Source organism: Mesorhizobium sp. ES1-3, from assembly GCF_020164795.1.
Taxonomy (GTDB): domain Bacteria; phylum Pseudomonadota; class Alphaproteobacteria; order Rhizobiales; family Rhizobiaceae; genus Mesorhizobium.
The window spans coordinates 1-57,671 of sequence record NZ_JAIUGW010000020.1 but is presented as its reverse complement, the minus strand read 5'-3'; the positions used below and the strand labels follow the sequence as shown (position 1 = coordinate 57,671).

The 57,671-nt window shown below is 63.1% G+C and carries 48 protein-coding genes and 1 tRNA gene (1 of these 49 running past the window's edge); 18 read left to right on the top strand and 31 right to left on the bottom strand.

The genetic code is table 11. The features are described 5' to 3' along the window. The 3 genes in view from LB536_RS23240 to LB536_RS23230 are tightly spaced (at most 1 nt apart) and all read right to left on the bottom strand, a layout consistent with a single transcriptional unit that may run on beyond the window. Positions 1-429 carry the 5' end (the start) of an NAD(P)-dependent oxidoreductase gene (locus LB536_RS23240; RefSeq protein WP_224596700.1) on the bottom strand. The gene continues 456 nt to the left of window position 1, outside the view, so only the first 429 of its 885 coding nucleotides appear in the window; the start codon lies at positions 427-429; the stop codon falls past the left edge of the window. 1 nt (position 430) lies between these two features. Next, entirely contained in the window at positions 431-1,006 is a 576-nt protein-coding gene (locus tag LB536_RS23235) for a gluconokinase (protein WP_224596698.1), read from the bottom strand. Further along, positions 975-1,742 carry an SDR family oxidoreductase gene (locus tag LB536_RS23230; RefSeq protein ID WP_140758973.1) on the bottom strand — a complete coding sequence of 256 codons (768 nt, stop codon included), beginning with the start codon at positions 1,740-1,742 and terminating at the stop codon, positions 975-977. Before LB536_RS23230 ends, LB536_RS23235 begins: the two co-directional genes overlap by 32 nt. 124 nt (positions 1,743-1,866) lie before the next feature. Here LB536_RS23230 and LB536_RS23225 point away from each other — a divergent pair, with 124 nt between their 5' ends. Together LB536_RS23225 and LB536_RS23220 are read left to right on the top strand one after the other, a co-directional pair. Beyond that, positions 1,867-2,802: a 2-hydroxyacid dehydrogenase gene (locus LB536_RS23225; protein ID WP_224596696.1), complete on the top strand. Its 936-nt coding sequence runs from the start codon at positions 1,867-1,869 to the stop codon at positions 2,800-2,802. 15 nt (positions 2,803-2,817) lie between these two features. Then, positions 2,818-3,849: an L-idonate 5-dehydrogenase gene (locus LB536_RS23220; RefSeq protein WP_224596694.1), complete on the top strand. Its 1,032-nt coding sequence runs from the start codon at positions 2,818-2,820 to the stop codon at positions 3,847-3,849. 30 nt (positions 3,850-3,879) lie between these two features. Here the strand turns inward: LB536_RS23220 and LB536_RS23215 are convergent, their stop codons facing one another. From LB536_RS23215 to LB536_RS23190, 6 genes are all read right to left on the bottom strand, one after another. Then, positions 3,880-4,299 carry a GlcG/HbpS family heme-binding protein gene (locus tag LB536_RS23215; RefSeq protein WP_224596693.1) on the bottom strand — a complete coding sequence of 140 codons (420 nt, stop codon included), beginning with the start codon at positions 4,297-4,299 and terminating at the stop codon, positions 3,880-3,882. A 31-nt stretch (positions 4,300-4,330) separates the two neighbouring features. After that, positions 4,331-5,371: a LacI family DNA-binding transcriptional regulator gene (locus LB536_RS23210; RefSeq protein WP_140812953.1), complete on the bottom strand. Its 1,041-nt coding sequence runs from the start codon at positions 5,369-5,371 to the stop codon at positions 4,331-4,333. A gap of 272 nt (positions 5,372-5,643) precedes the next feature. Then, complete coding sequence (locus LB536_RS23205) at positions 5,644-5,811, bottom strand: hypothetical protein (protein WP_224596692.1); 168 nt, start codon at positions 5,809-5,811, stop codon at positions 5,644-5,646. A 66-nt stretch (positions 5,812-5,877) separates the two neighbouring features. Continuing rightward, positions 5,878-6,339 carry a DUF6538 domain-containing protein gene (locus tag LB536_RS23200; RefSeq protein ID WP_224596691.1) on the bottom strand — a complete coding sequence of 154 codons (462 nt, stop codon included), beginning with the start codon at positions 6,337-6,339 and terminating at the stop codon, positions 5,878-5,880. A 130-nt stretch (positions 6,340-6,469) separates the two neighbouring features. Further along, positions 6,470-6,546, bottom strand: a tRNA-His gene (locus LB536_RS23195). 352 nt (positions 6,547-6,898) lie between these two features. Next, positions 6,899-7,357: a phasin gene (locus tag LB536_RS23190; protein WP_140758954.1), complete on the bottom strand. Its 459-nt coding sequence runs from the start codon at positions 7,355-7,357 to the stop codon at positions 6,899-6,901. 248 nt (positions 7,358-7,605) lie between these two features. Between LB536_RS23190 and LB536_RS23185 the strand changes: the two genes are divergently transcribed. Beyond that, positions 7,606-11,613 carry a PAS domain S-box protein gene (locus LB536_RS23185; protein ID WP_224596690.1) on the top strand — a complete coding sequence of 1,336 codons (4,008 nt, stop codon included), beginning with the start codon at positions 7,606-7,608 and terminating at the stop codon, positions 11,611-11,613. 247 nt (positions 11,614-11,860) lie between these two features. Here LB536_RS23185 and LB536_RS23180 read toward each other — a convergent pair whose 3' ends face one another. Continuing rightward, positions 11,861-13,819, bottom strand: a complete 1,959-nt coding sequence (locus tag LB536_RS23180) for an acetoacetate--CoA ligase (protein ID WP_224596688.1) — start codon at positions 13,817-13,819, stop codon at positions 11,861-11,863. Between the two features lie 204 nt (positions 13,820-14,023). Here LB536_RS23180 and LB536_RS23175 point away from each other — a divergent pair, with 204 nt between their 5' ends. Continuing rightward, positions 14,024-15,877: an AsmA-like C-terminal region-containing protein gene (locus tag LB536_RS23175; protein WP_140758951.1), complete on the top strand. Its 1,854-nt coding sequence runs from the start codon at positions 14,024-14,026 to the stop codon at positions 15,875-15,877. Between the two features lie 24 nt (positions 15,878-15,901). On the opposite strand, the gene LB536_RS23170 is transcribed toward LB536_RS23175, so the two are convergent. The 7 genes from LB536_RS23170 to LB536_RS23140 all read right to left on the bottom strand — a co-directional run bounded on the left by LB536_RS23170 (position 15,902) and on the right by LB536_RS23140 (position 23,951). Then, the gene (locus LB536_RS23170) at positions 15,902-16,720 is read right to left on the bottom strand and encodes an ABC transporter permease (protein WP_140758950.1); all 819 of its coding nucleotides are present in this window, start codon (positions 16,718-16,720) and stop codon (positions 15,902-15,904) included. Next, positions 16,717-17,685, bottom strand: coding sequence for an ABC transporter permease subunit (locus LB536_RS23165; RefSeq protein WP_140758949.1), 969 nt, complete (start codon positions 17,683-17,685; stop codon positions 16,717-16,719). Before LB536_RS23165 ends, LB536_RS23170 begins: the two co-directional genes overlap by 4 nt. Before the next feature lie 9 nt (positions 17,686-17,694). After that, positions 17,695-18,837 carry an ABC transporter ATP-binding protein gene (locus tag LB536_RS23160; protein ID WP_224596686.1) on the bottom strand — a complete coding sequence of 381 codons (1,143 nt, stop codon included), beginning with the start codon at positions 18,835-18,837 and terminating at the stop codon, positions 17,695-17,697. 75 nt (positions 18,838-18,912) lie between these two features. After that, positions 18,913-20,010, bottom strand: coding sequence for a polyamine ABC transporter substrate-binding protein (locus LB536_RS23155; RefSeq protein WP_224596684.1), 1,098 nt, complete (start codon positions 20,008-20,010; stop codon positions 18,913-18,915). 328 nt (positions 20,011-20,338) lie between these two features. Then, positions 20,339-21,310, bottom strand: a complete 972-nt coding sequence (locus LB536_RS23150; RefSeq protein WP_140758946.1) for a DMT family transporter — start codon at positions 21,308-21,310, stop codon at positions 20,339-20,341. A 140-nt stretch (positions 21,311-21,450) separates the two neighbouring features. Next, positions 21,451-22,350 carry a DUF2167 domain-containing protein gene (locus tag LB536_RS23145; protein ID WP_224596681.1) on the bottom strand — a complete coding sequence of 300 codons (900 nt, stop codon included), beginning with the start codon at positions 22,348-22,350 and terminating at the stop codon, positions 21,451-21,453. Positions 22,351-22,502: 152 nt separating this feature from the next. Next, on the bottom strand, positions 22,503-23,951 hold the full coding sequence (locus tag LB536_RS23140) for a short-chain fatty acyl-CoA regulator family protein (protein ID WP_140758944.1): 1,449 nt from the start codon (positions 23,949-23,951) through the stop codon (positions 22,503-22,505). A 237-nt stretch (positions 23,952-24,188) separates the two neighbouring features. Here LB536_RS23140 and aceA point away from each other — a divergent pair, with 237 nt between their 5' ends. The 3 genes from aceA (at position 24,189) to LB536_RS23125 (ending at position 26,467) form a co-directional block, all read left to right on the top strand. After that, positions 24,189-25,478, top strand: a complete 1,290-nt coding sequence (gene aceA / locus LB536_RS23135; protein WP_140758943.1) for an isocitrate lyase — start codon at positions 24,189-24,191, stop codon at positions 25,476-25,478. Between the two features lie 64 nt (positions 25,479-25,542). Continuing rightward, complete coding sequence (locus LB536_RS23130; protein ID WP_006202762.1) at positions 25,543-25,785, top strand: hypothetical protein; 243 nt, start codon at positions 25,543-25,545, stop codon at positions 25,783-25,785. A 277-nt stretch (positions 25,786-26,062) separates the two neighbouring features. Beyond that, positions 26,063-26,467, top strand: a complete 405-nt coding sequence (locus tag LB536_RS23125) for a response regulator (protein ID WP_140758942.1) — start codon at positions 26,063-26,065, stop codon at positions 26,465-26,467. A gap of 72 nt (positions 26,468-26,539) precedes the next feature. Here LB536_RS23125 and LB536_RS23120 read toward each other — a convergent pair whose 3' ends face one another. Then, positions 26,540-27,256 (bottom strand): HAD family hydrolase, encoded by a 717-nt coding sequence (locus LB536_RS23120; RefSeq protein WP_224596679.1) that lies wholly within the window; start codon positions 27,254-27,256, stop codon positions 26,540-26,542. A gap of 149 nt (positions 27,257-27,405) precedes the next feature. Between LB536_RS23120 and LB536_RS23115 the strand changes: the two genes are divergently transcribed. The 3 genes from LB536_RS23115 (at position 27,406) to LB536_RS23105 (ending at position 31,405) form a co-directional block, all read left to right on the top strand. Then, positions 27,406-28,842 (top strand): glutamine synthetase family protein, encoded by a 1,437-nt coding sequence (locus tag LB536_RS23115; protein ID WP_181183054.1) that lies wholly within the window; start codon positions 27,406-27,408, stop codon positions 28,840-28,842. A gap of 6 nt (positions 28,843-28,848) precedes the next feature. Then, positions 28,849-30,135: an NAD(P)/FAD-dependent oxidoreductase gene (locus tag LB536_RS23110; protein ID WP_224596675.1), complete on the top strand. Its 1,287-nt coding sequence runs from the start codon at positions 28,849-28,851 to the stop codon at positions 30,133-30,135. 385 nt (positions 30,136-30,520) lie between these two features. Next, positions 30,521-31,405 (top strand): SH3 domain-containing protein, encoded by an 885-nt coding sequence (locus LB536_RS23105; RefSeq protein ID WP_224596673.1) that lies wholly within the window; start codon positions 30,521-30,523, stop codon positions 31,403-31,405. A 19-nt stretch (positions 31,406-31,424) separates the two neighbouring features. Here LB536_RS23105 and LB536_RS23100 read toward each other — a convergent pair whose 3' ends face one another. Then, positions 31,425-32,171, bottom strand: coding sequence for an SDR family oxidoreductase (locus LB536_RS23100; RefSeq protein WP_224596670.1), 747 nt, complete (start codon positions 32,169-32,171; stop codon positions 31,425-31,427). Between the two features lie 304 nt (positions 32,172-32,475). Here LB536_RS23100 and zwf point away from each other — a divergent pair, with 304 nt between their 5' ends. From zwf to edd, 3 genes are all read left to right on the top strand, one after another. Then, entirely contained in the window at positions 32,476-33,948 is a 1,473-nt protein-coding gene (zwf, locus tag LB536_RS23095; RefSeq protein WP_140758936.1) for a glucose-6-phosphate dehydrogenase, read from the top strand. Next, on the top strand, positions 33,930-34,646 hold the full coding sequence (gene pgl, locus LB536_RS23090; RefSeq protein WP_224596668.1) for a 6-phosphogluconolactonase: 717 nt from the start codon (positions 33,930-33,932) through the stop codon (positions 34,644-34,646). The genes zwf and pgl overlap by 19 nt, the downstream gene beginning before the upstream one ends. 73 nt (positions 34,647-34,719) lie before the next feature. Next, the gene (gene edd / locus LB536_RS23085; RefSeq protein ID WP_224596666.1) at positions 34,720-36,543 is read left to right on the top strand and encodes a phosphogluconate dehydratase; all 1,824 of its coding nucleotides are present in this window, start codon (positions 34,720-34,722) and stop codon (positions 36,541-36,543) included. 67 nt (positions 36,544-36,610) lie between these two features. Here edd and LB536_RS23080 read toward each other — a convergent pair whose 3' ends face one another. From LB536_RS23080 to LB536_RS23065, 4 genes are all read right to left on the bottom strand, one after another. Continuing rightward, positions 36,611-38,263, bottom strand: coding sequence for a vWA domain-containing protein (locus LB536_RS23080; protein WP_224596663.1), 1,653 nt, complete (start codon positions 38,261-38,263; stop codon positions 36,611-36,613). Between the two features lie 110 nt (positions 38,264-38,373). Then, the gene (locus LB536_RS23075) at positions 38,374-39,372 is read right to left on the bottom strand and encodes a GlxA family transcriptional regulator (protein WP_140758972.1); all 999 of its coding nucleotides are present in this window, start codon (positions 39,370-39,372) and stop codon (positions 38,374-38,376) included. A 28-nt stretch (positions 39,373-39,400) separates the two neighbouring features. Beyond that, entirely contained in the window at positions 39,401-40,300 is a 900-nt protein-coding gene (gene folD, locus LB536_RS23070) for a bifunctional methylenetetrahydrofolate dehydrogenase/methenyltetrahydrofolate cyclohydrolase FolD (protein ID WP_224596661.1), read from the bottom strand. Between the two features lie 181 nt (positions 40,301-40,481). Beyond that, a complete protein-coding gene (locus LB536_RS23065) occupies positions 40,482-43,082 on the bottom strand; it encodes a GNVR domain-containing protein (RefSeq protein WP_224596659.1) in 2,601 nt (866 codons plus the stop codon). A gap of 200 nt (positions 43,083-43,282) precedes the next feature. Between LB536_RS23065 and LB536_RS23060 the strand changes: the two genes are divergently transcribed. After that, positions 43,283-44,578: a lipopolysaccharide biosynthesis protein gene (locus LB536_RS23060; protein WP_140812917.1), complete on the top strand. Its 1,296-nt coding sequence runs from the start codon at positions 43,283-43,285 to the stop codon at positions 44,576-44,578. A gap of 6 nt (positions 44,579-44,584) precedes the next feature. Here the strand turns inward: LB536_RS23060 and LB536_RS23055 are convergent, their stop codons facing one another. From LB536_RS23055 to LB536_RS23045, 3 genes are read right to left on the bottom strand one after another with little or no spacing between them, the layout of a single operon-like run. After that, positions 44,585-45,511, bottom strand: coding sequence for a DUF6492 family protein (locus tag LB536_RS23055; RefSeq protein WP_224596656.1), 927 nt, complete (start codon positions 45,509-45,511; stop codon positions 44,585-44,587). After that, entirely contained in the window at positions 45,508-46,311 is an 804-nt protein-coding gene (locus LB536_RS23050) for a WecB/TagA/CpsF family glycosyltransferase (RefSeq protein ID WP_224596654.1), read from the bottom strand. The genes LB536_RS23055 and LB536_RS23050 overlap by 4 nt, the downstream gene beginning before the upstream one ends. After that, positions 46,308-47,480: a glycosyltransferase family 4 protein gene (locus LB536_RS23045; RefSeq protein WP_224596650.1), complete on the bottom strand. Its 1,173-nt coding sequence runs from the start codon at positions 47,478-47,480 to the stop codon at positions 46,308-46,310. The genes LB536_RS23050 and LB536_RS23045 overlap by 4 nt, the downstream gene beginning before the upstream one ends. Before the next feature lie 170 nt (positions 47,481-47,650). Here LB536_RS23045 and LB536_RS23040 point away from each other — a divergent pair, with 170 nt between their 5' ends. The 3 genes from LB536_RS23040 (at position 47,651) to proC (ending at position 50,824) form a co-directional block, all read left to right on the top strand. Beyond that, positions 47,651-48,649, top strand: coding sequence for a glycosyltransferase family 2 protein (locus LB536_RS23040; protein ID WP_224596647.1), 999 nt, complete (start codon positions 47,651-47,653; stop codon positions 48,647-48,649). Beyond that, positions 48,618-49,946, top strand: coding sequence for an O-antigen ligase family protein (locus LB536_RS23035; RefSeq protein ID WP_224596643.1), 1,329 nt, complete (start codon positions 48,618-48,620; stop codon positions 49,944-49,946). Before LB536_RS23040 ends, LB536_RS23035 begins: the two co-directional genes overlap by 32 nt. A gap of 62 nt (positions 49,947-50,008) precedes the next feature. After that, positions 50,009-50,824, top strand: coding sequence for a pyrroline-5-carboxylate reductase (proC, locus tag LB536_RS23030; RefSeq protein WP_224596641.1), 816 nt, complete (start codon positions 50,009-50,011; stop codon positions 50,822-50,824). A gap of 13 nt (positions 50,825-50,837) precedes the next feature. Here the strand turns inward: proC and LB536_RS23025 are convergent, their stop codons facing one another. From LB536_RS23025 to LB536_RS23005, 5 genes are all read right to left on the bottom strand, one after another. Continuing rightward, entirely contained in the window at positions 50,838-51,230 is a 393-nt protein-coding gene (locus LB536_RS23025; protein ID WP_140758924.1) for a type II toxin-antitoxin system VapC family toxin, read from the bottom strand. Then, positions 51,230-51,472 carry a type II toxin-antitoxin system VapB family antitoxin gene (locus LB536_RS23020; protein ID WP_140758923.1) on the bottom strand — a complete coding sequence of 81 codons (243 nt, stop codon included), beginning with the start codon at positions 51,470-51,472 and terminating at the stop codon, positions 51,230-51,232. Before LB536_RS23020 ends, LB536_RS23025 begins: the two co-directional genes overlap by 1 nt. 64 nt (positions 51,473-51,536) lie before the next feature. Then, positions 51,537-52,850: an NAD(P)H-dependent oxidoreductase gene (locus tag LB536_RS23015; RefSeq protein ID WP_224596637.1), complete on the bottom strand. Its 1,314-nt coding sequence runs from the start codon at positions 52,848-52,850 to the stop codon at positions 51,537-51,539. A 171-nt stretch (positions 52,851-53,021) separates the two neighbouring features. Further along, positions 53,022-54,410 carry a multicopper oxidase family protein gene (locus LB536_RS23010; RefSeq protein WP_224596634.1) on the bottom strand — a complete coding sequence of 463 codons (1,389 nt, stop codon included), beginning with the start codon at positions 54,408-54,410 and terminating at the stop codon, positions 53,022-53,024. A 132-nt stretch (positions 54,411-54,542) separates the two neighbouring features. Next, the gene (locus LB536_RS23005; protein WP_224596631.1) at positions 54,543-56,114 is read right to left on the bottom strand and encodes a DUF882 domain-containing protein; all 1,572 of its coding nucleotides are present in this window, start codon (positions 56,112-56,114) and stop codon (positions 54,543-54,545) included. Between the two features lie 371 nt (positions 56,115-56,485). Between LB536_RS23005 and LB536_RS23000 the strand changes: the two genes are divergently transcribed. Then, on the top strand, positions 56,486-56,626 hold the full coding sequence (locus LB536_RS23000) for a hypothetical protein (RefSeq protein WP_181178609.1): 141 nt from the start codon (positions 56,486-56,488) through the stop codon (positions 56,624-56,626). Positions 56,627-57,671: the final 1,045 nt, after the last annotated feature.

Genomic DNA, 57,671 nt, shown 5'->3' with positions numbered 1-57,671 from the left:
TCCGCCGGCCATCACCGTCAGCCGGCCGGCCAATGCGCCGGGAACGCCGCCCGACAGCGGGCAGTCGAGCCATTTCATGCCCGTCTCGGCCGCCAGTTTTTTTGCCATCCGCGCGGTGTCGGCAGGATCAATTGATGACATGTCAATCAGCAGCTTTTCGGACGACGCTGTGGCAGCGGCACCGCCTTCGCCGAACACCACCGCGCGCACGATGTCGGCATGGTTGAGGCTGAGGATGACGAAGTCATTGGCCCGCGTCGCCTCGGCAACCGACACCGCCGATGCCGCACCTTTGGCTGTCAGCGCCGCGACCTTGGCCTTGTCGAGATCGAACACCGTCACCTCTTGCTTTGTCTCGATCAGCCTTGTGGCGATCGCCGATCCCATGATGCCGGCGCCGATGACGGCGACTTTCGTTGCTTGGATCATCTCAACGTGCCTCTCTCTTCAACTTGGCGGCCGGAACGATGCCGAGGGCGCTAAGCCCATTCAGCGCCGCATCTGCGATACTGTCCACCGGAGCGTCGATGTCGACGGTGACCACCAGCGGCTCGCCGGCAGGACTCTCCAGTGCGGCGAACTGGCTGTCGAGCAACGCCGGAGGAAAGAAATGGCCGCGGCGTTCCGCCAATCTCGCCTGGAGCACCGCGCGCGTCCCTTCGAGATGCACGAAGAACACCGGTCCGTTTGCCGCCTGACGCAACCGGTCGCGGTACGATGTCTTCAGCGCCGAACAACTGATGACAAGCCCACGGCCCTGTTGGCGCGCCAGACATAAGGCCGCGCCGACCAGATCGAGCCACGGCAAGCGATCCTCGTCGGTCAGCGCCATGCCCGCAGACATTTTTTCGACATTGCCGTACGGATGCAACGTGTCGCCTTCGACAAAGGCAAGGCCAAACCGCGCGGCGATCTCGATGCCGACGCTGGTCTTGCCGCATCCGCTCACACCCATCACGACGATGAGTGCAGGCTCAAAGGCAGGTGGTGATGCCGCCGTCGACATAAAGCGTGTGTCCATTGACAAAAGAAGAGGCCGGGCTAGCCAGGAACACCGCGGCACCAACCAGTTCGCCGACGTCGCCCCAGCGTCCTGCCGGCGTGCGGTTGGTCAGCCAGGCCGAAAATTCGGGATTGTCGACCAGCGCCTTGTTGAGCGGAGTCTTGAAATAGCCCGGAGCAATGGAGTTGACCTGCAGCCCGTGCTTGGCCCAATCGGCGCACATGCCGCGCGTCAGGTTGCGCACCGCGCCCTTTGTGGCGGTGTAGGGCGCAATGTTGGTGCGCGCCAGTTCGCTTTGCACCGAAGCGATGTTGATGATCTTGCCGCGCTTACGTGGGATCATGTGCCGCGCCACCGCCTGCCCGACGAAGAAAACGCTGGAGATGTTGGTCCGCAACAGCTCCTCCCATTTGTCGGCGGGAAAGTCCTCGAGCGGCGTGCGGAATTGCATGCCGGCATTGTTGATCAAGATGTCGATGGCGCCGATGCCAGCCTCGATTTCGGCGACGCCGTTCGCTACAGCCGCATGATCTGTGACGTCGAAGATAGCGCTATGGGTTTTGAAGCCTCTCATTGTCAGCGCATCCGCCGCCGCCTCAATTTTGCTGGCGGTGCGGCCGTTGAGCACGATCTCAGCGCCGTGCTCAGCCAGCCCTTCCGCCAGGGCCAGGCCGATGCCCTGCCCCGACCCGGTGATCAGCGCCCGCATGCCGGTCAAGTCGAACAATGAACTGCCCATAGGCCCTCCCGCGAGATGTCCTGAAGCAGACGCGATTTGCGTTGCGCTTCGCCAATGCCTATTGACATGGATGTTATCGATAACATAGTCAATGGGAAAAAATGAACTGGGAGCAGAGAGCGCCATGACCGACATTTTGATGACTGGCCCCTATCCGGAATGGGACATGGAGGACCTCGAGCGCACCTATCGCGTTCACAAGCTTTGGCAGGTCCAGGACAAGGACGCGCTGATCGCCAGCCATGCCGGCACCATCCGCGCCATCGCCACCCGGGGCGAGCTTGGCGCCAGCGCCGCGCTGATGGCGAAGCTGCCGAAGCTCGAGATTGTTTCCTGCTACGGCGTCGGCACCGACGCCATCGATCTAGCCTACGCCAGGGCCAACGGTATTCGCGTCACCAACACGCCTGATGTGCTGACCGAGGACGTGGCCGACATCGGCATCGGTCTGCTGCTTGCCGTCGCGCGAAAAATCCCGCAGGCCGACGCCTATGTGCGCGATGGAAGCTGGCGCAAGGGGAATATGGGGCTGGTCACGCGTGTCTGCGGAAAAAGGCTGGGCATTGTGGGCATGGGCCGTGTCGGCGCGGCAGTGGCCAAACGCGCCGCGGCCTTCGACTGCGAGATCGCCTATTTCGATGTGCGCAAGCGCGAGGACCTGCCTTACGACTTCTGCGGCGATCTGGTCGAGCTGGCGCGAACGAGCGAATTCCTGATCGTCACGCTGGCTGGCGGCGACAGCACAAAGCACATCATCAATGCTGCGGTATTGGCCGCACTCGGACCGGACGGCATCGTGATCAACATTTCGCGCGGCAGCACGGTCGACGAGACGGCACTGCTGACGGCGTTGGAATCGGGAACGATCAAAAGTGCCGGGCTGGACGTGTTCTGGAACGAGCCGACGATCGACGAGCGATTCCTGAGGATTTCCAACGTCGTACTTCAACCGCACCACGCCAGTGGTACGGTAGAGACCCGCAAGGCGATGGGGCAGCTGGTTCGCGATAATCTTGCCGCCCATTTCGGCGCAAAATCCTTGCTGACACCGGTCGTCTGAGAAAGGATCGCCCCCATGAAGTCGATCGTCATCCACGCGGCAAAGGATTTGAGGATTGAAGAGACCGATCCGGGGACTCTCGGCACGGGGCAAGTCGAGATATCAGTCGAAGCTGGCGGCATCTGCGGCTCGGATCTGCACTATTACAACCACGGCGGCTTCGGCGCGATCCGCCTGCGCGAACCGATGATCCTCGGCCACGAGGTCGCCGGCACGGTCAGGGCGCTGGGCAGCGGCGTCTCCTCTCTCGCCATCGGCGACCGCGTCGCAATCTCACCAAGCCGGCCGTGCAATGCCTGCCGCTACTGCCTGCAAGGCATGCAGAACCAGTGCCTCAACATGCGTTTTTACGGCAGCGCCATGCCGATGCCGCACATCCAGGGCGCCTTCCGTCAGCGCCTCGTCGCCGAGGCGTGGCAGTGCCACAAGGTCGCCGACGACGTTTCCATCAACGAAGCCGCCTTCGCCGAGCCTTTCGCTGTCACGCTGCATGCGGTGAACCGCGCCGGATCGCTGCTCGACAAGCGAGTGCTTGTCACCGGTAGCGGTCCGATCGGCGCGCTTTGCATCCTCGCCGCAAGAGCCCACGGCGCGCGTGAGATCGTTGCGACCGATGTCATGGACGGCGTGCTGGCCAAGGCTTTGGAGATCGGCGCCGACCGCACTATCAATGTCGCTGCCGAGGGCGACAAGCTCGCCGCCTACAATGTCGACAAAGGGAGCTTCGATGTGATGTTCGAAGCCTCCGGTAATGAGCGCGCCTTGCGGGGCGGGCTCGACGTCCTGAAGCCGCGCGGCGTGCTGGTGCAGCTCGGCCTTGGCGGCGACCTGTCGATCCCGCAAAACCTCATCGTCGCCAAGGAGATCGAGATGCGCGGCAGCTTCCGTATTCACGACGAGTTCGCACTTGCCGTCGACTTGATCAACCGGCGCCGCGTCGACGTCAAACCGCTGCTGACCGGGGTCTATCCGATCGATGAGGCGATCGCCGCTTTCGAGGTCGCCGGCGACCGCAACAAGTCGATGAAGGTGCAAATCGCCTTCTGAAAGTCCGCTGAACGCGCGGTTGCGCGCAACTCAAACAACGTCGGCACCAATCGCAGCCAACGCGGCGCGAGCCACGTCGAAATCGTGTTCGCCGGTTCCCGAACCAACTCCGATGCCACCGGCCAGACGGCCGTCGAAGCGGATTGGCAGGCCGCCAGGTAGATTGGTCACGCTACCTTGCGAAGCGATCCCGGCACAAAGCGCCGCATCGGGCGCCATGCCGCCTGTAGCAGCGTTGACCGACGCCACCGTGCGCGCCTTTGCTTGTGCCGTGCGCAGGCTGAGAAACCGGGCACCGTCCATGCGCAGACTGGCCAATGTCTCGCCGCTCGCATCGACGATCACAAGACATTGCGGTACGCCAATGGCGGTCGCGCGTGCCGAGCCGGCCGCGACCGCCTTCAACGCTCCGGCATGCGTGAGGCTGATGGTTTCGCGAAACATGGCCATTGAACCGCCCTTCTTCCTCATGTCGGGGGGCTCAGGTACTTTCGCGCTCAACCACGCGATAGGCTGTCAGAACGATTTCCTGGTCTCGCTTTTTCTCGTCACCACGGATGATCTGGATTAGCCTGCGGGCAGCCTGCCGGCCGATGCCGTAGCAGTCCACATTCACGGTGGTGATGCCGGGGTGGCAAAAGGCGGCGACCTCATAGTCGCCAAAGCCAGCAATGGCGATGTCTTTCGGCACCTGCAGGCCACGGCGCTTGCATTCCATTAGCGCGCCGAAGGCCGACAGGTCCGAGACGCAAAGCACCGCCTCGGTGTCGGGCCAGCGCTCAAGCATGCTGACGAGCGCCTGGCCTCCCTGCTCGATGGAAATCGGCGGCACGCCGAAGGACACGAGGCGGCCGGGCGGCAGACCCAGCTCCTCTATGGCCCTGACAAAGCCTTCGCGCCGTTGGCTGCCTCGCGTATCGCGTGAGGTTGTGCCGCCGATATAGCCGAACTTCCGGTACCCCTTCCTGGCCAGCGTCTTGACGAGCAGGCCCATCGCCTCCTCGTTGGAAAAGCCGACGACCTGGTCGATGGGCCTGACCGGCAACTCCCAGGTTTCGACCACCGGGATGCCAACGCTTGCCAGCAGGCGGCGTGCCCGTTCCGTGTGGGCGCCGCCGGTCAGAATTATGCCTTCCGGCCGCCGGCGCAGCATCGCTTCGATCAGCCTCTCTTCCTTCTCTATCGTGTAGTCCGTGTAGCCGAGCAAGAGCTGAAGTCCCGTGCTCTCCAATTCATCGGTAATGCCGCGCGCTGTGTCGGCAAAGTTCGAATTGTTGATGGAGGGCACGATCGCCGCAACGAAGCCGGTCTTGCGCGACGACAGCGTGCCGGCCGACTGATCGAGCACGTAGCCGAGGTCGTTGACCGCGGCCATGATCTTCTCGCGCGTCGTCTTCGAAACACGGCTGCCCTCCTTCAGGGCACGCGAGACGGTCATCGCCGATACTCCCGCGCGCTCCGCCACGTCGGCCATTGTCGGCGCGTGGCTCTCGACGGATTTCGAAGAAACAGCCTTGGCCATCAGATCGTCCCATCGATAGGTAGTACTGGTCCGCGCGCTGCCACAGGCACGAGTGCAGCGCGCCAACGCAGCAGCTTGATCTGACGTCCACCCCAGTTCATGCCCCCCCCCTTGATAATCGGACTGCCGCCCGCATGTTATCGATATCACGCCGCCTTGGCAACACGCGTCGGCGGGCGACTGCGCTTCGATTTGTCGCTGAAAGAGAGATCGGCAAATGGGTTCTTCTGCTCGGGGAATCCCAAGTGGCGAAAATAATCGCCGTAGAGTGATCACAGGTTGCCCATGTTGCGGTTGCCAGTCGAGGCTGAGCGATCGCTGGGACCCTCGTCCGACGCCACCCGGTCGAGCCAGTATTTATGAACCTTCAGCGCGTCCTCGCGCGTGATCTTGCTCATCGGCTTGTCCTCGACCAATTCGATGAACACATCGACGCTCATCTGCCGCTTGGCCTTCCAGCGCTTGCGCTGATCCGGGCTCTCGGTGCGAAGCTCATCGCGAACGATCTAGGAAAAATAGACCTTGAGCGCTTCGGATATCTTTTCATCAGGTCGTTCGACCATGCCTGCGACAGCGCCCACCACAGGCGATTTCGCCGGCTCAGATATCGTGTTTTCGAAGCGCTGTAGAATGGTCTCCAACGGTTCGGCGGTGAGAATCTCGGCGAGCGACCGATAAACGAATCCCAGCGACTCGATGCGCTTGATGGCTTGGTCGTATCGGACGCGCGCCGCCTGTGGATTTTCACCCAGCATCAACGATGCCCACAGAGCATTGTCGGCTGCCTCGTTGAGATCTCGGGCGGTACGCGCCTTTTTTCGGTCAGTGGTGCCGAGGGCGCGCCGAACGAATGCACCGCGCCGGTCGAGGTCGCCGACCTCCTTGGGCACGCGGCGATAGTAGTGGAAATGAACGCCCCTCAATTGCAGGAAGCGGTCAGGATGTTGCTCTTCACGACGTCGTCCCACGGTACCAATCCGCTTTTTGTATCACAATAGGTAACACAATACGTAACACAAAACGGCAAAACGCCGCAATGGCAGAGCCTTGCTTTGCGAATTTCTGCTGCGAAGTCAGATACTTACGAGGGAAATCCGATGGTACCGTTGGCTGGGATCGAACCAGCGACCTCCGGATCCACAATCCGGCGCTCTAACCATCTGAGCTACAACGGCACGTCTTAACGTTAGTAGCAGGATCGAGGTGGAAGGTTCATTCTCCGCGATCCGCTCTGTCGTTCGGCGATGCGTCCTTACGGGCTTATGAATTCTAATTCAAGGCTTTTGCAAAGCAAAGGCCACTTCCCCACAGCGGTGCACCCATATCGCCGGGCAAAGAAAAAGGCCGGCGGGAGGAGGTGCCGGCCTTTTCCTGTTACGAGCCAGCGGGAGGAGGTGCTGGCTGGTCACCCCGGAGGTGGAGGGAGGAGGTTCCACCCGCCGGGTATTCAATTGACCGTCACTATCTCACATCTATTTGTCCGACAAAATGCGACCTTTTGCTGCATCCGCGGACGATGCGCATTTATTAGGCGGCCTTGATTTCCTTGATCGCCTTTTCGAAGGCGGTCTTGATCGGCTTCGAGACATCCTCGGCCGCCTTGGAGGCAACAGCCTGGAAGTCCTTGGCCTGCTCGACGCTCAGTTCGACGCGCTTGCGCAGGAAGGCGGTCTGCAGTTCGACAACTTCCGACAGCGACTTGGCACCGATCAGGGCTTCGAGATGCGAGAAGCCGGCCTCGGCGTTGGCGCGCAGCGCCGTGATGGTCTTGAGCGACAGATCGCTGGAAACAGCCTTGGCTGTTTCGTAGGTCGACTCCAGGGCCTTCTGGGTCTCCTCGGCACCAGTCTTGAGCTTGGCGTAGGCCTCCTTCGACTGCTCAACGCCCTTTTCGGCGAAAGCGCGCATCTGGTCGGTGGCCTTGGAAGCGTCGAAGCTCGGGAATTCAACGTTTTCGATCGTCTCGGCAGTCTTGGTCCTGGACATTTTCCATCCTTTTCAGCGGCAGCGGCTTTGACAGAAAGCCGTCTCGTTCATGTATGATGGCAATATAAAGGCAAATTTTGTGCATTGCAATATCTTTGTTGCAGTGCACAAAAAAATGTTTTTGGCCGTTAACCAAACGGCCAAAATTCAGCCTTTGCACGTTCTGGCTTGTGGACCTTCGTGGCTGCGGCTTTTATTAACAAAGCGTTAACTGCAAATTCGCCGCTCCGTGAGGGTCCGCCAAGCGCATGCCGTCCGAATATTCCTTCCTCGACGTCGCCGTGCTCGACGCGGTCCGCCAGCGGTTTGCCGCCGGCGACGCGATCGCGATCCTGTCGGTGGACCTCGAGCAGGTGGTCTGGGCCAATGGGCCTGGAGCCGCCATGTTCGGCTATCCCGATATCGAAGCGATCATCGGCGCGTCGACGCGGCTGCCGCTGATCGCGCGCCGTCAGATCATGGCGACCAGCGGTTTCCCGCAGATCGGCGGCGATCGCTCGATCACGGTGCGCCTGGCAACCGGCATGACCAGCCGCGCCGTCGGCTTTCTTGCCAGTGCCGTGACGCTGCCCGACGGCGAGAACGCCATCATGCTGGCGGTGCCTGCGGCGCAGACCGGTTCGCGCAGTGCCGCCGAGATCGCCGGCCGGGCGATCAGCGGCTTAACCGAAGACGGCCATTTCATTGCCTTCGTCGATGCCAAGGGCAATGTCGAGGCCGCCTCGGAAGGATTTTCGGCGCTCGGCATCCAGCCCGCGACACTGGCGGCCCTGGTGGCCGACGTCGCGGCCGAGGGCGAGCGCATCGTCAAGCGCCTCGTTCCGGGCGGCAGGACCTCCTACCCGGCGGGCCTCGCCCGATTGACGCCGGAGCGGCATCTGCTGGTGGTGATCGACGAGGACCAACTCGAAGACAGCGCATCTGCCGCGGCGGCTTCGGGGGACGGCTCGTCCGCGGCAACGGAAGGCCCCGCCAAAGAGACTGGCGCCACAACGGAGGCAGCGGAAACCGCCGCGCCAGAATCCAGGTCTCGGCAGGACAATCAGCCGACAACAGATGTTTCGCGGACGGAGGCGATCGAACGGTTGCCGGCCGCTGCCGAGATCGAACAGGAGCCCGCCCCTTCCGAGCCCGTGGCTGACGATATGCCTGAACGGGCAAAGCGGGAGATCGAGGAGCCGACCGCGCCGGCACCGGTCGCCGCCGACAATGACCAGCCGGCGGCGGGCACGCCGGCACAGCATGATCATTGGTATTTCAATGCCGGAGAAGACGACGCGCCGGCCGCGCCGGAACCCAAAAGCACGACCGAGGCTGGCACCGAGGCTTCGGTGGACAGCGTGAAGCAGGACGAGGTCCCCTCCCCGGCAGCCCCGACTACAGCTTCGGCCACCCGGACGATAGACCGCTCGGCGGCACCGCTGCGTTTCGTCTGGCGTACCGACGCCGAGGGCAAGTTCAGCGCGCTGTCGCATGAATTCGCCGATGTCGTCGGCCATCCGGCCGCCGACGTGATCGGCCGACGCTTTAGGGATGTCGCGGCGACCTTCGGCCTTGATGCGTCCGGCGAGATCGCCGGCCTGCTGGAGCGGCGCGACACCTGGTCCGGCCGCTCGGTGCTGTGGCCGGTCGTCGGCACCGACCTGAAGATCCCGGTCGACCTGGCGGCATTGCCTGTCTATGGCCGCAGCCGCGCTTTCGAAGGCTTCCGCGGCTTCGGCGTCGCGCGAACCGGGGATGCGGTCGTCGATCCGGAGGCGATCGGCATGGCATTGGTGCCCAATGGCGAGAGGCCGGCGGCACCGAAACCGGAAGCCGTGGAGACGGTGCCTGAAGAACCAGAGGCCGGAGAGCCAAAGCCATCGGATCCGTTCAAGGGCGAAGTGCCGGCGCTGGTCATCGTACCGAAACCGGAGCGGCGGTTCGCCGACAAGGTCATCCGGCTGGCCGAACACAGGCAACCAGCCAATGACAAGGGGCTGTCGACGCTGGAACGCAGCGCGTTCCGCGAGATCGGCGAGCGTCTGAAGAAAGAAAGTTCCACGGCAGAGCCGCCGGAGGCTGAAGCAATAAAGCCGGCAAGGCAGGCGGAACCAGATGCCGGGACAGGCTCTTTGTCGGAGCCGCAAGACACGACCAAGCCGGCGACCAATGCGAAGCCGCCGGCGGACATCGCCACCTCGGATGCGGAACCAACAGAGTCGACCCAGGAACCGGTGGCCGACCCGGCGCATGAGATACCAGCGCCCGATGCGGAAGACGAGCCGGATGCGGGCGAACCTTCCACGGGCGATGCCGAGGATCAGAGGGATCTGGCGCGGCTCGACGGTGCGGAGCCGGATCAGGTCGAACAACAGACACCGACCTCCGAATCTCCGCAGCCGTCGGCCTCGGGCTCCCTGCTCGACTATGCCGGCAAAGAGCACGAGCCTGCCCGTGCCGCCGGCGGCACCGACGAGGCGCCGGCGCCCGAGGCGCAGGAGATAATCGGGGATGGCGAGGCGCCGGCGCAGGCAGGGCCTGCCAAGGCACCGCCGGCCGATGGCGACGGCATGACGTCAGACGATTTTCGCGACGCCGAGGACAATGAGGATTGGGCCGACGAGGAAGCGGCAGCGTCAAGCGCGCCTGCGGCCGCCGGCGAAACCGGCGGCACGCATGAAACGACCGAAACAATTGCCGAGCGACCACGCCTGCAAGTGCCGCCACTCAAAACCGCAGGGTTCATGCCGTCGGCTTTTTCCGTCGGCAACGAAAACAAGACGCCGGATACATCGCTTCTCGGCAAGCTGCCGGTGCCGCTCATCATCCATTCGGGCGATCAGTTGCACTATGCCAACGAGGAATTCCTCGACCTGACCGGGTACGGGACGCTGGAGGATCTGGAGGATGCGGGCGGCCTCGGCGCTTTGTTTGCCGATCCTTATGCCGGTGACGGCGCCTCCGACGGCAGCGACCGGGCGCTGCGGCTGAAGACGCGCGACGGACAGGAATTTCCGATCGACGCCATCCTGCGCTCCGTACCCTGGCGCGATGGCAAGGGCCTGATGCTGGTCGTTCGCCGTTCCGGCGAGGATGATGCGCCTGTGGCCCTGCACGCGATCGGCGAGGAGCCGACGCAGCCCGACATTTCCGAGCTCAAGGCACGGATCGCCGAGATGCGCACCATCATCGACACCGCCACCGACGGGGTCGTGCTGATCGGCAGCGACGGCACCATCCGTTCGATCAGCCGCCCGGCCGAGGCGCTATTCGGTTTCGACAGCGACGAGGTGACCGGCAAGCCGTTCGCCTCGCTGTTTGCCATCGAGAGCCAGCGCGCGGCGCGCGACTATCTCACCGGCCTGTCGGAGCCTGGCGTGGCGAGCGTCTTGAATGATGGCCGCGAGGTGATCGGCCGCGAAGCACAGGGGCGCTTCATCCCGCTGTTCATGACCATCGGCCGGCTGCCCAACGACAGCGGCTTCTGCGCCGTGGTGCGCGATATCACGCAGTGGAAGCGGGCCGAGGAGGATCTCACCCAGGCGCGTGCCGTGGCCGAACGCGCTTCCTCGCAGAAGACCGATTTCCTCGCCCGCATCAGCCATGAGATCCGCACGCCGCTCAACGCCATCATCGGCTTTTCCGAACTGATGGTCGACGAGAAGTTCGGGCCGGTCGCCAATGACCGCTACCGCGACTATCTGCGCGACATCAACCGCTCGGGCAACCACGTGCTCGACCTGGTCAACGATCTCCTGGATATCTCGAAGATCGAGGCCGGCCAGCAGGAAATGGCCTATGAGGCGGTGTCGCTCAACGATACGCTGGCCGAAACCGTGGCGATGATGCAGCCGCAGGCCAACCGCGAACGCGTCATCATCCGCTCCAGCTTCGCCTCGCGGCTGCCGGAAGTGGTGGCCGACCTGCGCAGCGTGCGCCAGATCGCGCTCAACATCCTGTCCAACGCCGTCCGCTACACCCAGGCCGGCGGCCAGGTGATCGTCTCGACCGCCTACGAGACCTCGGGCGACGTCGTCATGCGGGTGCGCGACACCGGCATCGGCATGAGCCAGTCCGAGATCGAGCAGGCGCTGAAGCCATTCAAGCAGATCAACGCCCTGAAGCGCGGGCGCGGCGACGGCACCGGCCTTGGCCTGCCGCTGACCAAGGCCATGGTGGAAGCCAACCGCGCCCGCTTCAGCATCAATTCGACACCCGGCGAGGGCACGCTGGTGGAGGTCGCGTTCCCGTCGACTCGGGTGCTGGCGGAATAGCAAGCCGAAAAGAAAAGGCGCCCAGAGGACGCCTTAAGAGATGGGATTGCTGTCACAACGGGGGCTTGAGCTGAATTCAGATCCTCCGGGGGCTGAGGAACGGGATTTCTCCCTCAAGTTACGTGCGACTATCGACGCCGGGCCTTAACAAGTCCTTACCGGGTCGCCAAAAAATTTACGAATGTGTACCACTCGTGAAATCTAGGTAAATTCGCGCGACATATTTCGTTAACCATGCCGGTTGCGGTCACTGCGCAAGTTGCGGCAGGTCGCGGAACAACTCCAGCGCTTCCGGGTTGGCGAGCGCTTCCTTGTTCTTGATGGCACGACCATGCACGACATCGCGCACCGCAAGCTCGGTGATCTTGCCCGACTTGGTACGGGGAATGTCCGAAACGGCGACGATCCTGGCCGGCACATGGCGGGGGCTCGCGCCGCTGCGTATCTTGGCGCGGATGCGTTTTTCCAGGTCCTCGTCCAGTTGGACACCCGCGGCCAGCCGCACGAACAGCACGACGCGCACGTCATTGTCGAAATTCTGGCCGATGCACAGCGCCTCCAGGATTTCGGGCATCTGCTCGACCTGGTTGTAGATTTCCGCCGTACCGATGCGCACGCCACCTGGATTGAGCGTCGCGTCCGAGCGGCCGTGGATGATAATGCCGCCATGATCGGTCCATTCGGCGAAATCGCCATGGCACCAGACATTGTCGAAACGCTCGAAATAGGCCGCCTGGTATTTCTTGCCGTCGGGATCGTTCCAGAAGCCGATCGGCATGGACGGAAAGGCCTTGGTGCAAACCAATTCCCCCTTCTCCTGCCTGACCGGCTTGCCGTCGTCGTCCCAGACGTCGACGGCGAGGCCGAGGCCCGGCCCCTGGATCTCCCCGGTCCAGACCGGCTCGATCGGCACGCCGAGCACGAAGCACGAAACGATATCGGTGCCGCCGGATACCGAGGCCAGATGCACGTCTTTCTTGATCCCGTCATAGACGAAGCGGAAATCCTCGGGCGAAAGCGGCGACCCGGTGGAGGATATGGCGCGCACCGTCGAGAGATCATGGCTGCGGATCGGCTTGAGACCGGCCTTGCGCACGGAATCGATGAACTTGGCCGAGGTCCCGAAGAAGGTCATCTTCTCGGCATCGGCGAAATCGAACAGCACGTTGCCGTCGGGGTGGAAGGGAGAGCCATCGTAGAGCAGCAGCGTTGCGCCAGAGGCCAGACCCGATACCAGCCAGTTCCACATCATCCAGCCGCAGGTGGTGAAGTAGAAGAAGCGGTCGCCGTCGCCGAGGCCGGCATGCAGCCGGTGTTCCTTGACATGCTGGATCAGCGTGCCGCCGGCCGAATGGACGATGCATTTGGGAATGCCGGTGGTGCCGGACGAAAACAGGATGTAGAGCGGATGCGAAAACGGCAGCCGCTCGAAGGTGACGGGCTTAATGGCGAAGGGCGACAGCGCCTCCTCCATCGCCACGGCCTTGTCGATGGTATCAGCCACGTCGGCGGAGGTGCCGAGATAGTCGACGAGCAGGATCTTGCGGACGCCGCCGAGCCTGGCCGCGACCGCCTTGACCTTGTCGGCGACCTCGATCGCCTTGCCATTGTACCAATAGCCGTCCGGCGCGATGAAGATGACGGGCTCGATCTGGCCGAACCGGTCGAGCACGCCCTGCTCGCCGAAATCGGGAGAACAGGATGACCAGACAGCCCCGATCGAGGCGGCGGCCAGCATGGCGGCGACGGCTTCGGGCATGTTCGGCATCATCGCCGCGATACGGTCACCCTTCTTCACCTCGAGCGACAGGAAAAGCTGCTGCAGGCGCGAGACCAGGCCATGCAGTTGGTTCCACGACAGTCGCCTCTCGACCTTGTCCTCGCCACGAAAAACGATTGCCTCGCCGGCCCCGGTTTTCTTCAGAAGGTTTTCGGCGAAATTCAGCGACGCGTCCGGGAAGAAAGAGGCGCCGGGCATCTTCTCGCCATCGAGCAGCAGTCGTTCGCCCTTGTCGCCTTCAAGACCGCAGAAATCCCAGACGAGATCCCAGAACGCCTCCCGGTTCTCGACCGACCAGCGGTGAAGATCGGCGTAGGAAGAGAATGGACTGCCGGTACTCGCCGCCGCGGCCTTCATGAAGGCGGTCAAGGGCGAGGCATCAATCTGGTCTTGCGTTGGGGTCCAGAGCGGTACTTCGCCAGCCATGATCGATCCTCCCACGGTCGTCATCGCTTATGCATATCGCAGCGCAGCAGAGCAAGATTTTGTTGGGCCGACTCAGCCAGGTGTGCGCAAATGCCATCGCCGGGCCATAAAGACTTGAAATGCGTCAGCCCTAAGTCGTAGTGACGACACGGGTTACACCCGTCGGACGATCGTTTTTATCGGAATGGAAGCATACGGGGCTATATGCCATCATCCTTGATCCGCCGCGGAGTATGGGCGATCGGTGTTGCCGCGATCGTCATCGCCCTGGTGGTCGCGGCCCTGCCGCTGATCGCCTCGACGCGGATCGTGCGTGACCGCATCGCTTGGGAATTGAGCGCCTGGAGCGGCTTTCGGGTGGCCATCGAGGGGTCGCCGCGCATCGAGGTCTGGCCGAAATTCCGCGCGATCCTGACCGATGTGACGCTGTCGAAGTGGACGGATGCCGATGCGCCGCCGGTCGTCGAAGCCGAACGGGTCGAGGTCGACCTCTCGGCCATGGCGGCATTGCAGGGCGATGTGGTGTTTTCCACGGCACGGCTGATTAGGCCGACGATCCGGGTCCAGCGCACGGCGGACGGGCTGTTCCTGCCCACGGCGCCGACCGGCGGGCGCATCGCGCGCTCCATCGACGCGGCCCGTGGCCTGGTCAAGACCGACCCCGCCAAGCCCGACCTGGACAAGCTGCCGACCGACACTTTCGGCACTGTGGAGTTCAGGGACGGCCGCATGGTGGCGTCCGTCAACGGCAAGGATATGGAGATCTTGAGCAGTCTTAGCGGCCAGGCCACATGGGCGGCGATGAACAGCAATGCGACGCTATCCGCGACAGGGATCTGGCGTGGCGAAAGCGTGACCGTGGATGCCGCCTCGCCGAGACCGCTGGTGCTGTTTGCCGGGGGCATGGCGCCGCTCACCCTGTCCTTCAAGGCAGCGCCCGCCACCTTCTCGTTCGACGGCACGGCCAACATGTCCGAAAACGCCTATTTCGACGGCCAGGTGAAATTCGCGGCCCCCTCGCTGCGCCGCGTGCTGGAATGGTCACAGGCCGGCATTGCGCCGAGCGCGGCGATCGGCTCGGTCAGCATTTCGAGCAAGGTGACGGCGTCGGCCGGACGCGTCAAATTCGAAAACACGGCGCTGGCGCTGGACAACAACCCGGGCATGGGCGCGCTGGACCTGTCTCTTGGCGAGACGCAGCCGGTGATCTCGGGCACACTTGCCTTCGACACGCTCGACCTCAGGTCGTTCCTATCCGCCTTCACGTCGCTTGGACCGGCGAGCAGCGGCGAGCCAGGTCAGGTCAATACGAGTTTCGCCGACCGGGTCAATCTCGATCTCAGGCTGTCGGCGGCCCATGCCACGGCGGGGAGCATCCAGCTTGCCGATGTCGCGGCCACCGCCCAGGTCAAGGACGGTCTTTCCGTCTTCGACATCTCCGACGCCTCGGCTTTTGGCGGCAACATCCAGACCAGCCTTCGTTTCGACCGCAAACCCGAGGGCACCCAGGTCGAGATCCGGCTGCTGGCCTCCGATGTCGATGGCGGCGCGTTCGGTACCGCGGCCGGGATGACCCGGCTGGTGCCGGTCGGCACGGGCACCGTTTCGGTCATCCTCAAGGGGCCGGGAAGGACCTGGGATTCGATCTTTGAAAACGCCGACGGCTCGGTCTCGGCGACCTTCGGCCCTGGCGCGCTCAGCAAGTTCAACCTGCCTGCCTTTCTCAAGCACACCGAACAGGGCGGCTTCTTCGCGCTCGACGATGTCTCGGACGGGACGCTGCCCATCGATGGGGCCGAAGTGAAGGCAACCATTTCGAGAGGCGTGGCCAGACTCGACAAGGCCGAGGCCAATTCGGCGAAATACAAGATCTGGCTTTCCGGCATCGCATCCTACGCAGGACGCGGACTGGCGCTGTCGGGCGGCGTCATCCAGTCGGATCAGCCGGCAACGCAAAAGAGCGGCCAGCAGGGGCCTAACCAGTCGTCGTTTTTCGTCGGCGGAACCTGGAGCACGCCGTTCATTTCACCGATAAGCCGCGGCGTTTCGGGCGAATAAGGCCTTGCGCCCGAAGCGCAGCTCCTACCCGCGCTGCGCGGCGCGCTCGTCAAGCTGCCGCTGCACCTCGCGCCGCTTGTTGGCGACCGAAGCGATGACGACGCCAACCGTGACGATCGCGATCAGAAGGGTGCAGGCGGCATTGATCTCCGGCGTCACGCCGAGACGGACCTGGCTGTAGATCTTCATCGGCAGCGTGGTGGCGCCAGGACCCGAAGCAAAGCTGGCGATGACCAGGTCGTCCAGTGACAGCGTGAAGGCCAGCATCCAGCCGGACACGATCGCCGGCAGAATGACCGGCAGCGTGATCTGGAAGAAGGTCTTCACCGGCGGCGCACCAAGATCCATGGCGGCTTCTTCCAGCGAGCGATCGAAGCTGACAAGCCGCGACTGCACGACGACCGCGACAAAGCACATAGTGAAGGTGATATGCGCGAGGATCACGGTCGTCATGCCGCGATCCATGCCGATGGCGACAAACAGCAGGAGCAGCGACAGGCCGGTAATGACATCAGGCATGACCAATGGTGCGAAGATCATGCCGGAGAACAGGACCCTGCCCCGGAAGCGTGTGTAGCGGGTCAGCGCCAGGGCTCCCATAGTGCCGAGAACCGTGGCCACCGTCGCTGAAATCAGACCGACGCGGATGGTCACCCATGCGGCGTCCATCAGGCCCTGATTGTGGAACAGCGATACGTACCATTTGGTGGAAAAGCCGCCCCAGACGGTGACGAGCTTGGACTCGTTGAAGGAGAAGACGACGAGCAGCACGATCGGCAAATAGAGAAAGGCAAAACCGAGCGTGATCGAGGTGATGTTGAAGCGGCTCCAGGTGGTGTTCATTTGTCCTGCTCCTGCGCGCGGGCCTGGGCATGCTGGAACAACACGATCGGTACGATAAGCAGCAACAGCAGGATGACGGCAACGGCCGACGACACCGGCCAGTCACGATTGGCGAAGAACTCGTTCCACAGCGTCTTGCCGATCATCAGCGTCTGCGAGCCGCCGAGCAGGTCGGGAATGACGAATTCGCCCACCGCCGGGATGAACACAAGCAGGCAGCCGGCGATGACGCCGGGCAGGGACAGCGGAAAGGTGATCTTCCAGAAGGCAGCGGTCGGCGGACAGCCGAGATCCTTGGCCGCCTCGATCAGCGAGTAGTCCATCTTTTCCAACGACGAATAAAGCGGCAGCACCATGAACGGTAGGTAGGAATAGACGATGCCGATGAAGATGGCCGTGTAGGTGTTGAGGATCACCAGCGGCTGGTTGACGATGTGTAGCGACAAGAGCAACTGGTTGAGCAGGCCCTCGGGCTTCAGGATACCGATCCAGGCATAGACGCGGATCAGGAACGACGTCCAGAACGGCAGGATGACCAGCATCAGCAATGTCGGGCGGATCGTGGCCGGGGCGCGGGCCATGCCATAGGCTATGGGATAGCCAACCAGCAAGGTCAGCACCGTGGAAGTGGCAGCGATGACGACGCTGGTGAGGTACGCCTTGAAATAGAGAGCGTCCTGCGTCAGCCATACATAATTGTCGAAGTTGAGGTCGCGAAAGCCGGCGAAGAAGCCGGAAACGCCGTCCCTGAGATCGAGCACCGGCGTGTAGGGCGGCATGGCGATAGCCGTCTGTGACAGCGAGATCTTGAAGACGATGACGAAGGGGACGAGAAAGAAGAACAGCAGCCAGAGATAGGGAACGATGATGACGAGCCGGCTGACGAAGCCGGCACCCAAACGCGTCAGGAACGGATTGGCGGCAGTCGATGGCGCGGCGGCATCGGCGACGGCGATATTGGACATGACCGCCCCTTACCGCGCCAGCACGACGCCGGCGTCGGGCCGGAAGGACACCCAGGCACGGTCGTTCCAGGTCAGCGGATCCGCAGTCACACGGGCCGCGTTCATGGCGCTTGCCCGCACGATCTGCCCATCGTCCAGCCTGACGTGATAGACGGTCATGTCGCCGAGATAGGCGATGTCGTAAACCTCGCCCTCCAGCGCGTTGACGGCGTCGGCCGGCTTCTTCGACGAGACCTTGATCTTCTCCGGCCTGATGGCGAAGACGATATTGGCATCGGCCTTAGCGTTCGCGCCACCATTTTCGACGACGATCTGGGCTCCGGTCGCGCCGGTGATGCGCGTTGTCTTGTCGGTGCGCTCGGCAACCTTGCCCTCGAACATGTTCACGTTGCCTACGAAATGGGCGACGAACCGCGACGTCGGGGCTTCGTAGACTTCCGGCGGCGTCGCAACCTGCATGACCTCGCCCTTGTCCATGATGGCGATGCGATCGGCCATCGTCATCGCCTCTTCCTGGTCATGGGTGACGACGACGAAGGTGAGACCAAGCTCCTGCTGCAGATCCATCAGTTCGAACTGGGTTTCCTCGCGCAGCTTCTTGTCGAGCGCGCCGAGCGGCTCGTCCAGCAGAAGCACCTTCGGTCGCTTGGCGACCGAGCGGGCAAGCGCGACGCGCTGGCGCTGGCCGCCGGAGAGCTGGTGCGGCTTGCGTTTGGCGAACTGCTCGAGCTTGACCAGTTTCAGCATGTCGGCGACGCGCTTTCCGATGTCGGGCTTCGGCATGCCTTCCTGCTTGAGGCCAAAGGCGATGTTGTTCTCGACCGTCATATGCGGGAACAAGGCATAGGACTGGAACATCATGTTGACCGGCCGGCGATAGGGCGGAATGCCGTGCAGATCCTGGCCATCGAGCAGGATGCGGCCGGCCGTCGGTTCCTCGAAGCCGGCAAGCATCCTGAGCAGCGTCGACTTTCCGCAACCCGAGGCACCAAGCAAGGCGAAGAATTCACGCTCGAAAATGGTCAGCGACAGATTGTTGACGGCGGTGAAGTCACCGAACTTCTTGCTGACGTTGTCGAACTGGATATAAGGCTTGGCGTTCGGGTCGTTCCATGGCGCGAAGTCCCTGCGGATGCTGCCAAGCGATTTCATATCCCACTCCGTACTTTTTCGTTCCCCAACAGAAATCGACCCCGGCAGTTGGCTGCCGGGGTCGCGTCGGATTGCCTACTGGCCGGTGACGATCTTGGTCCAGCTGCGCGTGATGATGCGCTGCGTCTTGGGATCGTAAGGCTGGGTGGTATAGAGCTTCTGCAAGGTCGCGGCGTCCGGATAGACCGACGGGTCGTCGAGCAGCGCCTTGTCGACGAACTGCTGCGATGCCTTGTTGCCGTTGGCATAAAGGACATAGTTCGACGACTTCGCAATCACTTCCGGCGTCATCATGTAGTTGATGAATTCGAGCGCCTCGGCGACATGCGGCGCATCGGCGGGGATCGCCATCTGATCGAACCACATCTGGGCGCCTTCCTTCGGCACGGAATAGCCGATCTCCACGCCTTGCTTGGCTTCGACCGCCCGGTTGCGAGCCTGGAACACGTCACCCGACCAGCCGACCGCCAGGCAGATATCGCCATTGGCAAGTGCGTTGATGTATTCGGACGAGTGGAATTTCCTGATGTAGGGACGGATCTTGAGAAGAGCTTCCTCGGCCTTGGCGATATCGTCTGGCGAGGTGCTGTTGGGGTCCAGACCGAGATATTTCAGGGCCGCCGGCAGGATGTCGGAGGGAGAATCCAGCACATAGACGCCGCAATCCTTCAATTTGGCCAGGCTGTCCGGATTGAAGAAGGTATCCCAGCTGTCGATCTTGTCGGTGCCGAGCGCTGCCTGCACTTTCTTGGTGTTGTAGCCGATGCCGACCGTTCCCCACATGTAATTGACCGAGTATTCGTTGCCGGGGTCGTATTTGGCGGTGCGCTCCGTAACCGTATCCCACATGTTGGAGAGGTTCGGCAGCTTCGACTTGTCGAGCTTCTGGAACACACCGGCCTGGATCTGGCGGGCGAGGAAATTGCCGCTCGGCACGACGACGTCGTAACCACTGCCGCCGGCGAGCAGTTTGGTTTCGAGGATTTCGTTGGAATCGAAGGTGTCGTAGACGACCTTGATGCCAGTCTTCTTGGTGAAGTCATCGATGATCGAACTGTCGATATAGTCAGACCAGTTGAAGACGTTGACGACGCGGTCCGCGGCGTGACCAGCGGGTGTCAAAAGCACCAGAAATACCGAGGTTGCCGAAAGCCAGAGCGCTTTGCGGATCATGCTATTCTCCTTTGGTGAGTGTTCCATCGCCGGCGCGTCGCGACATGCTCGCGCGGCCGGGCATTTGCTTCAGACTATTGGGCTTTCCAGGGATCGACAAGCACCATCCGGCACGCCGCCTGCCGCCACCCGGTCGTTCGGGGCGGGAAGGAATTGCGGTGCCGTCAGAAGCTTTCGCCGCCGCGCGGAGAGAGATACAAGAATGTGGTCCGGTCTCGATCGAGCCGCCGGGGAGACTTGGCAAGATAAGCCTGTCTTGTTGTTGCCGTGTTCCCAGCCTGCCCGGGCGGCAGCGACGTTGTCAATGGGCAAAGCTTCGGCGCCGGCATCAATTAGGCGAAGGTACTCCGGTGACCCCCGCCCGCTGCGGTCGCGCCTGGCGCTTGAATTCGAGCCCAATATGGACAAGCAGCGCCGTGACCACCACCGCGCCGCCGATGATGGTGCGCCCGGACGGCACCTCGGAATGGATGAGCCAGACCCATATTGGCCCCAGGATCGGCTCGAACGTACCGAGCAGTGCCGCGATCGCCGCCGGGATCAGGCGCGCGCCGGTGGCGAAGAAAGCAAGGCCAAGGCCGAGATTGACCACGCCGAAGACGAAGAGAAAGCCCATGTCGCCGACCGACACCATGAAGATCGAGGCCTGCGAGGCAGCGAAGCCCGCCGCCAGGATCGTGCCCAGACAGGTCGCCGGCGTCATGCGCACGCTGGAGAAGCGCCGAGTGATGACGGTGGCGATCGAGAACATGAACGCGATCAGCAGCGCCAGTCCATCGCCTATGGGCGAGACGGCGCCGTCAAGAGATTCAGAGACCATGATGGCGACGCCGGCGATGACGGCGGCAATCGCCATCCAGGTTGCGACGGTTACCCGTTCGCGAAACAGCGCCCAGGCAAACAAGGCCGCCAGGAGCGGCACGCCGGCCTGCATCAAGAGGATGTTGGCGACGGTGGTGTAGGCAAGCGCCACGACGAACGAGGTCGACGCGATGGCGAAGCAGAATCCCACCGCAATGCCTGGCAGGCCCATGTGCCGGAATGACTTCACCATGCCGCGCCAGCCGTCACGCCAGACCATGAAGCAGAGCAGGAAGGCGGCAGCCCAAACGGAGCGCCAGAAAATAACGGTCCAGCTGTCACCGACGCCTATGAAGCGGGCGATGGTGCCGCCGAAACTCCACATCAGCGCCGACAGGAAGACCAGAAGCATGCCGACGCGTTCCTCGCGCGGCGAGACAGTCGGGGTAGCAAGGCCGGTCGATGCAACAAGGGTCGGAGATGATGCCGTGTCTGTCATGGCGCGACTGTCGAGCTTTTGTGGACGGGACGATGCGCAAGGGACGACAAAAAACTACTCTGTTCACGTAACGCAAAGGTGCAGACCGGGGATGATCCAGTGCGGCGCTCCGTTTGGCGCACTGCAAGGCTTGACCAACCTTACGAAGTGTTTTTCTTGCCGCGAATGAGGCTCCAGAGACCCGCCAAAGGGACTAGCAGGATCAGGCCAAATTTTTTCAGCGCAATGAGCGCCACAGCGATAAGACCTGCCTTTGCCGCCAATTTTCCGGCTATCAGGCCGCCAATGCCGACTGCCGCGACCGTATCGGCGCCCGGTGTGAAATCCGTGTACTTTTTTCCGTCATTGAAGACAGCAAGACCAAGGACTTCGTCCAGGCTCTGCCTTATCTCCGGCAACTGCTCCACCGTGGCGATATAGCTCATTACGAAAACGCCTTCCCTGCCCAGAAAACGGACGTCGTAGTTGAGCGTGTGAACGCTATCGTTTCCGAATTGCAATTCCTTGGCCCAGTGCAAACGCTTGTTTGCCGCATCATAGACCGGCGGTGAGGCCCAACCAATGAGCGTAATGGGCGGAAAGCCGTCCTTCAGCCTTTGGTCATTGCCCGACAAGGTGTCCGCCTGCATGCTGTGCAGCAGATCGCCATAATCGATTGATGCGGCATCGCCATCATCGACATGGCCTATCTTTTCCCATCGCAGTTCTATCCCCCAATTGCCGTCCGAGAGGGGATCGTATTTGGCTGGAAAGATCATGCCGACGGCATCGGAAGCCGAAGCGGGTGGATTGCCCCAAGCCTCGGTCAGGACCGAGACCGTATCTTTCTTGCTCAGAAAGTAGAACTTATCTCCGAGATTGAGATGCACACCTTCGGCAAGGTCCACCGCGCCGATCTTCGGATCAATCTTATCCAAGAACGCCTTGCCGGCATCATTGTAAGCTTCATAGGACTTGAAGAATCCCGAGGATTTCTCCGCAAATGCGGGCGAGATCGCCAGGGCAAGGCCCAGACCAACCCAAAGAACCGTCCTGCCCATCAATACCCCCCGCCGATCCGCAGCTAGAGGTTTGATATCCTACTACCAATGCTCAATCAATATTGTTGCTCGCAATGTTGGGCGCGTGAAGGCTTGTTGTTTGCACAACCAAAGAAGAACCTGCCCCACCATGCTCTCCACCGGCGCCGATCTTACTGAAAATCGAACGCGCTCAGGCCGGTCACCATCTCGTCGAGGCCGAGGGGGCGGGTCACCGGCGGCTCGGCGCGCGCCAGGCAGCCGACACGCTCGCAAAGCCGGCAGGCCGGTCCGATGGGCGTCGCCGCGATGGTGACCGCCCCTACCTTCGGGCCGACTGCCGTGCCGGGCAGGGCCGCGCCATAGACGATGTCGTCGCGAAAACCGATGTCGCAGCCAAGCAGCAGTGCCGTGCGGCGCGGGCGTTCGGAGAATGCGCCTTGCGGTCCTTCCAGCGTGCGGGCGATGCACAGGAACTCGGCGCCGTCGGGCATTTCCACCGCCTCGACGAAGATCTGGCCGGGTTGGGTGAAGGCGACATGCACGGGAAGCTTGGGACAGCCGCCGCCAAATCGGCTTTGCGGAAAGCCCTGGCTGCCGGCCTTGCGAAAGCGATTTCCGGCATTGTCGACCTCGAGCATGAAGAAGGGCACGCCAGAAGCACCTTGCCGCTGCAGCATGGTCAGGCGGTTTGCCGCCTGCTCGAAGGAGACGCCAAAGCGCGAGCGCAGGACGTCGATGTCATAGCGTGAGCGAACGGCCGCCGCGTGAAAGGGCTGGTAAGGCATCATCAGCGCATGGGCGGCATAGCGGCCGAGTTCGAAGCGGGCAAGGCGGCGCGCCTCGTCCGTGGCCAGCCTTAGCGCCTGGATCTCGCCGGCGACCGCGACCGTCATGCGGATCAGGCAGGCCTCCATCGCGACTTCACGCAACTGGTCGAATGGCGACAGGCGCTCGGACAGGAACAGGCGCTGCGAGTGACGGTCGTAGCGGCGGCGCCAGTTCGGCATGGTGGCGACCGGCAGAACCTTGACCACGATGCCGTATTCGCGCCTCAGCCATGCCTTCAAGGCGCCAAACAGGTCGTCGCCGGGATCGAGCACCGACGTGAACGCCTCGGCCTCTTCCTCGAGCGAGGAAAAATGGTTCGGCCGCCGCTCGAAAATCTCGTGCACCTCGTCGATCGGCAGCCGGGCGCCGGAGAGCGCGGTCGCACGGCCCTCGCGCGCCAGAAGCTCGTTGATGTCGGACAGCCGCTCGGCCTGCTCGCGATAGGCGCGGAACAGTTTTATCACCGCCGCGGAGGCATTGGGCGCCGCCTCGGCAAGCTCGATCAGTTCCTGGTCCCCCGGCAGCTCGCCGACCAGCAGCGGATCGGTGAACACCTCCTTCAGGCCAGCGACCGACCCCCTCGCCTCGCCCTGAAGCTCATGCGGATCGACCTTGTAGACGGAGGCCAACCTCAGGATCAGCTGCACCGTCAGCGGCCGCTGGTTGCGCTCGATCAGGTTGAGGTAGGAGGGCGAGATGCCGAGCCCCTCGGCCATCGCCGTCTGGGTCAGGCCCTTGGCGTTGCGGATGCGGCGAATGCGCGGCCCGGCGAAAATCTTCTGGTCAGCCATCGACTATCCTTGACAGGAAATTACATGAAATCAGTCGCGATCCCGGCTTGCTTGCCTTTACAGGATTGACAAATTTACAATGCCTCCCTGTCAAACACAATACAGATTTTCCCTTATATCCGGTGGGATTTCCTGATTTTCCTGGCTCATTTTGCGGCGCAATGTAAATTCAGTCACATAGAAGTACCCACGACAACTGGCGCACGGACATCGCGCAGAAACCCTTCGGAGCGACCAATGACTGATTTTTACAACCTTGTCCCCTCGGCGCCTGAAGGCCGCTTCGACGGCATTGAACGCCCCTATTCGCCGGAGGACGTGAAGCGGCTGCGCGGTTCCGTGCAGATCAGACAGAGCCTTGCCGAAATGGGTGCCAACCGGCTGTGGAAGCTCATCCACGAAGAGGACTTCGTCAATGCATTGGGCGCCATGTCCGGCAACCAGGCGATGCAGCAGGTGCGTGCGGGGCTGAAGGCGATCTATCTGTCGGGCTGGCAGGTTGCCGCCGACGCGAACACCGCCTCGGCGATGTATCCGGACCAGTCGCTCTATCCGGCCAATGCGGCGCCCGAACTGGTCAAGCGTATCAACCGCACGCTGCAGCGCGCCGACCAGATCGAGACCTCCGAAGGCAAGGGGCTTTCCGTCGAGACCTGGTTCGCGCCGATCGTTGCCGATGCGGAAGCCGGCTTCGGCGGCCCGCTCAACGCCTTCGAGATCATGAAGGCGTTCATCGAGGCGGGTGCCGCCGGCGTCCACTATGAGGACCAGCTGGCGTCGGAGAAGAAGTGCGGCCATCTCGGCGGCAAGGTGCTGATCCCGACCGCGGCGCACATCCGCAACCTCAACGCGGCGCGGCTCGCGGCCGACGTGATGGGCACGCCCACCCTGGTCGTGGCACGGACCGACGCGGAAGCGGCAAAGCTGCTCACTTCCGATATCGATGAGCGCGACCAGCCCTTCGTCGACTATGATGCCGGCCGTACGGTGGAAGGCTTCTATCAGGTCAGGAACGGCATCGAGCCTTGCATCGCGCGGGCCATTGCCTATGCGCCCCACGCCGACCTGATCTGGTGCGAGACCTCGAAGCCCGACCTGGCCCAGGCCAAGAAATTCGCCGAGGGGGTGCGCAGGCACCATCCGGGCAAGCTGCTCGCCTATAATTGCTCGCCGTCATTCAACTGGAAGAAGAATCTCGACGACGCGACGATCGCCAAGTTCCAGCGGGAACTGGGCGCCATGGGCTACAAGTTCCAGTTCATTACGCTGGCCGGCTTCCACCAGCTCAACTACGGCATGTTCGAACTCGCCCGCGGCTATAAGGCGCGGCAGATGGCGGCCTATTCCGAGTTGCAGGAAGCGGAATTCGCGGCGGAAGCCAATGGCTATACCGCGACCAAGCACCAGCGTGAGGTCGGCACCGGCTATTTCGATGCCGTCTCGATGGCGATCACCGGGGGCCGGTCGTCGACCACCGCCATGCATGAATCGACCGAGCACGCGCAGTTCAAGCCGGCAGCGGAGTGAGCTCGCCAAAAAAGACGACCAACAGAGGAAACGCCCGAGAGGGCAAGGACATAGGAGAAGACCAATGGCATCGATAAGCCGTGTCAAGGAACGGGCGGAAGAGCAATCGACCACGATGAGCGTCGACCAGCAGGCGACGATCCGCATGCTGGCCAACGATCTGCACAGGCTGAACCAGTCGGTGATGAAGGCGGTCGAGGCGGGCGTCTCGGTGGAGCTCGTGCGCTCTGCAAGGCACCATGGCGGCGACGGCAATTGGGGCGATCTGCTGATCCCGGTGATCGTCACGCAGCAGAGCCATGGCTGATCGGAATCGTCCAAGCGGCCCTTCACCTGCGCAATGTATGCGCAGGTGAATTTTATTTTTACGCAACCGAACGATGGACAGAGCAGTACAGTACTGTTGCTTGAATCCACTGTTGTGGAGGGCGACAGCAGGTTCTTTTATTTCAACTTGACATAGGGTCCGATCTCACGCCAATTGTCGCCCAGATTCAACTCTGCATTGAAATAGGGGCGAACTTCTTGGCCGACTTGGGTGCCCAGTGAATCGCGATGGCGAGACCGCAAAACATGTGAATCTGATGACTCGGGATTCAAGCACGGAGACGATCCGCGATCTCTCGCGGGTGCTTGTTGTCGGGAAATCGCCGATCAACCGGGTCGTCGTATCGAAGATCGTCGAGCGGTCCGGGCTCAGACCAATCTCGGAATCGCCGGATATCGCGGCGAAAACCTTGCGGACGCTGGTGCCGGGAGCAATTGTCCTCGACGGCGGTCCCGACAACAAGGACTGCGACCATCTGATGCCCGGCATCGAAACGTTGCGCCGGGCTTCGGGCAAATCGCTTCCTCCCGTGATCCTGCTTTCAACCAAGAATGGCACGCCAGAGAGCCTTGGCCTGGCGAATGTCGTCGATGTGGTGGTGGCCAAGCCGATCACGCCCGAACGGCTGCAACCGGTGATCGATCGTCTGATCAGCCGCTGAGGCAATTCCGGGAAAGTCGTGCAGCGGTTTTCCGTCCGGAATTATGCAAAAGGCAAATAATCAAAGGCGCGATCAGCCCGACTTCGCGATGCTTTCTATCAGTTCCGGCAATTGACCGAGATCGGATATCTGACGGAAACGCGGCTCTGCGACCGGCGCCTCGACATGTTCGAGCACCCAGGTCAGTTCGTGCGGCACATGAACGCCCCAGCCGCCTGCCTCGATGGCGGGCACCACGTCCGACTTCAGCGAATTGCCAACCATCATGCTCCTTGCCGGGCCGTCGCCATGGCGGTTGAAGAGGCGCGCATAGGTCGCGGCAGTCTTGTCGCTGACGATCTCGACAGCGTCGAACAGGTCGCCCAGCCCGGAGCCGGCGAGCTTGCGCTCCTGATCGAACAGATCGCCCTTGGTGATCAGCACGAGGCGGAAGGTGCCGGCGAGTTTCTCGACCGTCTCGCGCGCATGCGGCAAGGGCTCGATCGGATGGCCCAGCATCTGGCGACCGGCGTCGAGCACCTCCGATATGACCGAGGCAGGCACGCGCCCGTCGGTGACCTGGATCGCCGTTTCGATCATCGAGAGCGTAAATCCCTTGATGCCGAAGCCATAGATCGCAAGGTTGCGCCGCTCGGCCTCCAACAGCCGCGCCGAGATCTGCTGCTCCTCACCATGATCGGCCAGCATGGCGGCAAAGCGCTTTTCCGTCATGCGGAAGAATTGTTCGTTCTGCCAAAGCGTGTCGTCGGCATCGAAGCCGATCGTGGTCAGTTCGCTGCTGGTTCGCATCGCCGGCTTCTCAAAGTGCGGGAAGACACCAAACCTAAGCCGACCGGCAGGCGATTTTCAACCTGCAACGGCAAATGCCGGCGGTGGCTCCCCTTCCCTTCCATCGCGCGGCACGGCTATACTTCGAAATCCGCAACCCAATCTGGTGAATGATGCCGCCTGCAAAAAAGGAAGTCCGTCCGTCGAGCCGCGGAGGACGGGCGCGCACGCCTGCCTTTGTGAAAAACCTGCGGGGTGTGAAGAACTGGAAGGAAGTCAGCGATTGGCTGGAATGGCGCGGCATCGAGGATATCGAATGCATCACGCCCGATCAGGCCGGCGTGGCGCGCGGCAAGATGATGCCGTCGAAGAAATTCACCTCCAACACTTCACTGGCGCTGCCCTCGGCCGTCTTCATGACAACGATTTCCGGCGGCTATCCGGAGGACGGCAACGGCTTTCATTACCCGGAGGACGACGGCGACCTCAAGTTGATGCCCGACCTGTCGACATTGACCGTGGTGCCCTGGGAAGAAGACCCGACGGCCGCCGTCATCTGCGACCTCGTCCACCAGGACGGCCGCTCGGTCGAATTCACGCCGCGCAATGTGCTGAAACGAGTGCTGGCGGCCTATGACAAGCTTGGGCTGAAGCCGGTCGTGGCGCCCGAGATCGAATTCTATCTCGTGCGCAAGAATCCGGACCCGGACTATCCATTGACCCCGCCCGTCGGCCGCTCGGGGCGCGCGATCGGCGGCGGCGCCGGCTATTCGATCGCCGGCGTCAACGAGTTCGACGAACTGATCGACGACATCTACCATTTCTCCGAAAGCCAAGGGCTGGAGATCGACACGCTCATCCACGAAGAGGGTGCCGGCCAGCTCGAGATCAATCTGCGCCATGGCGACCCGATCGAACTGGCCGACCAGGTGTTCATGTTCAAGCGCACCATCCGTGAGGCGGCACTCAAGCACGAGATCTACGCGACCTTCATGGCCAAGCCGATCCAGGGCCAACCGGGCTCGGCCATGCATATCCACCAGTCGATCGTCGACAAAAAGACGGGCAGGAACATCTTTTCGGCCGAGGATGGTTCCGAAACCGAGGCTTTCTTCCATTTCATCGGCGGCATGCAAAAGCACGTGCCGAACGCGTTGGTGATGTTCGCGCCCTACGTCAACTCCTACCGGCGGCTGACGCAGGCGGCATCGGCTCCGGTCAACAACAAATGGGGCTACGACAACCGTACCACGGCGTTCCGCGTGCCGCGTTCCGACCCCGCGGCGCGGCGCGTCGAGAACCGCATTCCGTCCTCCGACGCCAATCCCTACCTGGCGCTGGCGGCCTCGCTCGCCTGCGGGCTGATCGGCATCACCAGGAAGATCAAGGCCGAACCGCCGGTGCTGACGACCGCCAACGCGGATGAGATCGACCTGCCCCGCAGCCTGCTCGAAGCCGTCGACCTGTTCGAAGGCGACGAGGAACTCGGCGCACTGCTGGGCAAGTCCTTCGCCGCCACCTATGCCGCGATCAAGCGCGCGGAATTCGAGACGTTCATGGAAGTGATCAGTCCGTGGGAGCGGGAATATCTGCTGCTCAACGTCTGACCAGTCATGAACTATCAATCCCCAATTTCGCCCGGCCGCTCCTGGTATGAGGACACGGCTGGGCCACGGCCTGAATATCCGCTGCTCGACGGCGACCGGACCTGCGATGTCGTCATCATCGGCGGTGGGTTTACCGGCCTGTCGGCGGCGGTTTATCTGGCCAAGGCTGGAGCGGACGTGGTGCTGATCGAGGCGCATCGCTTCGGCGATGGCGCTTCCGGGCGCAATGGCGGCCAGCTCGGCACCGGGCAGCGCGCCTGGGCCGAGGATCTGGAGGCCGAATATGGCCTTTCCCGCGCCAAGGCACTGTTCGATCTCGCGGAGGAGGCCAAAGCCCACCTGCTTGACTTCGCGGCCGTCAATCAGATCGATATCGACTACATGCCAGGCCAGCTTTCGGTCGCGCACAAGCCGCGCTATGTCGATGATTACAAGGCGCATTCCGAGATCATGGCCAATCGCTTTTCCTACCCGCACATCTCATTCATGGATGCGAAGGAGACGGCGGAGCGGCTGGGCTCGAGCGCCTATTTCGGCGGCACGCGCGACACCGGCACCGGCCACATCCATCCGATGAAACTGGTGATCGGCACTGCGCGGGTGGCGGCACAGGCCGGCGCGCACCTGTTCGAAGGGACGCCATCGACCGGCATCATTTCCGCAGGGGGCAAGGTCAAGGTTTCCACGCCGAGAGGGACGATCTCGGCGCAGAAATGCCTGATCGCGGTCAATGCCTATGGCGGTACGCTCGAGCCGGTCAGTGCCGCGCACATAATGCCGATCGGATCCTTCATCGGCGCGACCGTGCCGCTGGGGTCTGATTCGAAAGTGCTGCCGGGGGGCGAATCGGTCGACGATTCCCGTTTCGTCGTGCGCTATTTCCGCAAATCCAGGGATGGCCGGCTGCTGTTCGGTGGACGCGAGGTCTATGGCGTCAACGATCCGAAGGATATCCACATCCACATTCGCCGCCAGATCGCGGAACTCTATCCGGCACTGAGCGATGTCGAGATCACCCATGGCTGGGGCGGTTTTGTCGGCATCACCGTGCCGAGAAAGCCGTTCGTGCGCGAAGTGATGCCGAATGTGATCTCGGCCGGCGGCTATTCGGGTCACGGCGTCATGCTGTCCAACTTCTTCGGCAAACTCTATGCCGAAACCGTCGCCGGCAACCGCGACCGGCTGAAGCTGATCGAGGGGCTGAAAATTCCGCCATTTCCTGGCGGCCGCCGGTTCCGCGCGCCGCTGCTTTTCCTCGCGCTCAACTGGTTCGCGCTGCGGGACAGGATCTAATGCGTCGTGCAAAAGTGACCTGCTCGGGAACAACGACCGGCATCAAAACAAGATCTAAAAGTGCGTTGTATAAGTCCGTTTCGAGGCGACGTGCTTTAGGCAGAGATTGGATGGCCGTTATCCCATGCGATCACGATCTCATGTAATATTGTAATATCCATGTAACATTTGTTGCCCGGGCGACACATTGCGGAATTGCCGGCAAAGGCGCAGAATCCTTGGTAATGGCGTACTGATGCCACAATCGCGGGCGAAAGGTCCGCATCTGGGCGATTGTTCGGGGATTGTTGCGGGCCTGTCCGCGTTTTTGGACCGATGCTGATCGAACGCATGATTTGCGATATCTGATCGAAAGAACACCGGCCCGCTTATGGAGGTGGCAAGAGTGAGAGAGCCCTTCAGTTTCGGTGCTCCGGAACGTCGGCGCTTTGCCATGCAGTTCGGCTATGACATGCGCCCGTCATTCTGGCAGGGAGTCCGTTCGAACTCGCACCTGGTCATTGCCGCGGTCGGCACCGCCGCACTGCTCGGCGTTGCCGCCGTGGCACTCTGGCTGGCATTGCCGACCAGCGAGAGGCAAGCGGCCGCCAGCCCCGCGCAGAGCATTCCAGCCATTCCGGTGAAGACGACGAAAGTTCCCCCCTCCGGGACGACGGTGACTGCGGCGGCCGTGACGCCGCGGGCGGAGCGCAAGTCCAGCCAGGTCTCACCGGCCATGGCAGCGGCGGCGGTTAATATACAAGCGCTTGCGGCCAATGATCCCCGCTGGACCGGGGCACAGCCGAAGGCTGCTGCCGCGGCAACTGATCCCGATCAAACAGCCGCCCCCGGCCAGGTAACCAAGCAGCCTGAGCCGGCGCCTGGCAAAACAGCGGCAGCATTCGCCCAATCGTCTGCCGATACCGATGCCACCGACGAGCTTGCCAAGGTTGCCGCGTCGAACCCGCCTGCGAATAGCAGCAACCCCGATGGCGCGCAGACCGCAGCCATTCCGGAGACGCAGCCGCAAGCACCGGAACAAAAGCCCGCGAATGCACAAGGCGGGGATAACGCAGCCAAAGCGAAGCCGCACAAGGTGGCGGCGGCGGGCAGCGGCCATATTCTCAGGACTGTGACCATGCGCAGTGCTCCGAAGAAGGGCGCTACCCCCATCGGCACGGTGCCTGCCCGGACTTCAGTGCAACTGATAGGCTGCAAGAAGTGGTGCGAGATCGTCTACAACGGCAAGCACGGCTGGGTGTACAAGAGCTACGTCAAGCCCGGCGCGTAATATCCGAAGATCGCCGCATTCAGATGCAGCGCCCGCCATCGACTTCCAGCGCCACGCCGGTGATGAAGGCGGCCTCATCCGAGGCCAGCCATAGCGCCGCATTGGCGATATCGAGCGGAGTCGACAGCCGCCCGAGCGGGATCGAGGCGCGGAATGTCTCGCGGATCTCGGGCGTATCGGCGCCCATGAATTTCTCCAGCATGCCGGTCTCGCCGGCCACCGGACAGAGGCAGTTGACGCGGATGTTCTTCGGCGCGAGCTCCACCGCCATCGACTTGGTGGCGGTGATCGCCCAGCCCTTCGAGGCATTGTACCATGTGAGGCCGGGCCGAGGCCGCAGGCCAGCGGTGGACGCCGTGGTCAGGATGACGCCACCGCCCTGCCGGTCCATGATCGGCACGACGGCAAGCGCGGCGTGATAGATCGCCTTCATGTTGACTGATGCAATCAGGTCGAAGGTTTCCTCATCGACCTTGAGCATGTCGCCATTGCGATGGGTGAACCCGGCATTGTTGACCATGATGTCGATGCGGCCGAAGGCGCTTTTGGCCGCATAGACCATCTCGTCGAACTCGGAGCGCAACGAGACATCGGTCTGCATCCAGATTGCCGCCGCTCCGATCTCGCCTGCGACGCGTTCCGCCCCCTTGGCGTTGAGATCGGCAACGACGACCCTGGCGCCCTCTTGCGCGAAGCGCTTGGCCATGCCTTCGCCGAAGCCTGATGCCGCACCGGTGATAATGGCGACCTTGTTTTCCAGACGCATGCGTTTACCGCTCCCTGGGTTCATCGCGCAGCTTGCACGGAAGGGTGACAGCCCGGCCGGTGCCGCGACGGGTACGATTTCTCCCTTAGCTTTCGTCACATTCACGTTCTATGCTGCAACTGCGAAAGCTTCCGGAGTCTTCGTCCACCGACAAGCCTCCAGGTGGCGCCAGTGTCAAGCGCACGGGTGGACCCAATCAATATCAAGCGATTGGTCCTCGATGTGACACCATGGCACTGGAAAATTTAAATCGATTAGAATATATCAGCCGCGTACTCGCGACCGGCGTCAGAGCGGACAGACCATGACCAGCCAGATCATCCCCGTCGACCCCTTCGACTTCATCATCTTCGGCGGCACCGGCGACCTGTCGGAGCGCAAGCTGCTGCCGTCGCTCTACTACCGCCAGCGCGACCATCAATTCTCCGAGCCGACGCGCATCATCGGCACGTCGCGCTCGAAAATGAGCGACGAGGAATTCCAGGCCTTCGCCAGGCAGGCGATTTCGGACCATGTCAAGCCGGCCGACATCGATGCCAAGGAGTTGAAGACCTTCCTGGCGCGGCTTTCCTACGTCCCGGCCGATGCGACGAGCGGCGCCGGCTTCGACAAGCTGAAGAAGGCGATCGGCGAAAGCGATCACATCCGCGCCTTCTACCTGGCCGTGGCGCCGGCACTGTTCGGCGATATCTCGCACAAGCTCAAAGAGCACAATCTGATCACGCCGAATTCGCGCATCGTGCTGGAGAAGCCGATCGGCCGCGACCTCGCCTCGGCGCAGGCGCTCAACGACCTGGTCGGCGACGACTTCCACGAAAGCCAGATTTTCCGCATCGATCATTATCTCGGCAAGGAGACGGTGCAGAATCTGATGGCGCTGCGCTTTGCCAATGCGCTCTACGAGCCGCTGTGGAACTCCGCCCATATCGACCACGTGCAGATCACCGTCGCCGAGACCGTCGGCCTGGAAGATCGCGTCACCTATTACGACAAGGCCGGCGCGCTGCGCGACATGGTGCAGAACCATATGCTGCAGCTGCTTTGCCTCGTCGCCATGGAAGCGCCGTCGTCGATGGACGCCGACGCCGTGCGCGACGAGAAGCTGAAGGTGCTGCGGGCGCTGAAGCGCATCAACGGCAACGAAGCGCCCAAGCACACCGTGCGTGGCCAGTATCGCGCCGGCGCGTCGGCTGGCGGACCGGTGAAAGGTTATGTCGAGGAGCTCGGCAAGGACAGCAACACCGAGACCTTCGTCGCCATCAAGGCCGAGATCGGTACCTGGCGCTGGGCAGGTGTTCCGTTTTATCTCAGGACCGGGAAGCGGCTGACGACCCGGGTTTCGGAAATCGTCATCGAGTTCAAGCCGATCCCGCATTCGATCTTCGGCGACAGCGGCGCGGGGCCGATCTTCGCCAACCAACTGGTCATCCGGCTGCAGCCGGACGAAGGCGTCAAGCAGTACATCATGATCAAGGATCCGGGCCCCGGCGGCATGCGGCTGCGTCAGATCTCGCTCGACATGAGTTTCGCGCAGTCTTTCGACGGCCGCGCGCCCGACGCCTATGAACGGCTGATCATGGATGTCATCCGTGGCAACCAGACCCTGTTCATGCGTCGCGACGAGGTGGAAGCCGCCTGGAAGTGGATCGACCCGATCCAGAATGCCTGGGAAGGCGCCAAGCAGGAAGCACAGGGCTATACGGCAGGCACATGGGGGCCGTCGGCATCGATAGCGCTGATCGAACGTGACGGGCGGACATGGCACGAGAGCAATTGAACAGCGCCGGCTACAACTGGAATGCCTTTGCCGACCGTCCGCAGCTGGCCTCGGCGCTGGCTGGCCGCGTCGCCGACCGCCTGACGAAGGCGATCGACCGGCGCGGGGTGGCGTTGCTGGCTGTCTCCGGCGGCACGACGCCGGCAAAGTTCTTCGCCGCGCTCTCGGCGGCGCCGATCGCTTGGGACAAGGTGATCGTGACGCTGGTCGACGAACGCTTCGTGCCGGCCTCCTCGCCGCGATCCAATGCCGGGCTGCTGGCAGCAAACCTGCTGCAGAACGCGGCCAAGGCGGCCCGTTTCGTGCCGCTCTATCATGATGCCATCGGCATCGAGGATGCCGCGGCTTCCGACGATGCGGCACTGCGATCCCTGCCCTGGCCGCTCGATGTCGCGGTGCTCGGCATGGGACCAGACGGCCACACCGCCTCGTTCTTTCCCGACGCCGATGATCTGCCGAAGCTGCTCGACCCGGCCTCCGGCCGGATCATCCTGCCCGTTCATGCCAAAAGCGCCGGCGAGCCGCGGCTGACCCTGACGCTCGCCCGCATCATCGACGCGGGTTTCCTCGCCTTGCACATAGAGGGTGAGGACAAGCGCGTCGCCTTCGACAACGCTATCGCGCCCGGACCGCGTAAGCCGATCCGCGCCGTGCTCGACGCATCGCCCAAGCCCGTGGAGGTTTTCTGGGCGTCCTGATTTCAAGTTTACAAATGGTCCCGGCAACGGCGGGAGGATGTTTCCGGGACCTCGGCTGAAAGGACCTGATGCCATGACTGCAAGACGCGATATCGAAGCCATCACCGAGCGGATACGCCAGCGCTCCAAACCGGGCCGTGAGCGTTACCTCAGCCGTATCGCCGAAGCGTCGAACCAGACCGCCAACCGGTCGGTGCTGTCCTGCGGCAATCTTGCCCACGGGTTCGCGGTGTGCAGCCCCTCGGAAAAGCTGGCGCTCGGCGCCGACAAGGTGCCCAATCTCGGCATCATCACCTCCTACAACGACATGCTGTCGGCGCATCAGCCCTTCGAGACCTTCCCGGCCCTGATCAAGCAGGCCGCGCACGAGGCCGGCGGCATCGCCCAGGTCGCCGGCGGCGTGCCGGCGATGTGCGATGGCGTGACACAAGGCCAGCCCGGCATGGAGCTGTCGCTGTTCTCGCGCGACGTGATCGCCATGGCAGCCGCGATCGGCCTGTCGCACAACATGTTCGACGCCGCCGTCTATCTCGGCGTCTGTGACAAGATCGTGCCGGGACTGGTGATCGCCGCACTGACCTTCGGCCATCTGCCGGCGGTGTTCATTCCGGCCGGCCCGATGACGACAGGCCTGCCCAACGATGAGAAGGCCAAGGTCCGCCAGCTCTATGCCGAGGGCAAGGCAGGTCGCGCCGAACTCTTGGAAGCCGAGTCCAAGTCATACCATGGGCCAGGCACCTGCACCTTCTACGGCACGGCCAATTCCAACCAGATGCTGATGGAGATGATGGGCCTGCACACGCCGGGCGCGTCCTTCGTCAATCCAGGCACGCCGTTGCGCGATGCCTTGACCCGCGAAGCGACGAAGCGGGCGCTGGCGATCACCGCGCTGGGCAATGCCTATACGCCGGTCGGGCGGATGATTGACGAACGCTCGTTCGTCAACGGCGTCGTCGGCCTGCATGCAACCGGCGGCTCGACCAACCACACCATCCACCTGATCGCCATGGCGGCTGCCGCCGGCATTGCGCTGACCTGGCAGGATATTTCCGATCTCTCGGAAGCGGTGCCGCTGCTCGCGCGCGTCTATCCGAACGGCCTTGCCGACGTGAACCATTTCCACGCGGCGGGCGGGCTCGGCTTCCTGATCCGCGAACTGCTCGACGAAGGCATCCTGCACGAGGATGTGCAGACGGTGTGGGGCGAGGGCCTGCGGCCCTACGCGGTCGAGGCAAAGCTCGGCGCCGACGGCAGCGTGGTGCGCGAGGCATCGCCTCGTGACAGCGGCGACGAAAAGGTGCTGGCGCCGTTCAACAAGGCGTTCCAGCCGACCGGTGGCCTCAAGGTGCTTTCAGGCAATCTTGGCCATGCCGTTATCAAGACTTCGGCCGTCAAGCCGGAGCGACGCGTCATCGAGGCGCCGGCCAAGGTGTTCGATAGCCAGCAGGGGCTGAACGACGCTTTCAAGGCCGGTACGCTCACCGGTGATTTCATCGCCGTCATCCGCTTCCAGGGGCCGAAGGCCAGCGGCATGCCGGAACTGCACAAGCTGACCACCGTGCTCGGCATCCTGCAGGACCGCGGCCAACGTGTCGCGCTGGTCACGGACGGGCGCATGTCGGGCGCCTCCGGCAAGGTGCCGGCGGCGATCCATGTCACGCCGGAAGCGGTCGAGGAAGGGCCGATCGCGCGAATCCATGACGGCGACATCATCCGCCTCGACGCCGATGCCGGCACGCTGGAGGTGCTGGTGCCAGGGACGGAATTCGCGCTGCGCCGCACGGCCGAAGCCGACCTGATCGGCAACGAGTTCGGCTTCGGCCGCGAGCTGTTCGCCGGTTTCCGCCAATTGGTGGGCCGCGCCGACCACGGCGCCGGCGCCTTTGGAACCGCCTGAGGCATTCTGTGCGGCATGAAAAAGGGCGGCTCGTGGCCGCCCTTTTTGCTGGTCGAAATCGCAATCCTTATTGCACCGTCAGTTCAACCCGCTCTCCAGCCTTCACGGTCACGGTGCCTTCCTTCTTGCTGTTGTCCGCCTTCTCCGAGATCACCGCGTAGTCGCCCGCCGCTATCGCGGCCTGATACTTCTCGTCATAGGCGTAGCCGATCGACTTGCGATTGCCATTGATGTCCTTCTTCGTCTCGAAAATCTCGATCTTGGAGGTGCCGGGCGCCGTGATCGCCAGCACGCCGGCATTCATGGTGGCCTTGAGGTCCTGGAACTCGCCGACCTTGACGCTGAAAGGCTGTTCCACGACCGCGAGGTCAACCGTCGCGATCAACACATAGTCATCGGGCGGCAGGTCGAACTTGCTGTCGGGGCCATAGGCATACGTGACCTCGTCGCGGGTGCCATCGATCTTCTTCTTGGCCTTGAGCACCTTGAAGCCGATGCCTGAACCATCGGCCTTGTCGCCGCCGGCCGCATAATAGGCGTTGGCAACGATATGGCCGACGCCGACGATGATGTCCTTGTCGATCACCCTGCCGGCAGCGAGCGGAATCGTTTCGGTGACCACGCCCTGCCCGATCGTGACGGTCACTTTCTCGTCGCCGGCCGGCAAGACGACTTTCGTGTCTCCATAATAGGTCGGGGGGTTGTCGACGCCGGGATAGGCGATCACGACAGCCGCCCCGCTGGCCACATCGGCACCTTGGCTGGGGCGCGGATGCAGGATCAGCGTGCCCGCATTCAAGGTGAACAGCGGCCTGTAGACCTGGCCTGCCTCGATCTTGACCTTCTGCTCCACCTTGGCCTCGCCGTCGCGCGCGACGATGATGTAGTCGCCCGGTTCCAGAGTGGCTTTGTACTCGCCGTATTCGGTGGTGATGTTGTCGCCGCGCGTGCCGTCCGATTTGGCCTTGTAGACTTCCCAGGCATTCCCGTCGGTGACTGGATCGCCGCCCTCGGCCAGCACCACGGTCGGCATGAAATTGAACTCGGACTTTGCCGGGTCCGGAGCGGGGGCCGGTGCCGGATCGGGCGCCGGTGCCGACGCCGCGACGGTCTCGACCAGCGCTTCCTGCAGCGCCTTCTCGTCGGAAGCCTGAATGTACTTGCCGCCGGTGTTCTCGGCGAGGCAGGCGATCTGCTTGCCTTCGTCGGCGGTCAGCCCGAAGCCGACGACGTCGGCGGTGAAATCGACGCCGGAGGCTTCGAGTTCCTTGCCAAGCGCACAAGGGTCGCCGCCGCAGGTTTCGAGCCCATCGGTGATGAGGACGACGGTCGCCTTGTCCTCGGTGTATCTCAGCGCTTCGGCCGCCTGCTTGACGGCTGCCGTCAGCGGCGTCTTGCCGAGGAATTTCATACTGTCGGCCGCTGCCGAGATGGCGCTTGCCGAGCCTGCCTGAGGCGGCACGATGAGCTGGATATCCTCGCAGCTGCCTTTCTCGCGATGGCCATAGGCCATGAAGCCGATCTCGTCGTCCGCGGGAACCGATTGAAGCACGGTCCTCAGCGATTCACGGGCGATTTCCAGCTTGGGCTTGCCATCGATCTGCGCCCACATCGATCCCGACGCGTCGAGGATGATGATGACCTTGTTGGCGGCAAAGCCGAATGTCGTCATCGACAAAAGGAGGATCGCCGCAGCGACGCTCCGTGCAAGTCCCGCCATCGAAATCTCCTGAGTTAGCCCCCTCGTCCGCCGGCTGAAGCTATTTGAGCGCGTGCCGGGACACAACCCACCGCTGTCAACGAAGCTCGCATAGGCTCCCGCGTACCAATTCAGTAGGTCGTGCGGCGCTCTTCCGAAGGCGGGCGGCCAAACTGCAGCCGATAGCTCTGGGCAAAATAGGAATGCGAGGTGAAGCCCGTCGCTATCGCCACGTCGAGGATCGGCATGTTGGTCTGACGCAGCAATTCGCGCGCCCGCTCCAGCCGCAGCCGCATGTAGTAGCGCCCGGGCGTGACGTTGAGATGGCGCAGGAACAGCCGCTCCACCTGGCGCACCGAAAGGCCTGCGGACTTGGCGAGCTGTACCGCCGACAGCGGCTCGTCGAGATGATCGGCCATCAATTCGACGATGCGCCTGAGCTTCTCCGACTTGCCGGTCAAGTCGCGTTCCGGTCCGACGCGCTGGCGGTCCCCGGCGGAGCGGATGCGCTCGTGCTGGAACTGGTTGGCGACGCCATTGGCGAGGTTGGAGCCGAAATCGCCACGCACGATCTCCAGCATCAGATCGATAGAGGTGGTGCCGCCGGCGCAGGTGTAGCGTTTGCGGTCGATCTCGAAGACATTGCCCGTGCAGTTGATGTCGGGAAAGCGCTCGACGAAGCCGGCGCGGTTTTCCCAATGGATGGTGCAGCGATAGCCTTCGAGCTGGCCGGCCTCGGCCAGCAGGTAGGATCCGACCGACAAGGCACCAAGCGCGTTGCCGCGCCGGCCCCAGCTGCGCAACGCCGCCAGAACCTTGCTCTTGCCGGGAAATTCGGTGGTCAGGCCGACCGAGACGAAGAGTATGTCGACAGGCGGCAGGTCGGCGACGGCGTAGTCGATCTTGAGCGGCAGGCCGTTGGAGGCCATCACCGGATCGCCATCGGCGGAGACCGTTGTCCAGCCGTAGAAATCGCGGCCAAGCAGGCGGTTCGCCGACCGGAACGTGTCGATCGCGGCGGCCAAGGAGAACATGGAAAACTTGTCGACCAGCAGGAAAGCGAACTGCCGGCCGCCTTGAACGGGATCATTCGTGACCGGCCGTTCCGGGGAAACAGAGGGATTCGGCAAAGCTGCGGCTTTCAGGGTCAACCCGGGCTCAGAAGGAAGGCCGCTTCAATCCGGCCGCAAGGTAGGCCGAAGCTAACGTATTGGCCATCAACATGGCAATGGTCATCGGCCCGACACCGCCGGGCACCGGGGTAATCGCGCCCGCCGCCTTGGCCGCTTCGGCATAGGCGACATCGCCGACGAGACGCGACTTGCCCTCGCCCTTCTCGGGGGCGGGAATGCGGTTGATGCCGACATCAATGACGGTGGCGCCGGACTTGACCCAATCGCCCCTGATCATCTCCGGCCTGCCGACGGCGGCGACAAGGATGTCGGCCGTGCGGGCAAGCGCCGGCAGGTCCTTGGTGCGGCTGTGGGCGATGGTGACGGTGCAGTTGGCGGCAAGCAGCAGGTTGGCCATCGGCTTGCCGACGATGTTGGAGCGGCCGACGACGACGGCGTTGAGGCCGGACAGGTCCTTGCCGCGCACGCGCTCGATCAGGAGCATCGAGCCGGCGGGCGTGCAGGGAACGAAGGCCGTGTCGAGTTCGCCGGTGCCGAGCTTGCCGACATTGATGAAATGGAAGCCGTCGACATCTTTCTGCGGCGCGATGGCCTGGATGATCTTGCCGGCATCGACATGGGCGGGCAGAGGAAGCTGGACCAGGATGCCATTGATGGCCGGGTCGGCGTTGAGCTCGGCGATGAGCTTGAGCAGTGCCGCCTCGGACGTCTCGGCCGGCAGCGTGTGCTGAAGCGAATGAAAGCCGCATTCCTTTGCGGTGCGGGATTTGGAGGCGACATAGACCTGGCTCGCCGGATCCTCGCCGACGATGACCACGGCCAGACCCGGCTTGGCCTTGCCCTTGGCGACCAGCTCGGCGGTCAGCGCCTTGACCATCCGCACCACGTCTTCGGCGACGCTCTTTCCGTCAATCACTTCGGCCATGAACCACCCTCAATTTCGTTCCGCCTGCCGCCTTCGGAAAAACACAATACAGCGGCGCCGGCGATCTGCAGCGCGGCATTGTCACGAAAATACAAGCCCGCAATCCCGTCAAAGCGCCTTCCCATGCCGTTTACGCGAAACCGGCACGGTTTTGTTCGGCCTCCGCAACCTATCTGGTAGCTCAGAAGTAGCGGCGGCGGGTGCGGCTTTCCGTGAGTTCGCGGACCGCTTCGCGAAATTCGCGCAGGCTGGCGCGAATCTCTTCGACCGATGATTGTTCGCCACCCTCCTCGACCGGAAGCGGCCGCGCATGCGGGGCGGCTGGATGGGCCAACGACTGCGTCGGAGCGGGTGGCGGCGGATACGGCATCTGCGCCGCATATGGCCCCGCCTCGGCTTGCATATAGGAATGGCCCGTCTGCGACCGAGGCTGCCCGGGATAGCCCAACGGCTGCGCATAGGGAGAGGACGGCAAGGGCGGAGCCGGATACGTTGGCTGTTGCGGCATCCGAGGCGAGCGTGAGGGCGACCCCATCTGCCGTCCATACCCGGCATCGGGGCCTGGCTGGAAAGGCGGCTGCGAATAATCCAGGCCGGCCGCCGGCCGAGGCCCGAAACCGGACTCCGGATAGCCAGGAAATGTCGGAGCATTGGCCGGCCGGCCGTTGTCGGCAAAGGCGGGTAAGGCGAACTCGCTGGAGATGTCGTCGTCGGCTTCGGCCGAGGATTTCCGGGACATGGCCTTGCGCAGTCTCGCCATGAGTGCGCCGATCCTCCCGGAGCTTTCGGCGGGAGCGGCCTCGTTCTGCGTGACCGGCGGCGGTGCTGGGGGCGGTGGTACGGGCGCTGCCGGCATTGGCGGCTCGGGCGGAGGCTCCGCTCGAAACGACTGCTCCTCAAGAGGCGCCCTGCGTTGATCTAGCTTGCGTTCGTCCACCTTGCGCTCGTTCAGCTTGCGCTCGCGGCGGGAGCGCGAGGTTGCCGTCTCGCGCAGGCTGTCATAGGTCCCGCGCAAGGCGCCGAGGCCAATACCGGCGGCAAGGCCAAGCAGAAGGCCGGCCAATGCCACCAGCGCCCGCGACGGTCCTGTTGCCTCGAGCGGAGGCTGAGCGGGGGTCATCACATTGATGTTGGCGGTGTTGATCTTTTCCTGTTCGCCGGTCTCCTTGGCGCGCAGCAGATATTGTTCGTAGACCGACCGCTTGGCGGTGGCATCCCGCTCCAGTTCCCGCAGGGCAACCAGGTCGCTGTTGACGTCGCCGCTTTGCACCTTGGCCTGAGCCAGTCGGGACGCAAGGTCCTGTTCGAGCTGGACAGCACGCTTGAGGTCGACCTGCAGCGAAGACGCGATGCGGCGCAGTTCAGCCGCTATGCGCTCGCGCGCGCCGGCAATCTGGGCGTCGAGAGCCTGGAGTTCGGGATGGCGCGGCCCCAGCCGAACCGCGGCACGATCGGCTTCCTGCTTCAGCGTCGCATATTGCGAGCGCAGATCGCTCATGGTGTTGGAGTTGATCTCTTCCGGCAAAGTGCCGGTCAGAATCGAATTGACGTCCACCGAACGCGCCGAGGCTGCGCGCGCATTCAGTTCCAGTGTGCGGGCCCGGGCGACGGAGAGCTGCTCGTTGAGCTTCAGCATCTGATCGTCGCTGATCAGATGGCCCTGCGCGTCGACAAGATCATGCGTGGCCCTGAAATCCTCAACTTTGCGCTCGGCCTCCTCGACGCTCTTGCGCAACCCGTCGAGCTTGGATGTCAGTTCGCTCGTCGCGCGTCCGGCCATGTCCGACTGGTACTTGGCCGTCATCTGCTGGAAGACGCTGGTCGTCGTGTTGGCGATGCGCGCCGATTTCGCGGCATCCTCGGTGGTGGCGCTGACGGCGACGGCAAAGGTCTTGCCTGCACGCTCCACTGACAACCGCTCGGCCAGATTGCCGACAGCCAACGCCTGGCGGCGGACCTCGTCGGCACCGACCGACCCGTCCTGGCGCAACAGAATCGAGCGTATGAGCGACATGACGCCGAGGCCGCCGGAGCCCTGACCATTGAACTCCGGATCGTTGACGAGATTGAGATCCTTGACGACCTGGTCGAGTACGGTCCCCGAGGTGAGCATCTTGATCCGGGTCTCGACGACAGCCAGCGCGGCATCGGGTTGCCCCACCGGCTGGGTGAGATCCCGATCCGAGAGCTTCAGGTCTCCCGGTTCGATGACCAATTCGGCGGTGGCTTCGTATTTCTTGGGCATCGACAGGGCGATGGCAATGCCGAGCCCGGCGCCCAGTATCGTGGTCGCAACGATCAGCAGCTTCGACCTGGCAACGCCGCGAACGACCAGCATCGGATCGATCAGCGGTTTCCATTGCTGGCTGTCCGCACCGCCATCGGAGGACGTATCGGCTCCGTTCGTGGCGCGGGATTCGATTGCATCATGAGCGCGACCCGTCCCTGAAGGTTCTTCCGGCGTCGGCCTTGCGCGCGACATGTCGGGTGGCAAATGGCCAGTGCCGGTTTCCCCCCGCGAACGCCAGGCGTCGTCGGCTTCAAACGGCGGCTCCTCGTCAGGCGGGGTCCGCGCAGCGTCACCGGCGGGCGGCGGGCTCGCCTTCGTCTCGCGCCGGGAACGGGCCAGACGATGTCGCGTGGCGGCATCCTCACGCCACGAGGGGTCCGCGCGGTCCCCTATCGACACAAGCGAAGCGTCGTCCTCGCCACGCACGGCCTGGCCAAGCGCCAGCAAGGAGCGCTCGCGCTTCCAGTCCTCACGGTTTTCCCTGTCGACCATTATCGTGGAGCTTTACTCTTGGCCGCTTGGAAGCGGCGGTCGGCCATTCGTTAAGCCACGCTAAACAGGCATAGGAAACAAAAGGTTAATTTCTGGAAGACGACGGCAGGAATTCACGCCATGGTTGCAAGAACTTTCAACACATCTGAAGGCTTCAAAACGGCACGTTAAACTTTCCGGCCTATGCATTTCCTTGACGTATGACTGAGGCCAGAGACATACCGCAAAGGCGGACCTTCGCGCGGATCGGCACCTTCATGGCCGAACGACGGGGGCTGGTGCGCGACTATTTTTCGGCGATCAGCGGTGCTGGCGGGCGACTGGTGTTTTCACTCGCCTATTTCATCGCGCTCGCCAATACGCTCTCGATCGCCGAATTCGGCATGTTCGCCACCGCCTCGGCGGCCGGTGTCATGCTGTCGCGGATTCTTGCCCTCGGTTTCATTTCGGCGCTCTATCGCACGGCCACCATCCGGCCCAATCTGATCGGCACCTTCACCGCCGGCTTCCTGGTGCTCGGCGCCGCCTCGCTGCCGCTTTTGGCCGCCGCCTCGTTCGGCGTCTACCTGATCTTCTTTGCCGGCACCGTGCCGCTGTCGGTATTCACGGCGATCGTCTTTGCCGAGGCGCTGCTGTGGCGGCCGGTGGAAGTGGCACTGATCGTCAACAACGGGCTGGGTAAATTCGGCCGAGCCGCGGTTCTTGCGATCCTGGCCACCGCATTGCGGGCACTTGGCGCGGTGTTGTTCATGTTTTCCGCACAGCACAGCATCTGGGTTTGGTCTTGGTTCTACATCGGCGCCAACGCAGCCTCGCTGCTTTTGGCTTTCGGCTGGTTTTATCCGCGTCAGCGGCTGCGGCTGCGCATCGAGCTCTATCTGCGGCGGCTCGCCGATTCCATCTATGTGGCCGGCGCGGAGGTGCTGTTCTACCTGCAGATGGAGTTCGACAAGCTGCTGGTGCTGGCGATCGGCGGACCGCATCTGGCCGGCATCTATGCCATCATCATGCGCCTTGTCGACTTGACGGCGATTCCCATCCGCACCTTCTCGATGATGCTCGTGCAGCGCATGATGCGCGCGCCCGAACTCCTCGCACGGCTGGCGGTCAAGAGCGGCATCGAGGGCGGTGTGTTCGCGGTCTCGACGCTGGCGCTGGCGGCGCTTGGCATCGTGCTGCATTTCTTCCCCAACGCGCTCGGCAGGAATGTCTCCGAGGCCGCCCCCCTGGTGGCGCTGGCGATCTGCGTACCTGGACTGCGCAATCTGGTCGAATACCAGGCCGAGCTTCTCTTCGCGCGCGGCCAGACGCTGGTGCGGGCGCTCAACCTCGGCCTGCTCGCCGCCCTCAAGGCACTGCTGCTGACCTATGTTCTGACCACCATTTCCGATACATCGAATCTGGTGGTGTCACTCAACATCGTCTTCCTGCTGCTCTATCTCGCGTCGATGCTGCTGACCTATTCGGCGCTGCGCAGGCCGGCGAAGGCAATCTAGAACAAGTCAGCGATCAAGCCCGATCAGGCGTCGGATGCGGCCGATGTCGGTGCCGATAAAGGACTGCATGCCGATCGCCACCTGCTCCGGCGCCATGCTGGCGACGAAGCGGCGGAACTCGTCGTCCGACAGCGCCTCCCCCGTCCAATGGACACGGCAGAATTCTTCCGAACCGTGGAAGTGGCCGGCTCCGTCCAGCAGATCATCGACATAGCGGCCGTAGATCATGCATTCGGAGAATTTGCGCGCCGAACCGATCACCTCGACCCAGTCGCGGCCATGGACCTTTTCGATTCGGCCGCACATGGCAAGCACCGTGTCACGGCGCCAGGCGATCAGCGTCGAGATATAATCATGGACCGATGTCCGGGACGGGTCGATGCCGAGTGTGGCGCCGGCATTGCGCGACCACACGCGATGATTGTCATGGCCGTCACCGGCGAGCACGCCATCGCGGCGGAACAAGCGCGCCCTGCCATCGCGCCAGAAGGCACCGCAATCGAACGCCTTCAGGAAAGCGACGTCGGAATCGCAGAAGACCAGCACGTCTTCGCTGGCGTGCGCCGATATGGCGATGCGGCGCAGTTGCTGCACATGCCAGCCGCGCAGCGGCTGGGTCTTCATGCTGAGCCAGACGCGGCGGCGAAACAGGCTGAGCGGATCGTCGAAGGCGCGCAGCCAGCCCGGCAGGAGATCCCGCTCATCGACGATCGAGCGGCGGCTGGTCCCCAATTGACGGAAGAGCGCGAGGTCGCGATGTTCGACCAGAATGTAGTGGTGCGCGGCACCCGAGACATGGCGGTCAAGCGTTTCACACAGCAGGCGGCAGCGCTCGAAGTCAGGGGCATAGCTTGCCGTCACAATCGCTGCCGTCGGCATCTTCGGCAACAGGCCCGGGCCGGCCAGCGGATCTGGGACGAAGCGCTTGTTCAACGAAACTCTCCGGGAGCATCTCCGATGGCCTCGGCGCCGCGCGACCATTTCTGCTTGACGACCCGCCACAGGAACAGGGGATTGCCGACCACGTAGCGGCGCCAGAGCCGGCCGGGCTCGATCGCCAGCCTGAAAAGCCACTCCAGCCTCAGGCGGCGCATCCATAGCGGCGCGCGCGGCACCGAGCCGCTCAGGAAATCGAGCAACGCGCCGACAGCGACCGGCAACGTGCAATGGCGTTCGTCGATGTGGCGTTCAATCCACAGCTCCTGGCGCGGCACCCCCATCGCGACGAGCAGCATGTCAGGCCGTAGTTTTGCAATCCGGCCAATGATCTCCGGCTCCTGCGCGGCGGAGAAATAGCCATCGTGAATGACCACGAAGTTGTGCTGCACCGCAAGCGCCGCCAGCTTCACCGACGCCGCCTCGGCGTTGACACGGGTCGCACCGAGCAGCCCCACGGTCAGCGGCCTCTTGGAAGCCTGCAGAAAGGCCGGCACGAAATCGGTGCCGTTGAGATTGTCGGGAAACGGCGCGCCGTAGAGAAGCTTCGCGGCGAGATCGACGCCGATGCCGTCTGGCAGGATGAGGAAATCGTCGAGCGCCTCGGCGAAGACCGGGTCGGTATAGGCGATGTTGGCATTGTGAGCGTTGAGGAAGCTGACCTTGGTGAAGCGCCGCTCGGCGATCAATCGGTTCAGCAGAGCAATTGCATCGTCCCAGCGGATCCCGAGCACCGGGATGCCGAGGATCATTTTCAGACTGTCGAGTCCGAACGCGGCGCGGGCGTGCATGTTCATGCAAACACCTCCTGCCTGACGGCCCCTATCTTTTCGAGACCTACACGAATCGCGACGTCGAGTGCCTTGACCTGCTGGCGATGGAAGGTGCTGCCATCGATATCGTGGATATTGGCCGCGGCAGCCTGCAGGGCTTGGGCGAAGCTGGCCGGATCGTCGGTGACCACGCAATTGGCAGGCCGGTGGTCGATGCCGCGCAATGAGCGGCTGGTGGCGACCGAGGGCAGGCCAAGCTCGAAGGTCTCGATGGTCTTCAACTGCACGCCGCTGCCTGCGGTGCTGATCAGCGGGATGACGGCCGCGCCACAGACGAAAGCCTGGGCATCCGGAACGCGGCCGACAAATTGGACGCCCGGATGCGTCGAGGTGACGCCGGAAGGCATGTGGCCCGCGATGCGGATTCGGAAACCAGGCGGCAGATGCGGCACCACCTTGCCCAGGAACCAGTCGAGGCCGATGCGGTTCGGCTGCCAGGTCCAGGTGCCGATCAGGGCCGCGTCGCAGTCGATCGGGCGCCGGCCTTTCCGGGCTGGCGCCGTGGCGCCGGTTACCAGCGGCAGCACCGCCGAGCGATCATCCGAGGCGACACCGAGTGCCACGCGATCCTCCTCGGCCAGCGCGAAGACAAAGCGCGCGCCGCGGCAGAGGCGCTCTTCGACCAGCTTGAGCAGCCTCGCCTCGCGCCGGAACAGCAGGCGCTGGAAAATGCCACCGACGGCAGCGGCGTTCTCCCGCGCCGAGAGATGCTCGACATTGTGCGCGACGAAGATCGAAGGCCGGTCTTCGAACAGCCTTTCGAAAGCGCCGGCGAACTGCACCGAATTCAGCACATAGCCATCGAACGGACCGGCTCGTTCGATAGCGGCCTGAACATCGTGGTCGGACACCGCACGCAACTTGACCGACGCGAAGGTGAGGCCCGAAACCATCGCCTTGCAGACCCAGGCGAGCTTCTGCAGCGGCGAAGCACTTTCGGTGCGCACGTCGATCGCACCAAGCACCACCGTATTTTCGGGATCTACCGCGGCTTTCCCGGGCCAGGTGAAGCCGATGACCGTCACGCGCGCGCCGGCGCGCCGCAAGGCGGCGATGATCGCGGCATTGGCGATCTCGTAACCCGAGGCGAGAGCACCGTCGGGCACGATCGATGTGGCGAACAGCAGATGCATCTCACTATCCTGTGGTGTAGCCGGTAGCAAAGCGCGGTGAACCCTTGATTAAACGAGCACGATCGACGCCCCAAAGCCCATGCGCGGCGGGCTTCTCCGTGCAAGGTGATTAACGAAACCTTATCATCGTGGTGCTATCAGAACGCGACTCACGGCGCGGCTGGATACGGATGATCCCTTTGCCATTGGACAGTTCGGTATCGATCGCGGGACGGTCTCCCAGGCTCAAGGTGGAGGCGGTCGAAGCGATCGTCACCTTGCCGACCTTCAAGCGACCCGAACAGGTGCTGGAGACGCTTGCATCGCTGCGCCAGCAGCAAACCGGCAGGTGCTTTGCCGTCATCGTCATGGAAAACGAGGCGGGGGCACGTGAAGGCGCCAAAGCGGTGCTGCCGCTGTTCGAGCGCGGCGAGATACCAGGCATGGTCGTCATCGCGCATGAACGCGGCAATTGCAGTGCCTATAATGCCGGCTGGCAGACGGCGATTCTGCATTTCCCGAACTTCAGGCACCTGCTGGTCATCGACGACGACGAGATCGCCGATGCGCAATGGCTGGAGCGGATGTGCCGCGCGGCAGAAACGCTCGGCGCCGATATCGTCGGCGGCCCGCAGGTGCCCGTCTTTGCCGATCCCACCCATGCGACATGGGCCGAGCATCCTGTTTTCGCGCCCCCCTACCGGGAGACGGGACGGGTGCCCGCGCTCTATTCGTCCGGCAATCTTCTGGTCGGGCGCCACGTGTTGACCGCGATGGGGCCGCCCTTCCTCGATCTCAGATTCAATTTCATGGGCGGCGGCGACGCCGATTTTCTCAGCCGGTCGGCACAACGGGGCTTCGTGTTGGGCTGGTGTGCAGAAGCCAAGGTGCGTGAGACCGTTCCGGCCCGGCGCCTCGAGACCGACTGGATCCGTGCCCGCAGCCTGCGCAACGGTGTCATCTCGACGCTGGTGGAAAAGAAGAAGCGCGCCGGCACCCCCTTCGCCGGTGCCAAGGTGTTCGCCAAGAGCCTGGCCTTGCTTGCCGCCTCGCCGCTTCGCGGCGTGATTCGGCTGGCGCGCACGGGATCGCCGGCGATCGCCATCTATCCCGTCCATGTGGCGCTCGGCCGTGTGCTGGCCGAATTCGGATATGCCAATGAGCAATACCGCCAGCCTGAGAAAAACTGAGCGCGCCCCGCTCAGCGCCGCGTTCACGCGCGGGGGCGTGGCGACCGCGATCGCCGCCCTGCTGTTCACCGTCATCATGGTGTCCTTCCGCCCGTTCCAGCCGGCCGGCGCCGAACTCTCCGGCGAAGGCGGCGACATCGTCAATCAGCTCGGCTTCGGTTCGCTCGGCGCGGTTTCGATCTTCTCGCTGATGGCCTTCGCCGATCCGCGTGTCGTGCGCTCGCTGCTCAGCCCTTCCTGGATACTGATGCTGGGCTTCTTCTTCCTGTCGGTGGTGCTGGCAACCGACCCGCCGTCGGCGATGCGCGCGGCGTCCTTCACCATGATCGGCATCCTGACGATGGCAACGATCCTGGCGCTGCCGCGCGACGCCGAGTCTTTCTCGAGGGTCATCATCTTCACCGCCGTCGTTGTGATGGGGCTGTCCTATCTCGGCCTCATCGTCTTTCCGCACGAGGCGATGCACACGGCCGACTCGCAGGAGCCCGAACATGCCGGCCTGTGGCGCGGCGTGTTCACCCACAAGAACATCGCCGGACCAATCATGGCCTGCTTCAGTTTCGCCGGCCTTTATCTCTATCGGCGCGGGCAACGCTGGTGGGGCGCGGGTATCTTCTGCGCGGCGATGATCTTCATGCTGCACACCGGCTCCAAGACCACCGCCGGGCTGGTGCCGTTCTCGATCCTGATCGTGATGTTTCCGAGCCTGATGGGCATGCGGCTCGGTACGCCGATCCTGTTTACGCTGGCGATCATCGCCACGGCGGTCGGCACGCTGGGCATCGTCTTCCTGACGCCGGTGAAGCACCTGGCGGCGATCTACTTCCCCGATCTGACCTATACCGGCCGCACGACGCTGTGGGAGTTCGCCGGCTCGATGCTGGCGAAGAAGCCGTGGACCGGCTACGGCTATGAGAGCTTCTGGGGCACGCCGCTGCTGCTCAACCAGGATCAGCCCTTCGATCGCCCGTGGGACATCAGGACCATCGTGCACGGTCATGACGGCTATCTCGACATCGCCGTGCTGATGGGCATCCCTGCTCTTTGCGTGGCGGTCTACACTTTCCTCATCGCACCGTTGCGCGACTACATGCGCATTCCGCTGCGCAAGGAGAACATCTATCTCGGTGATTTCTTCATGATGGTGGTGCTGTTCACCGCACTCAACGCATTCCTCGAGAGCTTCTTCTTCCATCGTGGCGATCCGGTCTGGCTGTTCTTCGTGCTTGGCGTGCTGGGCCTCAGGCAAGTGTCGCTGCGGCCGATCGCGGTGCGCATGCCCGTCCAGCGCTCCTGAGAGGGCTTTCCCACCGACCCGCGAGCGTCTATGTCATGGCCTTTCTCCTCGGAGGGCTCTCGATGACGATCAGGCTTGTTCTCGCCGGCTGCGGCAATATGGGTTACGCCATGCTCGCCGGCTGGCTGAAGTCCGGCAAGCTTGCACCGTCGACCGTTTTCGTGGTCGAGCCCAATGCCGATTTGCGCAATCGGGCCGCCGCGCTCGGCTGCGGCACGGCGGCGGAAGCCGGTGCCATTCCGGCGGATGCCGTACCTGAACTCGTCGTCATCGCCGTGAAGCCGCAGGTGATCCGTGACGTCACCGCCGCCTACAAGCGCTTCGGCGACGGCCGCACTACTTTCGTCAGCATTGCCGCCGGCACGCCCTCCGCCACCTTCGAGGAAATCCTCGGCAACCGCGCGCCTATCGTGCGCTGCATGCCCAACACGCCCGCGGCGATCGGCAAGGGCATGATGGTGGTGTTTTCCAATCCCCTGGTTTCCGACGACGCCAAGCGCTTCGTCGCCGACCTCTTGTCGGCCAGCGGCGAAGTGGCCACCATCGATGACGAGAGCCTGATGGATGCGGTGACCGCCGTGTCCGGATCGGGTCCGGCCTACATCTTCCATTTCATCGAGGCGCTGACCGTGGCTGCCGAAAAGGCCGGCTTGCCAACGGCAACCGCCAGGCTGCTCGCCATGCAGACCGTCTACGGCGCCGCATCGCTCGCCGCCGAAAGCCGCGAGGACCCAGGTGTGCTGCGTCAGCAGGTGACCAGCCCCAACGGCACGACGGCAGCCGCGCTTGGCGTGCTGATGGGTGAAGACCGGCTGACCAACCTGCTCACGCAAGCAGTGGAAGCGGCGCGGCTAAGGTCGATCGAACTAGGGAAGTAGAGCGGACATCTCGCTAGGCGAGATCCGTGTGCGAAAAGTCGTTGCCTTTGTAGAGCAACGCGGAGCCGTGGCTCTTTGCGCAAGCGTAGGACAGGCAATCGGCAAGATTGAGCTGCGCGGGATGCCCACGTCCCTTTCCATAATCCGAAAACGCCTGGATCGCCAGTTTGGCATCGCCGGCGTCGATCGGCACAATTTCGATTTCGGCCTCGCTCAGCAGCGCCTCTATCGCCATTTCCGCGACCACCGGTTCGACAGCAAGCATCGTAGAAAGCCGCATCGACGCTTCGAGCACAACCAGCGCGGACGTAATCTTGTGAGGTGCAGCCGCCATCCGATCGCTCCACTCGCCGGCATCCCCTTCTCCCGAAAGAATTGCGACGATTACGGAGGTGTCAACGAACATCAGGGATGTCCCCACATGTCGTCGATTTCATCCTTGCTCACAGGTCGGCCGCCGGGGCCGGCCTTGGCTTTAAGTTCATCCGCGATGGCAGCCAGCCGCTTCGCCAGGGGGATGTGTCCGCTTTCCCGTTTCAATTCAGACTCAAGCGCTTCGATAACCGCTTCGGTCATCGAAATCTTGCGTTTGGCGGCCAACCGCTGTGCCAGTTCGCGTGCACGCGGGTCTCTGATCTGGAGGTTCATTGGTCGATCCTCAGCGACATTGCCATTACAATATAGTGCATTTGTCATGACCGCGCCACGAGCACTATTTTCCGTACAGCATCTCATCCTGTAGCCGGCGCAGCGCGAACAGCCTGGTCGTCTGGTCGGGCGCCGCATTGTCGGCGGTCAGCAACTCGCCTTTCCTGACCAGTTTCAGCACCTTGCCACCCTCGAGCAGGCCGACCGGGACGGCGCGCCGGGTGCGAGCCTCTTCGACAGTCATCGTCCAGGAACGGTAGCAGGTTTCGCCGATCGCATCGAAGGTCTCGCCGGCGGCGAGATCCCGCTTGGCGACGGCGCAGACCTCAGCGACCGGCTTCGGCAGCGGCACCATGTCGGGCTTGCCGAACAGCACGATGCGGGCCGCTGTCAGCGGCACTTCCAGCGACGTCAGATGGTAGGGCCGGAACAGGCTGTAATAAGGGCCGTGGCCGATATGCAGGTCGTCCATGCGCTCGATGATGCGCGGATGCGTCGCCTCGACGATGACGAAGACACCAGGCGCCACACCCTTGCCGACGGTGTAGTCGACGACGCCCTTCTTCAGCAGGAGGCCACCATCCTCGCGCGGGATCAGCACCTTGACGAGGTCGTCGCGGTCGGCCTTGGGACCATGCATGCCCGGCACGTCGGGCACCAGCCCGGTGGCGTTGGCGATGGCGCACATCTCGACCATGGTCTTGGAGCCGTCGACGAACTCGACTAGCATCCGCGGGTTCATGTTGCGGCGGATCGCTTCGTCGCGATAGTCGTCGGGCACGGCATCATGGTTGAGCGGATTGTTCTTGCCCTTGCCGGCCGAGACGATGGTCAGGCCGAGTGCGGACGCGAACTCGATCAGCTCCATGCAGCTCGACGGCTCATCGCCGGCGCCGACCGAATAGACGACGCCAAGCCGGTCGGCCTGCTGTTTGAGATAGCACCCGATGGTGACGTCGGCCTCGACATTCATCATCACCAGATGCTTGCCGTGCTCCATCGCCATCAGATCGAAGTCGGCGGCGACGCCAGGTTTTCCCGTGGCGTCGATGACGACGTCGATCCGTGGATTGGTGACCAGCATCTCATTGGAGGTGATGGCGATCCTCCCGCCCTCGATGGCACCGGTGACTTTCGACGCGGTGTCGGCTTCGACCGCCATCGCCTCGTCGCCATAGGCGATGCGGATGGCGTCACGCGCGGTGTGCGGACGACGGGTCGAGACGGCGCAGACCGCGATGCCCGGCATCAGCATACCTTGCGTGACGAGGTCGGTGCCCATTTCGCCGGAGCCGATGACACCGACGCGCACCGGGCGGCCCTCGGCGGCGCGTCTGGCGAGATCGCGGGCAAGTCCCGTCAAGGCGACATTGGTCATGCAGGGGATGTCCACAGATTCTTGATTTGGGGCTGGATTAGCAGGGACGGTTCCCCTGTGCCAACGAAACCGGCCGCGACCGGCGATTTCCAACGGAATCGCCAGGAAGAAAGCGCGTTCGCCGCAAATTATTGGCCCAAAGGGTTGCCAATTGACATTGTCGTGACGGCTTCAGACCACCCTGACGTAGCTCGTCATGCCTGATTTCTGGTGCTCGATGATGTGGCAGTGCAGTAGCCAGTCGCCGGGATTGTCGGCGACGAAGCCCAGGCTCACCTTTTCATTGGGTTGGATGAGATAAGTGTCCGAAATCAGCGGCTGCACCGGACGCGTCGAGGACGACAGCACCTTGAAGCTCATGCCGTGCAAATGCATCGGATGCGATTGCGGCGTTAGGTTCTCCATGTCGATGATGTAGCTCTTGCCGAGCTTCAATTCGGCCAAAGGCGCTGTCGGATCGGGCGTATCGCCCGGCCATGGCACTTTGTTGATCGCCCAGAAACTGTAGCCGAGCGAGCCGCAGATGCTGTCGCTCGGGACGTTCTCCGCCGTGGCGCTCAGCGCCAGCGAAATATGCTGGGCGGCGGTGAGATCGACCTCGGCCACCGGATTGGCCTCCAGCGGTGCAAGATCGCGACTATCCCGCTCGAGCGAGTTGCCCGTCGCGCGCAGCGTCGCGAGCACCTTGGGCTTGGTGCCCCTGACGTCCCGCAGGCTGACGATCGCGCCCTCTTCATCGGGCATGCGGATGACGAGTTCCATGCGTTGCCCCGGCCCCAGCAATAGGGCATCGGGTGCAAAACGATGCGGCACCGGGTTGCCGTCCAGCGCGATGACATCAGCTTCGGCGCCGTCGACGCGAAAGGCGTAGATTCGGGTGACATCGGTGATTGCAACGCGCAGCCGCACCAGCCCGCCGGCCGGCGCGTCATATTGCGGCTGATCGAGCCAGTTCGCGGTGCGCACCGTGCCGTAGGTGCCGGTCCTGGCGGCATCGCGCGGCCGGAACTGGTCGATGAACTGAGCGTCGTCGCCAAGGCGCCAGTCGCGCAGATTGAGGACAAATTCGGCGTCGAATTTCGGATCGTTCGGGTTTTCGACCACGATCACGCCGGTCAGGCCGTGCCCCATCTGCTCCAGCGTGTTGCAATGCGGGTGGTACCAGAAGGTGCCCGCGTCGGGCGGCGTGAAGGCATAGTCGAAATGGTCACCGGTGTAGACATAGGGCTGCACCAGGAAGGGCACGCCATCCATCTTGTTCGGCAGGCGAATGCCATGCCAGTGGATGGTCGTCGGATCATCGATGGCGTTGACGAGGCGCGCGGCGAAGGGCTCACCCTTTTTCATCCTGATGACCGGAGGCATTCCGGCGTTGCCGTAGGTCAGCACATCCCTGGTCTGGCCGAGATCCATGAGCTTCGCCCGGATTTTCGCCGTCTGCAGAACCACCGGCTCAGGCGTGGCCGCGGCCCAGCCGCCAAGCCTGCTCATCGCGGCAAGCCCAACCCCGCTCGCGCCGGCGCTGGCGGCGGTTTTCAAAAGCCTGCGGCGTGTGATCATGTTGCGCTCCAACGGAAAAGCTGACTGCCATTCGCATCTTTTACCGTCAATAGCCGGACTGGCATCCGTTTGCCAACGACACCGGTCAGGGCGTCGGCTTCTCGCGTGCCAGTGAACGGATGCCTTCGAGCTTTATTTGAAGCTGGCGATGGGCAGGAATTTCACCGCGGAGCCGGTGAAGCGGCGGTGATCGGACGCCTGTCGCCGTGGCTGGAATCCATCGAGATAGACCTGCTCCGGCGCCGTGCGGATGAAATTGGCGGCAATGATGGTTGCCGCTTTCGACCCGGCTCCGCCGGTGATGCGGCGACCCGTCTCGAGCGGCACGATGACGGCGCTGGCTTCGGGATCGAGACGCCGCTGGACACGGTCGGCCTTGGGGCTGGTCCTGACACGATCTTCGGGCTTCGATGCGGGGAGTGCAACCCGCTGGCCGGCCAGCGGATCGAGACCATCGTCGGCGTGACGCATGGCCAGCAAGGCACCGATTGCATCGGCGGGTTTGGCCGCCTCCGGCCGACGCGCCGGCCCCGTCTGGTCTTCCGGCCGCCATGTCGGGACCGGGATGTTTAGCGCTACTATGTCCGGACCAGCAATCGGGGGAGCGGCACCGGCCTTGCTCAAGGGAATCTCGGTGTTGGTTGCCGCCGGCAGTTCGGCCTGCGTCATAGACCCGGCGCGCGGCGCGAAGGCCGGCAACGGCACTGCGCTGGGCGCCATCGCCATGACGATCGCTTCAGACGTCTTGCCGCCCTGTCCAGCCGGCGATTCCTCGGCCTGATCGACGGAAGCGATCTGGATATCCGTGCGTCGGGCTGCCTCCGGCGCCACGATGGCGATGCCCTGTCCGGCCTGTTTGAGTTCAACTGGCTTGGCCGGCTTGCGTGGCGCAGGCACGGCTTGCGCGGCATCATCCGCTTCGTCCGCGCCGCGCCCACCCAACAGCGACGCCAGCAGGCCGCGAGCCGGCTTGGGCTGGCCGCCGACGGCGCTTGCAAGTTCGATGTTGGGCGTGCCGGCGGCCTTGCGGGATTTGTAGGCGGCAAACGCCTGCTCGTAGCCAGGCAGCGGCTTGCCGTCGCTCGGCACATGCAGCGTATTGCCGTCCGGGAAGACCCTGGCCAGTTCCTGGCGGCTGATGCCCGGCCAATGCCGCACATTGCCGACATCCATGTGGATGAAGGGCGAACCGGAGGTCGGGTAATAGCCGACGCCGCCGCCCTGCATCTTGAGGCCGATGTCGCGCAGCTTCTTCAGCGGCACATCCGGCAGGAAGAAGTCCATGGCGCGGCCGACCATGTGCTGGCTTTCCCGGGCCACTCCTTTCGAGCGGCCGCGCAGCATCGCGTTGGTTGCCGGCGAGCGATAGGCGCTGACCACGTGGATATAGGCTGTCGAGCCGCTGGCGCGGTAAGCCTGCCAGACAAGGTCGAGCAGGCGCGGATCCATCCTGGTTGGCTCGTTGCGGCGCCAGTCGCGCAGCATGAAATTGATCTTCTTCAACCCCGTCTGATCGTAGCGCCCGTTGCGCTTGAAGACGATCTCGGCCTTCTCGCCGGTATGGAGATGCTGAATTCGCAGAGCGCGCGTTTCGGCGAACGCATCGGTGATGCACATGCAGAAGAAAGCGACCACGAAGGCCGGCAACCGGGTCCACCAGCGGAAACCGCCGGGCGCGCTCTGTTGGCTTTCAATCACACTCATGCCTTGCACATCGTTCCTGTTTCGGGCGATTCAACGTCCTCGCCGGATGCGGAGCCTTCTTTTCAGCACTCTCCTTCGCGCCGGCTTGACAAGGCGCACAGTCAGCCATCCCACAACACGTCATGTCGAAGAACAGCATCTTGGTTAACGAATCGTGTCATGCGGGGAACGCGTTTCGGCTGGAGATTGCCGAACGCCCGCCTTTGGGCGAAGCCACGTTGTCTTTCGGCTGAACGCGCCAACGGCAGATGCTATCGGACTGTTGCTGACACCGAGACGACTCCGCTAACGTTGAAGTAGGTCAGCCTCGTAGCAGATTTGTCCGCCTTTGCCTCTGGCACAGCTTGCGTTAGCATAGGTACAGATTAGCTATGCCTGACGAATCGAATTTCGCTGAGAACTGGGCCGAGCACCTGCTGTGGTCTTCGCTGTTGCTTATCGTGCTGACACGCGGCGCCGGCGCCTTCTCGTTAGACTGCATTGCCGACCGGATTCTCGGCCGGGGCAAGTAACAACCCCAACGATGCGCGGATATTTCTAGCACTTCGAGGGACAGTAGCGGGGAACGCAATCGCTACTGGAAGCCGGCTTTCGAGCAGCGCCATTTTGAACGCTGGTCCTCTCCTGTCCCATTTCAGCACTAAGGTGCTGGTATCGTTCTTGCACATGACACATTGCCGGTTGATCCCGGCCCTGGTCGCATAATCCGATCAGGTTGTAGGCTCGCCGGGCCAGATGGCGGGGTCTCCGCCCGGCGAGTTCTACCCATATCAGCCGTGCCATTGACAGCGGCTGCTGCCCGACAGGCTGTCGAGGTGTGTTCGACTGACCGTCGGCCTGACCGGCTTGGGCCCTTGTTGAGGCAAGCCGGCGTGTCGAAGCGGCTGGATGCCGGGATCGTCAAAGTGCTGTTTTGCCAGCCGCGCCGCGACGCTGGGACCTTGACCGCAAGATAGCGTTTCACCAGCCATCCGCAGACATCAGATCAGCGGGGTGAACGGGCGGCCCAGCGGCGTGGGTGCTAGGGGGACTGGCAGCGTCAGGCCGCTGGGCCTAACCGGCGGGGCTTTGAGGAGCGGGCGGCACGCCGGCTGATTTAGAAATATATGGTCCAGCTAATATAATGGGAACACATCAATACGAACGAAGGAACCGGTAAAAGGTGGAGCATAGGCCGGTGGCGAAGTGTGTCACGAGCGTGTTCGAGAACGGGCGTTCTGCAAAGCCGATGTGCCTTGGATTGGGTCAATATGTCTGGCTCCGCTGACATCTCCGCACAGCAGGTCAACTCGGCACGTTACATTGCGCGTTGATCTCCCGGGCTCCGTGCCCCGACGAACCGGTCGCCATCAGCGCTGCAGCTATCACGGGGCTCGTCGCAATCTGGTCGACGATCCTGCTATTAATAGCGGCCGTCCCGAAAAAGCAGGTATCGATTGCGTCCGGCCGCGAGATTCATGCCCTCTTGTTACGACTTTTGGGTCGTGTCCCATCAAGTGGTGTAGCTGGCGGTTACGAAGCCGCTCGCGAGCGCGCCGTTAGTAGCGCTGTAGCGAG

Coding starts and splice junctions, on each gene's coding strand:
- LB536_RS23235 (WP_224596698.1), bottom strand. CDS start 1,006: ATGTCGACGGCGGCATCACCACCTGCCTTTGAGCCTGCACTCATCGTC.
- LB536_RS23230 (WP_140758973.1), bottom strand. CDS start 1,742: ATGGGCAGTTCATTGTTCGACTTGACCGGCATGCGGGCGCTGATCACC.
- LB536_RS23225 (WP_224596696.1), top strand. CDS start 1,867: ATGACCGACATTTTGATGACTGGCCCCTATCCGGAATGGGACATGGAG.
- LB536_RS23220 (WP_224596694.1), top strand. CDS start 2,818: ATGAAGTCGATCGTCATCCACGCGGCAAAGGATTTGAGGATTGAAGAG.
- LB536_RS23215 (WP_224596693.1), bottom strand. CDS start 4,299: ATGGCCATGTTTCGCGAAACCATCAGCCTCACGCATGCCGGAGCGTTG.
- LB536_RS23210 (WP_140812953.1), bottom strand. CDS start 5,371: ATGGCCAAGGCTGTTTCTTCGAAATCCGTCGAGAGCCACGCGCCGACA.
- LB536_RS23205 (WP_224596692.1), bottom strand. CDS start 5,811: ATGAGCGTCGATGTGTTCATCGAATTGGTCGAGGACAAGCCGATGAGC.
- LB536_RS23190 (WP_140758954.1), bottom strand. CDS start 7,357: ATGTCCAGGACCAAGACTGCCGAGACGATCGAAAACGTTGAATTCCCG.
- LB536_RS23185 (WP_224596690.1), top strand. CDS start 7,606: ATGCCGTCCGAATATTCCTTCCTCGACGTCGCCGTGCTCGACGCGGTC.
- LB536_RS23180 (WP_224596688.1), bottom strand. CDS start 13,819: ATGGCTGGCGAAGTACCGCTCTGGACCCCAACGCAAGACCAGATTGAT.
- LB536_RS23175 (WP_140758951.1), top strand. CDS start 14,024: ATGCCATCATCCTTGATCCGCCGCGGAGTATGGGCGATCGGTGTTGCC.
- LB536_RS23170 (WP_140758950.1), bottom strand. CDS start 16,720: ATGAACACCACCTGGAGCCGCTTCAACATCACCTCGATCACGCTCGGT.
- LB536_RS23165 (WP_140758949.1), bottom strand. CDS start 17,685: ATGTCCAATATCGCCGTCGCCGATGCCGCCGCGCCATCGACTGCCGCC.
- LB536_RS23160 (WP_224596686.1), bottom strand. CDS start 18,837: ATGAAATCGCTTGGCAGCATCCGCAGGGACTTCGCGCCATGGAACGAC.
- LB536_RS23155 (WP_224596684.1), bottom strand. CDS start 20,010: ATGATCCGCAAAGCGCTCTGGCTTTCGGCAACCTCGGTATTTCTGGTG.
- LB536_RS23150 (WP_140758946.1), bottom strand. CDS start 21,310: ATGACAGACACGGCATCATCTCCGACCCTTGTTGCATCGACCGGCCTT.
- LB536_RS23145 (WP_224596681.1), bottom strand. CDS start 22,350: ATGGGCAGGACGGTTCTTTGGGTTGGTCTGGGCCTTGCCCTGGCGATC.
- LB536_RS23140 (WP_140758944.1), bottom strand. CDS start 23,951: ATGGCTGACCAGAAGATTTTCGCCGGGCCGCGCATTCGCCGCATCCGC.
- aceA (WP_140758943.1), top strand. CDS start 24,189: ATGACTGATTTTTACAACCTTGTCCCCTCGGCGCCTGAAGGCCGCTTC.
- LB536_RS23130 (WP_006202762.1), top strand. CDS start 25,543: ATGGCATCGATAAGCCGTGTCAAGGAACGGGCGGAAGAGCAATCGACC.
- LB536_RS23125 (WP_140758942.1), top strand. CDS start 26,063: ATGACTCGGGATTCAAGCACGGAGACGATCCGCGATCTCTCGCGGGTG.
- LB536_RS23120 (WP_224596679.1), bottom strand. CDS start 27,256: ATGCGAACCAGCAGCGAACTGACCACGATCGGCTTCGATGCCGACGAC.
- LB536_RS23115 (WP_181183054.1), top strand. CDS start 27,406: ATGATGCCGCCTGCAAAAAAGGAAGTCCGTCCGTCGAGCCGCGGAGGA.
- LB536_RS23110 (WP_224596675.1), top strand. CDS start 28,849: ATGAACTATCAATCCCCAATTTCGCCCGGCCGCTCCTGGTATGAGGAC.
- LB536_RS23100 (WP_224596670.1), bottom strand. CDS start 32,171: ATGCGTCTGGAAAACAAGGTCGCCATTATCACCGGTGCGGCATCAGGC.
- zwf (WP_140758936.1), top strand. CDS start 32,476: ATGACCAGCCAGATCATCCCCGTCGACCCCTTCGACTTCATCATCTTC.
- pgl (WP_224596668.1), top strand. CDS start 33,930: ATGGCACGAGAGCAATTGAACAGCGCCGGCTACAACTGGAATGCCTTT.
- edd (WP_224596666.1), top strand. CDS start 34,720: ATGACTGCAAGACGCGATATCGAAGCCATCACCGAGCGGATACGCCAG.
- LB536_RS23080 (WP_224596663.1), bottom strand. CDS start 38,263: ATGGCGGGACTTGCACGGAGCGTCGCTGCGGCGATCCTCCTTTTGTCG.
- folD (WP_224596661.1), bottom strand. CDS start 40,300: ATGGCCGAAGTGATTGACGGAAAGAGCGTCGCCGAAGACGTGGTGCGG.
- LB536_RS23065 (WP_224596659.1), bottom strand. CDS start 43,082: ATGGTCGACAGGGAAAACCGTGAGGACTGGAAGCGCGAGCGCTCCTTG.
- LB536_RS23060 (WP_140812917.1), top strand. CDS start 43,283: ATGACTGAGGCCAGAGACATACCGCAAAGGCGGACCTTCGCGCGGATC.
- LB536_RS23050 (WP_224596654.1), bottom strand. CDS start 46,311: ATGAACATGCACGCCCGCGCCGCGTTCGGACTCGACAGTCTGAAAATG.
- LB536_RS23045 (WP_224596650.1), bottom strand. CDS start 47,480: ATGCATCTGCTGTTCGCCACATCGATCGTGCCCGACGGTGCTCTCGCC.
- LB536_RS23040 (WP_224596647.1), top strand. CDS start 47,651: ATGATCCCTTTGCCATTGGACAGTTCGGTATCGATCGCGGGACGGTCT.
- LB536_RS23035 (WP_224596643.1), top strand. CDS start 48,618: ATGAGCAATACCGCCAGCCTGAGAAAAACTGAGCGCGCCCCGCTCAGC.
- proC (WP_224596641.1), top strand. CDS start 50,009: ATGACGATCAGGCTTGTTCTCGCCGGCTGCGGCAATATGGGTTACGCC.
- LB536_RS23025 (WP_140758924.1), bottom strand. CDS start 51,230: ATGTTCGTTGACACCTCCGTAATCGTCGCAATTCTTTCGGGAGAAGGG.
- LB536_RS23020 (WP_140758923.1), bottom strand. CDS start 51,472: ATGAACCTCCAGATCAGAGACCCGCGTGCACGCGAACTGGCACAGCGG.
- LB536_RS23015 (WP_224596637.1), bottom strand. CDS start 52,850: ATGACCAATGTCGCCTTGACGGGACTTGCCCGCGATCTCGCCAGACGC.
- LB536_RS23010 (WP_224596634.1), bottom strand. CDS start 54,410: ATGATCACACGCCGCAGGCTTTTGAAAACCGCCGCCAGCGCCGGCGCG.
- LB536_RS23005 (WP_224596631.1), bottom strand. CDS start 56,114: ATGAGTGTGATTGAAAGCCAACAGAGCGCGCCCGGCGGTTTCCGCTGG.
- LB536_RS23000 (WP_181178609.1), top strand. CDS start 56,486: ATGCCTGACGAATCGAATTTCGCTGAGAACTGGGCCGAGCACCTGCTG.